The organism is Streptomyces sp. NPDC028635 (assembly GCF_040637635.1).
Lineage (GTDB): Bacteria > Actinomycetota > Actinomycetes > Streptomycetales > Streptomycetaceae > Streptomyces.
This window is the reverse complement of record NZ_JBEZWX010000043.1, coordinates 1-57,097: the sequence shown is the minus strand read 5'-3', so window position 1 is coordinate 57,097 and position 57,097 is coordinate 1. Positions and strand designations below refer to the sequence as shown.

The window sequence follows — 57,097 nt, the reverse complement described above, 5'->3', positions numbered from 1 at the left end:
GGCCGGCCGAGCATGTCCGCGAAGCCGTACTTCGACACCAGCATGAACAGCGCCGCGCCCAGTCCCACCAGCACATGCGTGCGCAGGCCGGCCGACTTGCGCCGGTACTCGCGTTCGAGGCCGATGACCGCGCACAGTCCGAACGCCGCCGACAGATAGGCCAGCGACAACCCGTCCTGGTTCATCGCGCCACCGCCTTCCCCGGGACGGAACGGCCCCGGCAGGGGGAAACGGGGTGGCGAGCGCTCGGCAGGCGTTCCGTGCGTGTCATGTCTCCTCTTCCGGGCGCGACGCACGCGAGGCCCGCCCCGGAGTCACCGGTGTACGTCCCCGCCGCCCCGCCCTCCTGTGCTCGTCCGGCGTGGGTCTCCACGGAGTGTGGTACCCGGGCCGCCGGGCCCTCATCGGTCGATGGGGTACGTGTGTCAGGAGCACAGGAACGCTGACGAAGGTGTGCCGGCCGGATGACCAACCGTATCTGTACCGTCGGGCACTCGACGCGCGGCTTCGACGAGGTGGTGGAGATGCTGCGGGCGCACGACGTGACGTGCCTGGTCGACGTCCGCTCGTTCCCGTCGTCGCGGAAGCACCCGCAGTGGAATCAGGCGGCGATCGAGGAGTCCCTGCCGTCCGACATCGGATACCGCTGGATCCGCCGCCTCGGTGGCCGCCGGCACACCCCCAAGGGTGTGCCGAGCGAGAACGGCGCGTGGCGGGTCAAGGCCTTCCGCGACTACGCCGACTACATGGCCGGCGAGGAGTTCGCGGCCGGCCTCGACGAACTCCTGCGACTGGCCGGGCACGAGCGCCCGGCGATCATGTGCAGCGAGGCGGTGCCGTGGCGCTGCCACCGCCGGCTCATCACGGACGCCCTGCTGGTCGCCGGCGCGGAGGTGGAACACATCATGTCCGCGACGACGTCCAAGCCGGCCGTGCTCAACGAGCACGCGCGGGTCCGTGACGGGCACCTGGTCTACCCGCCGCCCCGGTGACGACGCACTCGGGACGCGGCGGGTCCGAGGGTGCTCCGCTCACTGCTCGGCCGCGGCGGCGCTGCGCGGGGAGTGGGCCAGGTCGTGGCCGCCGAGTGCCCGGGCGTGTTCGGCGGCGCGTGCGCGGCGGCGTGCCGGGGCGCCCCAGGCGTAGAAGAGCGCGCCGACCCCGAGGAAGAACACCAGCGGCACCACCTGACTGAGCGTGTACTGAAGGCGCTCGCCCGCGAAACTCGGCGGCAGCGAGTCGGCGGCGGAGCCCGCGGTGCCGAACCAGCCGACGCCGAAGCCCGGCCAGATCAGGACCACGACGGTGAAGGCGACCAGGCCGGTGGCGAGCACGGTGACCGCCCACAGGCCGAAGCGGCCGCCGGGCACGCTGTACGGCCGCGGAGTGTCCGGGTACTTGCGGCGCAGCACGATCAGGCTCGGGAAGGTGATGACGTAGGAGATGAAGGTGGTGCTGATGGCGAGGCCGAGTCCGGCGGCGAAGTACTTCTCGCCGTCGCCGCTGGTGAGGTTGAGGGCGACGATCAGCAGCACGGAGGCGAGGACGGAGGAGAGCACGTTGACGCGGACCGGGGTGCCGTGGCGCTCGGAGACCTTGCCCAGCCAGGCGGGTCCCGCCCCGTCCGCGCAGGCCACCGCCTGCGCCCGGTGGGCGCCCATCGCCCAGGTGACGCCGCTGGTGAGCAGGCCGATGATGAGCCCGGCCGCCGCAATGCCGCCGAGCACCGAGCCGGCGCCGGTCAGGACCACGGTGCCGTCGGCGGCGACATGGCCGCCGTAGACCGTGAAGACCGCCTTGCAGGCGTCGATGAAACCGGCGAGGCTGCCGATCTCCTTGGCCGGGAGCACGAAGAGGATGCCGAGGATGGGGCCGCCGTACAGGACCAGCGAGGCGAAGCCGGAACGCAGGATGGACAGGGGGATGTCCCGCTTGGGGTTGGTCATCTCCTCGGCGGCGGAGCTGGGGAGTTCGAAGCCGACGTAGTTGAAGATGAGGACGGGCACCAGGGCGACGAAACCGGCGTAGGTGGGGCTGAACTCGCCGGCGGGGAGGGCGTGCACGCCGTGCTCGGCGGCGTAGACGACGACCGAGACGAGGAAGAAGCCGAGCAGGACGATCCGGGCCACGGCGCCGGCGGTGGGCACCCACTTGCCGACCCGCACGGACTGGATGACGGCGAGGGCGCCGAGCCAGATGAAGGCGAGCCCGGCCGCGTACTTCCACAGTCCCGGCAGCGGAGTGAAGAACTCCTCCCAGGTGGTCAGGGCGATGATGCACAGGCTGCCGCCGAGCCACACCGGGTTGGAGAGCCAGTAGAGGACCTGGTTGAGGCCGGCGACGAGCCGTCCGAAGGCGAGCCGGGTCCAGACGTAGGGGCCGCCCTGGACGGGGAAGGCCGAGCCGAGTTCCGCCACCAGCAGCCCGTAGGGCAGGAAGAAGGCGAGCGCGAGTACGGCCATCCAGGTCAGTCCCTGCGGGCCCTGCGCCGCCACCGAGCCGATGGTGTCGAGACCGACGAGCGTGCAGATCAGGAAGAAGAGCACGTCCAGGCGGCGCAGGTCCTTGTGGAGGTGGGAGCGCTGCTCGCTCCACCCTTCGGACAGGTCGGGGGTGCTCGGGCCGGGGTTCGGGGTCGCTTGGGTCACGTGCACGGCTCCTGGGGGACGTGGCGGTGTGGGTGGGACCGTTGGGGGTGCGGACGACCGGGGCCAACTGACTGAATGACCAGTTAGTAGTGGGCGACTGTGGCGCGCGCCGCACGGGTCCGTCAAGAGAGCGGGAGCAGGTTTCCCCGCATCGAGGAGGACCGCTGGGCCGCGGGGTGCGCCGCGGGCACGGCCGGGCGCCGTCGCGGGAGGGCAGGGCTGAGCGGCGGCACGGCGAGGGCCGCGCCGCCGGTCTTCCGTGGGTGAGCTACGCGGTCGTCGTGGCGCGGCCGTAGATCTGCTTGCCCAGCCACTGTCCGCCGTCGAGCGTCAGGCACTCGCCGGTCAGATAGGACGCGCGGTCGCCGAGCAGGAAGAGCGCCGCGTCCGCGACCTCCTCGACGCTCGCGAACCGGCCCGCGGGGACGGAGGAGAGGACGTCGGCACGCGCCTCGGGTGTCGCCCAGAGCGCGGCACCGGCCCCGTCGGTCTCCGTCGGTCCGGGCGCGATGCAGTTCAGCCTGATCCCGAGCGGGGCCAGTTCGACGGCGAGGGTGCGGCTCATCGCGAGGACCCCGGCCTTGGCGGCGGCGGAGTGCACGGTGCCCGGGTGGCCGTGCCAGGCATATGTGGCGATCACCGAGAGGATCGAGCCCGCGCTTCCCGCCTCGCGCAGGTGGCGGGCCACGGCGCGGGTGCAGTAGTAGGAGCCGTTGAGGACGATGTCCACGACCGCGCGCCAGCCGTTGGGGCTGAGGTCGATGCCGGGCGTGACGAAGTTGCCGGCGGCGTTGTTCACCAGCCCGTCCAGGCGCCCGTACCGGTCGACCGCGGCCGCCACCAATGCGTCCACGGCCTGCGGGTCGCGTACGTCGGTGGGGACGGCGAGCGCGCTGCCGCCGGCCTTCTCGATCAGGGCCACGGTCTCGTCGAGGCGTTCGGGGGTGCGTCCGGCGACGACGGGCCGGGCTCCCGCCTCGGCGAGCGCCAGGGCGATCGCGCGGCCGATGCCGCTGCCGCCGCCGGTGACCAGGTAGGTGCGGCCGGTGAACTCCGCGGTGTCGCGGGACGTCATGTGCGGGGCCTTTCGGTCGGGGCGAGGACCGCGTGCGCGTCCAGGGCGAGGGCGCCGCCCGGGTGGACGAGCAGCGGGTTGACTTCCAGCTCGGCGAGCTCGGGATGCTCGACCGCGGCCCGGGCGAGGGCGCACAGCGCCCGCGCCGCCGCGTCCACGTCGACGGGCGGGGCGCCGCGCCAGCCCGCGAGCAGCGGCGCGTGGCGCAGCGAGCGCAGCAGGTCGCGGGCGTGCTCGGGGGTGAGCGGCGCGAGGGCGAGCACGACGTCGCCGAGGAGTTCGGCGCGTACGCCGCCGATGCCGGCCATGAGGACCGGGCCGAACGCCGGGTCGCGCCGTACTCCGGCGATGAGTTCGACCGCGTGGGGCTCGGTGACCATCGCCTCGACGGCGTAGTGGCCGGCGCCGGTCGTGGCGCGCATCGCGGTGAAGGCGGCGCGCACGGCGTGCTCGTCGGTGAGCGAGAGCGCCACGCCGCCCGCCTCCGTCTTGTGCGCGAGGCCCATGGCCTTGAGGACGACCGGGTGCCCGATGCGGCGGGCGGCGCGCACGGCGTCGGCCGCGCTGCGCACGAACTCGGCGTCGGGAAAGGCCAGTCCATAGCGGCGCAGCAGCTCACGGGTGGTGCGGTAGCCGCCGTCGGACACCGGCGGCGCGGCCGGCGGCGGCTGTGGCGGTGCCGGGGGCGCCGGGGGTGTCGTACGGAGGTGTTCGGTGGCCGCGAGGGCGGCGGCGGCGTGCTCGATGCGTTCGTAGACGGGGATGCCGCGGCCGCGCAGGACGGTGAGGGCGGCCGTGTCCCGGGCCATGGTGTGGACCAGGAGGGTGCGCCCGGACTGCTCGGCGGCTTCGGCGAGTTGGGCGGCCACGGCGCATTCGTGCCGCTCCTGCGCGGGGTTGGCGGAGGCGTAGTCGCCGAAGTAGCCGGTCAGGACGACGGCTTCGGCCTCGCCGGAGGACAGCAGGGTCCGGGCGATACGGGCGTAGGCCGTGAGGTCCGCCTCGCCCGCACCGGCCAGGTCGACGGGGTTGCCACACCCGGCACCGGGGGGCAGCTGTGCGGCGAGCGCGGCGCGGGTGGGCTCGGACAGGGGCGGTACGTCCAGGCCGCGGGCGGCGAAGGCGTCGGCGGCCAGGGCGCCTTGCCCGCCGCTGTCACCGACGACGGCCACGCGGGCGCGGCGCGTGCCCGGCGTGTCCTGCGCGGCGGGCGTGCGCTGTGCGCCGGGCGTGCTCTGTGCGCCGGGCGCTCGGGGTGCGGTGCCGGCGCGCCGACGTGTGCCCACACCCGCACCGGCACCGGCACCGGCACCGGCACCGGCCAGCAGGCACACGGCCGTGTCCACGACCTCGCCCGCCGACTCCAGCAGCAGCGCACCGGCGTCGCGGCACACCGCCTCCACCGTCGCGCGGGCGGTGACCAGGGCACCGGTGTGGGAGGCCGCGGCCCGTCCGGAGGCCTCGCTGCGGCCCACGGTGAGCAGCAGCACCGGCTTGCCCGCGGCGTGCGCGGCGGTGAGCGCGCGTGCCAGGCGCCGGCCGTCGCGGAAGTCCTCGACGTACGCGGCGATGGCCTTGGTCGGCTCGTGGTCGACGAGGGCTTCCAGGGCGTCCGTGGCGTCGATGTCCCGCTGGTTGCCGAGGGAGACGAAGCGGGAGAAGCCCTGCCCTGCGCGGGCCAGCAGACGGCCGATCTCCAGGGCGAGGTTGCCGCTCTGCGAGACCAGCCCGACCTGGCCTGCCGGGAAGTCTCCCCAGCTCAGGCGTAGTTCGGCCGCGGTGTCGACGACCCCCATGCAGTTCGGCCCGAGCAGGCGCGCGCCGTGCCCGGTCACCAGCCGTGCCAGCGCGCGCTCCTCGTCGGCGCCGGCGCCGCCCGAGGTGATGACGGTGAAACAGCGCGCGCCGGCGGCCAGTCCGTCGCTGACGACGCCGCGCACCTGGGGCGCGGGCACCGCCACCACGACGTGCTCGACCGCGTCCGGGAGCGCGGCCAGGTCCGGCAGGAACGGTGTCCCGTCCAGGGTGCCGCCCCGCCGGTTGACCAGGTGCACCGTGCGGCGGTGGCGGCCGGTCAGCGCACCCGAGGCGAGCCAGTACCCCCACTTCGCCGGGTTGTCGGAGGCACCGACGACGGCCACCGACCGCGGGTCGAAGAGCGGGGCGAGCCCGCCGGGGCGGGTGGCCCGCTCGATGTCCGCGGCCGTCAACGGAAGACTCCGAAGCGCTCGGTGATGACCGGCAGCCGGTCGGCGGCGAGAGCGTGTGCGGCGGCGCGGGGTGTGCAGCCCTCGGCCTCGGCCCGGGCCAGGAGCTGGTCGACCAGGGCCCGCATCGAGCGCCGGGTGTGGGCGAACGCCTCGTCGGCGTCGGCCCCGATGTCGCCGAACAGCGTCCACCACCACCAGGCGTTGGTACCGGAGTTGACGGCCACGTCGGGCAGCACCGTGACGCCGCGGGCGGCCAGCAGTTCCTCCGCCTCCGGCAGCACGGGCATGTTGGCGGCCTCGACGATCCAGCGGGCGGTGACGCCGGCCTGGTTGGTGGTGTCGACGGCGTAGGAGACGGCGGCCGGGACCAGCACCTCGGCGTCGGCGGTCAGCCAGGCGCCGGGCGGCAGTTCCCGGTCCTCGGGGCGCAGCGCGGCGCGGTCCACGCTGCCGTGGCCGTCGCGGGCGGCGAGCAGCGCCTCGACGTCGAGTCCGTCCGGGTTGGCGATGGTGCCCTTGATGTCGGCGACCGCGACGACGCGCAGCCCGGCGCGGGCCAGGAAGCGGGCGGTGGCGCCGCCCATGGTGCCCAGGCCCTGGACCGAGACCCGGGTGCCCTCGTGCGGGACGCCGGCGCGGTCCAGCGCGGTCAGTACCGATTCGGCCACCCCGCAGCCGCCGACGAGTTCGTCCAGGCCGATCCCGTCGACGTCGATGGCGAAGGCGTCCGCGAGCCGCTCGCGGGCGGCCTCCTCGTCGTCGAGGAGGGGGTAGACCGCCTGGATGGAGGAGACGAGTCCGGCTTCGGCGGCGGCCCGGTCGACGAGGTCCTGGGTGAGGCCGAGGTCCTCGCCGGTGGTCCAGAACTGCTCGATGTAGGGGCGTACGGCGCGCAGGTAGCGGACCAGGACGCCGTGGGCGGCGGGGTCGCGCGGGTCGCAGTCGATGCCGCCCTTGGCGCCGCCGAGCGGGATGTAGCGGCCCTGGGGGTTGTAGTGCAGCGCCTCCTTCATCGTCATGCCGCGGGCCAGGCCCGTGACCTCCTCCAAGGTGCATCCGGGGCGCATGCGCAGGCCGCCGCTGGAGACGCCGCGCACCAGCCGGTCGATGACGAGGAACCCCTGACGGCCGGTCTCGTGGTCGGTCCAGGTGAGGGAGACCAGCGGCGCGGGCGCGTCCGTTCCCGGCCGCTGCGGTCCGCTCGCCGAAGGTGTGGCGGCGGTCGGCGAGGTGGTGGGGGGCGTGGTCATCGCGAGGGCTCCTCGGGGACGGTGATGAGGGTGGGGCCGGGGGTGCGCAAGGCGTGGCGCAGCGCGTCCGCGAGCGCGCCGGGTGTGCCGGCGCGCACGCCGTGGCCGCCGTAGGCGCGGGCCAGGGCGGGCAGGTCGACGGGCGGCAGGTCGACCGCGACGGGGCGGTCGCCGCGCCCGAGCATCTCGTCGCGGATCTCGCCGTAACCGCCGTTGTCGAAGACGACGACGGGCAGGGGCAGTCCGAGCTGTACCGCGGTGGCGAGTTCCTGGACGGAGAACTGCAGGCCGCCGTCGCCGCTGAGCGCGACGACCGCCCGGCCGGGGTCGGCGGTCTTGGCGCCGATGGCCGCGGGCAGGGCGTAGCCGAGGGTGCCGAAGCCCGTCGGGTGCAGATAGCGGCCCCGTGGGCCGACGGGCAGGTGCGGGAGGGCGCCGTAGTAACAGCACTGGGCGCTGTCCGAGGTCAGCACCGCGTCGTCGGGGAGCACCGACCGGATCGCCGCGAGATACGGCAGCAGATGCGCGTCCCGGGTGTGCGTCTCCGCGTCCCGTTCGGCGCGCAGCGCGGCGACCGAGCGGTGGGCGGCGTCGCTGTCCGCGCTCGGCGTCTCGTGGGAGGGCGGCTTCGGGGTGCACGCGCGCGGGTTGCCGTCGGTGTCCGGCTTCGGGGTGCCGGCGTCCGGCCCGAGGACGGTCAGCAGCGCGCGCAGGGTGGCTCGGGCGTCTCCGACCAGCGGGATGTCAGCAGGCAGGGCGGCGTACATCTGCGCGGGGTCGATGTCCGCGCGGATGAGGGTGCCGCGCAGGGCGGGCGGGGCGTCCCACAGGTCGGATTCGGCGAGTTCGGTGCCGACGGCGAGGACCACGTCGCGCCCCTCCAGCCACCGCCGTACGGCGCGGCTGTGCAGGGACACGCCGAGCGACAGCGGGTGGGTCTCCGCGACGACGCCCTTGCCGTTGGCCGTGGTCGCCACGGGCGCGCCCAACGCCATGGCGAGCCGTAGGCATTCGGCGGCCGCCGCGCGTGCGCCGCCGCCCAGGACGAGCGCCGGGCGGGCGGCCCCGCGCAGGGCCTCGGCGGCTGCCGCGAGGGCGCCTGCGGCGGGCTTGGCCGGCTCGGCCGGCGGGGCGGCCCTGACCGGGCCCGCCGGCTCCGCCGTGGTGAGCAGGTCCAGCGGCACCTCGATGTGCACCGGCCGCGGTCGCTGCGTACGGAAGAGGGTGAAAGCGCGGGCGACGGCGGCGCCGATCTCGTCCACCGAGGAGACGCGGTGGCTGAAGGCGGCGACGCCGCGCAGTGCCTCGGTCTGGCTGCGCATCTCGTGCAGCAGTCCGGTCGGCTGCCGGGGATGGCGCAGTGGCATGCCGGGCGAGACGACGAGCAGCGGCACGCTGTCGGAGTACGCCTGGCCGACGGCCGCCGCGATGTTCAGCAGGGCGGGTCCGGTGGTGGTGAGGGCCACGCCGGGGTTCCGGCTGACACGTGCGTAGGCGTCGGCGGCGTAGCCCGCGCCCTGTTCGTGGCGGGGGTTGACGTGGTCGATGCCGTAGCCGGACAAGTGCCGGTAGATCTCCAGGTTGTGGGTGCCGGGGATGCCGAACGCCCGGGTCACGCCGTGCGCGGCGAGGGCCCGCACGAGGGCCTCACCGCCGGTGAGCGAAGCCCCGGAAGCACGCCTGCACCCGGCCTCGGCCGCGGCGGGGTCAGCGGTCGCGGTCGCTGTGGTCACGGACGTCATCACAGGCTCCGCGAGATGACCAGGCGCATGATGTCGGAGGTGCCCTCCTCGATCTCCTCCAGTTTGGCGTCCCGCATCCACTGTTCCACGGGGTACTCGCGCGAGTAGCCCCAGCCGCCCAGGGTCTGCACGGCCGCCCAGGTGCAGTAGGCGGCGGTCTCGGAGGCGGTGAGCTTGGCCATCGCCGCCTCGGCGGTGGCGTCCAGACCGGCGTCCAGCCGCTTGGCGGCGCGCCAGGTCATCAGGCGAGCCTGCTCGATACGCGTGCGCATGTCCGCGAGCCGGAAGGCGACCGCCTGGTGTTCGACGATCGGCTTGCCGAACTGCACACGGCTCTTGGCGTAGTCACGGGCGTACTCGTACGCGGCGCGGGCGACGCCGGTGGCGGCCGCGCCGAGCACGGCGCGGGAGATGTCGAAGGTGCGCATCAGGCCGTGGAAGCCCCGTCCCTCCTCCCCCAGCCGGTCCGCCTCGGGGACGAAGACGTCGTGGAGGAAGATCTCCCGGCAGACGATGGCCCTCTGGCCCATCTTGCGCATCGGCTCGCCGAACTCCATCCCGTCCGTGCCCTTGCGCAGCAGGAACGCGGTCACGCCGCGGGAGCGCTGCGCCGGGTCGGTCTTCGCGAAGACGACGTAGCTCTCGGCCTCGCCCGCGTTGGAGATCCACGCCTTCTGGCCGTTCAGGCGGTAGCCGCCGGCGGTGCGGGTGGCGGTGGTGGTGATGGAGGCGGCGTCGGAGCCGGCGCCGGGCTCGGTGGTCGCCAGCGACGTCATGGGGGTGTCGGGGCCGGCGAGCGGCGTGAGCCAGGTGCGCTTCTGCTCCTCGGTGCCGAGTTCCAGCAGCGGGTCGGCGAAGAAGCCGTTGGAGCACAGCAGGTTGCCGATGCCGAGGTCACCGACGCACAGCTCCTCCTGCACGAGTACCTGGGTGAAGACGTCGGTGAAGCCGCCCCCGCCGTACTCGGCCGGCAGCATGAACCCGGTGATGCCGACCTTGGCGGCCTTGCGCCACAGGTCCCAGGGCGTCTCGGTGTCGGCCTCGTCCACGGCGCGGGCCCGCGGCCGGATCTCCTCGCGGGCGAAGGTGCGGGTGAGATCGATGATGTCCCGTTGTTCCTGGGTCAGTGGGACCAGCTCGGTGGGCAGCTCTGACATGACCTCTCCAGACACGAGGAAGGGGGCGTCTCGACTTCTCGACTGCTCGGGTTCTCGGGTTCTCGGCTTCGCAGCGTCTCGATGTCTCTATGTCTCGACGTCTCGACGCTTCGCGGCAGCCTTTACTGAATCGCCAGTCAGTATTCGGAGGGCGGACCACCCCTGTCAATGAGTGCGCGTACTGAATAGCGATTCAGTTCCGGATCAGTCGCCCGGGGCGGTGCGGGCGGCGAGCCGGGGTCGGCGAGGCGCCCCGTGGAAGTACTGCGGCGCCAGGCGCGCGCCGGCCACCGTCAGCAGCCAGCCGACCGCGAGCGCGCCCGCGCCGATGAGGAAGACCCCGCCGATGTGCCAGTGGGGGGCGAACGGCAGCGTCCAGGAGGTGGAGCTGTTCGCCGGGTCCCAGTCGTTCACGAGGCTCCAGGCGCCGGCCGCGAGCAGCACCACTCCCCCGATCGCGGGCAGGACGATGCGCAGCCAGAGGTCGCCGGCACCGCCTCGCCGTGCGTCGCGGTAGGCCCAGGCCGAGGTCAGACCGGTGAGGCCGTAGTAGAAGGCGATCATCAAGCCGCACGAGGACACGGCGTCGCCGATGACCTGGCCGTCGGCGAGGAGGTTCATCACGACGTAGCAGACGGCACCGGCGACCCCGATCGCGACGGTGCCGACATGCGGACTGGCGTGGCGCGGATGGGTCCTGGCGAAGACGCGCGGTACGGCACCCTGCCGGCCCATGGCGAGGAGGGTGCGCCCGAGCGAGAGCACGGTCGTCTCCGTGGAGGCGGCGGCCGAGGACAGCACCATGAGGACGAGCAGGTGCCACAGAAAGGTCCCGACCGCGCCGGTGCCGAAGACGGCCTGACCGATGGCGGAGAAGACGTCGCCGAAGTTGTCGGGGTTGCCGAGCCCGACCCCTGTCGTTCCGACCCCGGCGTAGGCGAGAGTCGCGACGGTGGCGACCAGGTACAGCGCGAGCAGCACGATCGTGGACCACACCGCCGCCCGGCCCGGGGTGCGGCGGCGGTCGGCGGTCTCCTCGTTGACGGTGACGGCCGTCTCCCAGCCCCAGTAGATGAAGAGCATCAGGACCAGGCCGCTGACGAACGCGCCGGCCGAGGGGATCTCGAACGGGTTCAGCCACGACAGGCTCGGCCGCCGGGCACCGGGGGCGCCGTGCCCGGCGTACACGCGCACCAGAGCGACCACCGAGAACACCACGAGCATGGCGAACTCCAGGAACAGCAGGGCGCGTTGGACGGCGGCGGCCACCTCGATGCCCCGGTAGCAGACGGCCGTCATGAGGACCATCCAGCCGAGCCCCACCGCGAGGACCCAGGGGCTGGACGGGTCGGAGCCGATGCCGTCCGCGCCGCAGAGGATGAAGACGTACTGCCCCGCGACCTGGGCCAGACTCGCCATCACCAGGACGAAGGAGGCGATGACGGCCCAGCCGCCCATGAAGCCGGCGCGTGGGCCGAGGACGCTGCCCGCCCAGGTGAAGATCGTGCCGCAGTCCGGATCCCGGCGGTTGAGGGCGGCGTAGCCGAAGGAGACGAAGAGGATCGGCACGAAGGCGAGCAGGACGATCACCGGCGCCTGGAAGCCGGCGTAGGCCACGATGAAGGCCAGCGTGGCGGCGAGGCTGTAGGCGGGTGCGGCCGACGCCACGGACAGGATCAGGCTGGTCGCCATCGAGAGTGCGCCGGACCGCAGGCCACTGCCCGCGTCCTCGTCGGATGTGGTGTGTGCGGTGGTTGCCATCATCGACCCCCATCCAGGGTCTCGAGCGGTGAAAGGCCGACGGTCCCGGCCGGGCCTTTCGCGACAGTGGGCCCTCACGGCGACCGGACACGCCGGTGCGCGGGCCTCCACGGGGCGCGCACCGGCCTCGGCCGAGGCGCCCGACATCATCGGAATCGCAATGCTGATTGCTCGGTCAATGTTGCGGACAGGCTCCGAGGTGTCAATGCCGTGGACGCCATGAATCGCAAGCATTGACTGACTCGTCAGTCTTGCGTCATGCTCGGCCGCCATGTGGGAAGAGACTGGAACGGACCTGATCGAGACCGAGGTCGTGGTGGTGGGAGCCGGCTACGCCGGGCTCGCCGCGGCGCTGCGGCTCGAGGACGCGGGCGTCGACTGCGCGGTCCTGGAGGCCGCCGACCGGGTGGGGGGACGCGTGCTCAGCGAGACCCGCACCGACGGGCTGACGCTGGATCACGGCGGTCAGTGGGTCGGTCCGACGCAGCGGCATCTGCTCTCGCTCGCCGCCCGCTTCGGTTGCGCGACGTTCCCCACCTGGGAGGCCGGCCGGCACATCGAGGTGTGGCACGACGGCACCCGCGTCCCCTACGCCGGGGCGGCGCCGGACGACGGTCCCGGTGTCGCGGAGTACCTCCGTGTCACCGCCCTCCTGGACGACCTCGCACGGACCGTGGACACCGCTGCCCCCTGGCGGACCCCGCGCTTCGAGGAGTTCGACGCGTGCACGGCGGATTCCTTCTTCCGGGCCCGCACCGAGGACCCCGACGCCCGGCGCCGGCTGGCCCTCACCGTCCAGGGGGTGTGGTGCGCGGAGCCGTACGAGATCTCGCTGTTGCACGTGCTGTTCTACATCGCCGCCGCCGGGGGCTACGAGCAGTTGATGGAGACGCGGGGCTGCGCCCAGGACAGCCGCTTCACGGCCGGGGCCGCCGGTCCCGCCCGCGCGGTCGCGGACCTGCTCGGTGAGCGGCTGCGGCTCGGCGAGGCGGTGACCGCGCTCCGGTACGGCGCTGGCACCGTCCGCGTGGAGACGGCGTCCACGGTGGTCGAGGCCCGCCGCGCGATCGTGGCGCTGCCGCCGCACGCGGTCCGCGCCCTCCGCTTCACACCCGGCCTTCCGGTCAGCCGGGACGGGTGGCTGGCGCACAGCCCGATGGGCCGCGTCGCCAAGGTCCACGCCGTCTACGGGACGCCGTTCTGGCGCGCCCTCGGCCTGTCCGGCACGGCCACGCTCTACGACGACGGGCCGGTCGGCGTGGTCTACGACAACTCCCCGGCCGCGGGCACCCCCGGTGTGCTCGTCGGGTTCGTGTACGGGGACCGGCTCACCCGGTGGGCCGATCTCGGACCGGAAGCACGCCGGGACGCCGTGCTGGCGAGCTTCGGCCGTGTGGTGGGGGAAGAGGCTGCACGACCGGTCGGCTACAGCGAGAAGACCTGGTCGCGGGACGCCTTCGCCCGCGGCGGATACGAGGCGTTCGCCACCCCCGGCGGCTGGACCGGCTACGGCCGGCGCGGCTGGCGGGAACCCACCGGGCCCGTGCACTGGGCGGGCACCGAGACGGCCACGGTCTGGAACGGGTACATCGACGGCGCGATATCCTCGGGCTACCGCGCCGCCGACGACGTCATCGCCTCCCTGCAGGCGGACGGCTGAAGGGACCACGCAGCATGACCGCGACTCACGGCCCGGCGGGGGACGCCGAGACCGGGGCCCCCACCCTGGCGGACCGGGCGCGGCTGGTCGTGACGTCGGCTCCGATCAGTCAGCGGGAGTTCGCCGACCGCATCGGCATGGACCCCACCGCGCTGTCCAAGGCACTGCGCGGCAGCCGCCGGCTGAAGGAGCACGAGGTCGAGGCCATCGCGCAGGTCGGCAAGGTGTCGTTGCGGTATCTGCGCACCGGAACGGGGCGGCCTCCCGTCTCGCGCGAGAGCGCCGCCGGCCCGGGCCCGCGGCGACGGGCCGACGCGCTGGACGCGGAGGCGCGCCGGGCCCAGATCCTCGAGGCCACCGCCCGCCTGATCGCCCGGCGCGGCTTCCACAAGGTGCGCGTCGCCGACATCGCCCGCGCGTGCGGCACCAGCACAGGCACCGTGCATTACCACTTCCCGACCAAGGACGACGCGCTGCGGGCCGCCCTGCTGTACTACGCCGAGCGCTTCCACACCCGTCTGGAGGCCGAGTTCCGCACGGCCGGCAGCACGGTGGAGAAGCTGCGCCGGCTGATCGAGGTGCAGTTGCCGGCCGGCGAGGAGGACGTGGAGGAGTGGTCGGTGTGGGTGCAGTCGTGGAACGAGGCCATCCTCGACCCGACCCTGCGCCCGGGGCAGAGCACCGTCTACGCCCGCTGGCGGCAGATCGTGCTCGACCTGGTGCGCGCCTGCCGACGGGAGGGGATGGCGGCGGGCGCCGACCCGGAAGCCCTGACCGGGCGTTTCACCGGCATGGTCGACGGCCTCGCGATCCAGGTCCTGGCCGGCACGGGCGGCATGTCGACGGCCCGTATGCGGGAACTGCTGCTGGACGCGTTCGAGCCGCACATCACGCTGCGCTGACGGCCCGCCCCGTCAGAACTGCCGGATGAGCATCCACGTGGCCACGGCGAGGAAGAGCACCCCCGAGACGCGTTGCACCGCATAGCCCTTCGCCGTGGGTTCGGTCGCGTCGGGATCCCTCACCCAGCCCCGCTGGAGCCGCCTGTTCACCCGCCACAGCAGTTGCGGGCGCAGGACCTGGATCAGCCCCATGACCAGGAAGAGGCACAATATCGGAACGAGGACCGGGCCCCCGCTTCCCCCGGACGCCCGCACCGTCATGTCGTGATACATGCGTACGCGGATGCCCTGACGGCCGGCCCCAAAACGGTTTCCGACGGTCCGAGGCGGGGTCGTACGAGCGATAACTCGGTGGCAGAGCAGGGACCTTGAGGAGGATCATGCCCCACATGACTGAGCGACCCGCGCGATGGACCCAGGCGACCGTGTACCCCGACATGTGGGCGAATCCGGACGACGATCCCCGCAACAGCGAAGGTCCGAGTCCGGACGGCGAGCTGCCGACGCTGCAGGACTTCCTGACGAACTACCGCCTCACCCTGCGCATGAAATGCGAGGGCCTCAGCCCGGAGCAGCTGGCCCGCCGGTCGGTACCGCCGTCGACGATGTCCCTGCTCGGCCTGGTCCGGCACCTCGCCGAGGTGGAGCGGGACTGGCGCAACTGGATCACCGACGGAGACCCGCTGCCGAAGCTGTACGGCAAGCGTGACGCGGACTTCGACGACGCCGTCGGCGAACAGGCCGTGGTCGACGCGGCGTTCGCCGACCTGGAGCGTGAGCAGGCCGCGACCGACGCCGCGCTGGCCGCGTACGCGGACCTGGGCGAGCACGTCGGCAGGGAGCGGATCGCCGTACGGGAACTGCTGGTCCACCGGATCGAGGAGTACGCCCGCCACTGCGGCCACGCGGACCTGCTGCGCGAGTGCGTGGACGGACGTGTGGGACAGTGACCGGGGCGCACGGCTGAGCACACGTGCGGAGCGGTCCTGAGCTGCGTCACATCTCCTGCGGCGCGCTCCGATGGCAGGCCCCGCGTCGCCCGCCCCGCGTTCACGCTCCCGTCGCGCGCAGCTGCTCGATGGCGGTGTCGAGGGCCGCCTTCAGGTGGGTGGAGTCGCCCGTCGACATCATGATGGTCACCCCTCCCTGGATGCCCGCGAGCAGCGCGGCGGCCGTCCGGTCGACGTCGACGTCCGGGGCGACCAGACCGTTCGCGCGCAGGGCGCGGATGCCGCGGGCGAGCTGGTCCTGCCATTGCCGCATCAGTTCCGCGACGATCGCCCGGGCGCCCCTGCTCGACCGTCCGACCTGCAGGAACAGCGACCCCAACGGGCAGTGGTCCCCTTGACGTTCGTAGCGGTCCACGACCGCGTCCCGCCACTGCTGCCAGGACTCCCAGGAATCCAGTCGTCCCAGGTGCGGCTGCTGGTCCTCCAGGACGCGGTCCGCTTCGAACCGGGCCACCGCCAGCAGCAGTTCGTCCTTGCCGTCGGGGAAGTAGTGGAAGAGCTGGCTCTTGCTCGTGCCGGTGCGGCTGCGGATGTCGTCGAGGGTCGCGAAGGCCACGCCCTGCTCGCGCAGCACGTCGGCCGCTCCCTCGACGATACGGGCCCGCGTGGCACGGCCCTTCGCGGTCAGTGCGCCCGGCATGTCGCCGCCTTTCCGGAACCTGAGTGGACTGCCGGGTCCAGCGTAAGCGCGCGGGTCTCGCCCACCCACCCGAACAGGAGCGGACTGGACTTGCCGGTCCATTTTTGGCGGCGCACAGTGGTCCGCGCAACGGCGAGACAAGGGAGAGTGTGTCGTGAGTGAGCGACTGCAGGGCAGGACAGCACTGGTCACGGGGTCGACCAGCAACATCGGGCAGGCGATCGCCGAGGCCTTCGCCGCCGAGGGGGCTCATGTCGTCGTCTCCGGACGCAACCGGGAACGGGGCGCCCGGGTCGTCGAGGGGATCCGTGCGCACGGCGGCCGGGCCGACTTCCTGGTCGCCGACCTGGACGGCAGCAAGGATGCCTCGCAGGACCTGGCCGACCGCGCCCGAGAGGCCTTGGGCGGCCGCATCGACATCCTGGTCAACAACGCCGGCGTCTACCCGGCGCCCGCCACCACCGCCACGGACGAGGCGACGTTCGACACGGTGTACGGCGTGAACGTGAAGGCGCCGTTCTTCCTCACCGCCGCCGTCGTCCCCGGCATGGTGGAGCACGGCGGTGGCGTGATCATCAATCTCGGTTCCTGGATCGCGCGCCTGGGCGTGCCGCTCGGCGCGCTCTACAGCTCCACCAAGGGGGCGATGGAGACACTCACCCGGGCCTGGGCCGCCGAGTTCGGGCCGTTGGGCGTGCGGGTGAACGCCGTGTCGCCAGGTGTGATCCTGCCCCCGACCCCGGAAGGCCGCGAACCGCACCCGGGTGAGGTCATGATGAAGGGCACCCCGGCCGGCCGCGTCGGCACGCCGGAGGCCATCGCGCACGCCGCGCTGTGGCTGGCCGGCGACGAGGCGGCCTTCGTGCACGGCTCCGTGATCGACGTGGACGGAGGCAGGACGGGGGTGGCCGTCATCGCCGCGTAGGCGCGCGCGGAGCGGTCGGGGCATGACCGCCCCTGCCGCTCCCGGCGTGGCCCGACCCGGCCCGGTTATGTGCCGAGCGCGTTCCCCGCCTCACGCCACTCGCTGGGTGAGCAGCCGTAGACGGACTTGAAGGCCCGACTGAAGTGGGCGGCGTTCCGGAAGCCCCAGCCGCGGGCGACGGCGGAGACGGTGCGGCTGACGCGGGCGCGGCGCAGCAGTTCGCGTGCGCACTCCTCGATCCGCCGCTGCTGGATGAGCCGGTGCACCGTGGTGTCCTCGTCCTCGAAGAGCACGTGCAGGTGGCGCAGCGAGATGCCGTGGGCGTCGGCGACACGCGCCGGTGACAGGGCCGGATCGCGCAGCCGCGCGTCGATGTGGGCGCGGATCTCCGCGATCAGCAGTGCGCGCGGGGTGCCCGGTGCGCTCCTGCCGCACCCGCGTGCCTGTTCGTCGACGAGTGTGGCCAGGAGGTTGGCGAGGTGCCCGGCGAGGCGTTCCCTGACATGGCCGGCGAGGGCGGCGGCACCGCAGGCGACGTCGGTGGCGAGGGGCCGCAGCAGGGCCGCCACGCCGTCGCCCGCCGGGATGGCCCGGCCGGTGACGCGGGGAACGTGCAGCGCGGACGGACCGAGAGCGCGCTCGGGCAGGCGCAGGGCGTACAGGTGGAACGGCGTGTGCTGGTCCAGCGCGAAGGGCCGGCGCAGGTCGAGCAGGGCCAGCTGCCCGCCGCGTACCACGGCTTCGCGGCCGTCCTGCCGTACGGCACCGGTTCCCTCCTCCTGGACGAGCAGGACCAGGCCGTCGTCCCCGGCGGCGGACGTCGCGGGGGCACTGCGGCTCAGTCGCAGCGGTGCCGCCCTCATGGACAGCAGCCGCAGCCGGCCCGCGTCGCCGGAGCCGAGCGTGCCGTGGAACTCCGCGGCCCCCGAGGGCAGGGTGACCTCCACGGGTGCCAGCCGCCGCCGTACCGCCTGCTCCCACTGCCGGGCCCGCTCCGGCCCCGGCACCGTCGCTGTGCTGACCTCGTCCTGCACCGCGGCCCCTTTCTGTCGTCCGGTCCCGGCGGGACGGATACGTGACGTCTTCAGCCTGGTCGGGCGCATCGGGGCGGGGTTAGGTCATATGACCTGTGCTTCGTGAGGGGTGACTCGACCCGTGCGCTCAGAGGCATGCCCCGGTGCACGCCCGGCGTGTTCTCCGGGAGGGACGCGGCTAGGGTCGGCCGGGCAGCCGTCGGGGCGCGCGTCACGTCGACGGGTTCGCCGCATCCGGCATGCCGACAGGCGCCGGCGAGTCAGGAGTACGCGTGTGAATGCCGAGCGACCGCGGGACGGCTTCCTTGTGCTGGAGGCGGAGGCGGAGGCTTTCGTACGGCGTCACCGCTGCCCCGTGGTGCCGCGCGGCACCGATCCGGGACAGGCGCGCGCCGAGATGGCGGTGCTGCTCGGGCGGGGTGGCGGCCTGCCGGACGTGGACGAGGAGTGGCTGGCCCTGCCGGGTCCGCGCGGTGACCGGGTCCGGGTGCGGGTGCTGCGGCCCTCGGGCGTGGCGGGCCCGCTGCCGGTGGTGCTGTTCCTGCACGGCCTGGGCTGGATGCTCACGGACGCGAACGCGCACGACGCTCTGCTCGCCGACCTCGTGCTCGGCGTGGACGCGGCCGTCGTCGTCCCCGAGTACGACCGGCCGCCCGAGGCCCGGTATCCGGTGGCCCTGGAGCAGGTGTACGCCGTGGCACGGTGGCTGGCGTCGCACGGCGGTGAACGCGCGCTGGACGGCGGCCGGCTGGCGGTGGCCGGGGTGTCGGCCGGGGCGAACCTCGCGGCGGCGCTGGCCCTGCTGGCGAACCGGCGCGGTGGGCCGCGGCTCGCCCATCAGGCGCTGGTCTGCCCGGTGACGGACGCGCGCATGGACACCGCGTCCTACCGGCGGTTCGGCGCCGGGTACTTCCTCGACCGCGAGGCCATGGACCGGTTCTGGCGGCAGTACGTCCCCGAGGACGCCGACCGGCTCACCGCCACGGCGTCCCCCGCACGGGCGACGGACGCCGAACTCGCCGGTCTGCCGCCCACGTTGGTGATCACGGCGGAGGCCGACGTGGTCCGCGACGAAGGCGAGCGATACGCGGCGCGGCTGCGGCGGGCACGAGTGCCGGTGGTGTCGATGCGGTACCACGGCACCGTGCACGGTTTCCTGCTGTTCGAGCAGTTGCGCGGCACGCACGCGGCCCGGGCGGCACGCTCCCAGTTGCTCGACACCCTGCACGAGGCCCTGCACGCCTGGCCCGGGTGAGCCGCTAGGACGTGCCCTTCTCCAGCGCCCGCGCCAGGGCGGCGCGCGAGGCGATGCCGAGCTTGGGGAAGACCTTCGCCAGGTGTCCGCCGACGGTCCGCGGGGACAGACTCAGCCGCGCGCCGATCTCCTTGTTGGTCAGCCCGTCCGCCGCGAGCTGGGCGATGCGCAGCTCCTGGGCGGTGAGCGAACAGGCGCCGCGCTCACGGCCGGTGGTGGAACGCAGTGCCTGCTCGGCACGCTCGGCCCAGGGGGCGGCACGCAGGGCACGGAACGCCTCCAGCGCCCGCTCCAGCGTCTGCCGCGCCCGCGGACGGCGACGGTCACTGAGCCGCACCCCGTGCGCCAGCCGCAGCCTCGCCATCTCGAACGCCCATTCGTCGGCGTCGGGCACGGCGTACGCCGCCTCGAACAGCGCGTCGGCGTCCTCATCGGTGGCGGCGAGCGCCCGGGCGGCGGCGAGCAGGAACGCGTGGTGCGGGGAGATGTCACCCATGCGCGCCGCGTCGCCGGCCGCCACGTGCGCCCGCGCCTGAGCGGTCCGTCCGGTGCGCAGGGCCGCGTCCACGAAGTCGAAGAACGGCAGATGGAACCAGGGCAGGCCGGCCGGCAGCACGCCGGGCGGGGTCAGTGAGGCCAGGACGGAGTACGCCTCCTCGTCGCGGCCGTGGGCGAGAGCGGCCAGGGCACGCAGATGGGTGAGATGGTCCGTCACGAACGTCATCCCGGCGCGCTCGGCCGGCGGCCGGATCGCGTCGTCCAGGGCGCGGAGGCCTTCGTCGTCACCGCGTCCGGCGAGGACGTGGGCCCAGTGGTGCCGGAAGAGCAGGGCGTTGCAGTGGTAACCGAGGGCGTCGGCCGCCTCGGCCTCGCGCAGGCACACCTGCACCTGGTCCCAGTCGCCGCGCAGATAGTTCTGGTAGCCGCCCGCCTTGGCGATGCTGCCCTGGGTGGCGTAGGCGTGCTGGCCCAGGAAGCGGCGCCACAGCGAGGCGTCGGCCATGTCGACCGCAGCGGCCGTCCACAGCAGCAGCCAGGCCGCGCCGGCCTGCTGTTCCTGGCTCATGGCGGCGGCCGTCGCACGCAGTTCGGCTCCCGTGCCGTGGGCCGTGCGGGCCGGGTCCGACCAGGCGCGGCGGCACAGGTCGGCCAGCGCGGAGACCTGGTGCCGGTGGGCTCGCAGGGCGGTCCAGCCGCGCGGGTCCGACGTGTAGACGCTCGCCAGCAGCAGCTTGAAGTAGACCTGCTCGGCGAGGTCGTCGAACGGCCCGGCGCCCGAACCCGTCCGGGCCAGCTCGGTGAGGGCCTGCGGGAGCAGGGTGAACGACGACGCGAAGTCGACGTGGTGGCTCTGGTCGACGTAGACGACGGCGTAGGCGTACAGCGGTGCGCTGTCGGCGGGGACGGGCGCGCCGCGCAGTTCCTCGACGAGTTTGGCGGCGTACGGCAGCCGTCCGCCGCGGGCGGCCATGGCGGCGGCCCAGGTCAGGCGGCGGGCGCGGGCCCCCGGGGCGGTGCTCAGGGCGGCCGCGCGGTGCAGCAGGAGGGCGCCTTCGGCGTCGCCGCCGCGCAGCGCGAGCCGGCGGCCGGCCTCCTGGAGCCGCCCGGCGAGGTCCTCGTCGGGCAGCACGGTCGCGTCCGCCTCGTGCGCCAGCGCCCGCGGGTCGTCGTGCGGCAGGGTGGCGGCCAGCCGGCGGTGGGCCGCCCTGCGTTCGGGTCCCGAGGCACGGGCGACCACGGCTCCGCGCACCAGGGGGTGGCGGAAGGTGAGCCGGCCGTCCGGTTCCAGGTGCGCCAGTCCGCTGGTCTCGATCTCGTCCAGTACGTCGTCGGCGCGCCGCGGGTCGAGGCCGTCCAGCAGGGCCGGCGTCACCCACGTCGCCGCCGTCCCGCCCAGCGCCGCGTACAGCAGCACGTGGGCGGCGTCGCCGGACAGCCGCTCCAGTCTGGGGGCGAACAGGCGCTCCAGCCGGTGCCCGAGCGGGAACCTCCTCGGCAGCGGCATCACGCCGCGCGCCTGGTCGGGGTGGAGGTGCACGGGCAGTTCCACGAGGGCCAGCGGGTTGCCCGCCGCTTCCTGGAGGATGCGGTCGGCGGTGGTGACCGCCAGGTGCGGGTGCCGGGTGCGCAGGAGTGTGCGGGCGTCGTCGCCGGCCAGCGCGGTCAGGTCGACGACGGTACCGGGCCTGCCCTCGGTGGTGGGGCCCTCGGGACGGCCCGCGCTGACGAGAACGACGGGCACCTCGGCGGTTCTGCGCTGCAGGAAGGCGAACACGGCCGCGCTGGAGGAGTCCACCCACTGCAGGTCGTCCACGAGGACCAGCACAGGGCGCATGCGCGCCTCCCCCGCCAGCAACGCCAGTACGGCGGCACCCACCAGGAAGCCGCCGCGCACGGGTTCCGCGGCCTCCCCCAGGGCGAAGGCCAGCGCCCGCCGCTGCGGCTCCGGCAGCGCGCGCATACGGCCCGTGAGCGGCCACAGCAACTGGTGCAGCGCGCCGAACGTCACGCCTGCCTCGGCCTCGGAACCGACCGCGCGCAGCACGGTGAAGCCCAGGGCGCGCGCCTCGGCGTGGGCCCAGTCCAGCAGCGCCGTCTTGCCGAGGCCGGGGGCGCCTTGCAGGAGGGTGCCGGTTCCGCCGCTGCCCCGGCGGGTGCCGTCCAGCACCCGGCGCAACAGGGCCTGCTCGGCGGTGCGACCGGCGAGTGCCGGGCGGTGCTGAGGCTGCGGAACAGGGGAGGTGAACCCGCCCGGCGACGCCGTCTGTGCGGCGCGGCCCGCGGCCGAGGCGGACGGCGACGGCGACGGCGGGACGGTGTCCGCTTTCGCCCCGGTCGCAGCCGTGGCGTGTTCGGCGCCCGGCGCCGGGGGCGCGTCAGGCCGCACGGTCCGCGTCCCGTCGCGCATCGGGGGCGGTGCACCCGGTGCGGGACATCACGGTGGCGGGGGCGCTGCGCTCGGCACGCGACACTCCGCCGGCAGTCGGACCGGTGTCCCCGGCGCGCGGCACCGGTGCGGCGGCGCCGTCCCGCGCCAGGTCTGCGTGCACCTGGCCCGGCGCCCGCCCCGCCGTGGTCAACTGCCGCCATTCGCGCGGCGAGTGGCCGTACATCCGGCGGAAGGCCCGGCTGAAGTGGGCGGCGTTGACGAAGCCCCAGCGGTGCGCCACGGCCGCCACGGCGGGCGCGGCCCCACCCTGACGGGCCAGTTCGCGGGCGCACTCCTCCAGCCGGCGGCGCTGGACGAGCCGGGCGACGGTGATGCCCTCGTCCTCGAAGAGCCGGTGCAGATAGCGCACGGAGATGTGGTGGGCGGCCGCGACCGTCTCCGGCGTCAGAGCCGGGTCCTCCAGATGACGGTCGATGTGAGCGCGGATGCGCAGGACGAGTTCACCGCGTCCCCGGTCGGCGCCGCCGAGCGGGCCGCGCTCGGCCACCAGCGTGCCGAAGAGGTCCTCGACACCGGCCGCGAGCCGCGCCGCCACGGCCGGGCCGTAGGAGCCGGCCGAGTCGAGGAGCCGTAGGAGAAACGGGCCGAGGATGGCGCCGATGCCGTCGCTGCCGCTGATCGCGGTCGCCGTCAGGTGGCGCAGGTCGTCGTCGGAGACGTCCAGCCCGCGGCGGGGCAGGTGGACGACATGGCAGGCGAACCGGCCGGGGAAGTCGAGGGTGTACGGCCGTGCCGTGTCGTAGACCAGCATGTCACCTGCGCCCGCCGAGGCGTGCCGGCCGTCCTGGAGCAGGGTCGCGGTGCCCGCCGTCAGGACCACGAGTCCCACGAGCGCCTCCCCCGGCACTCTGCGGCTGAGGCGCTGGCCGTCGGCCCGCAGGGAGCAGACGCGCAGATGTCCGAGGCGGCCGCCGGTGATCCGTCCGGCGAGAGGGCCGCTGCCACACGGTGTCACGGCCATCGGGAGCAGGGCGGTGCCGAGTGCGGCGCGCCAGCGGTCGAGTCTGTCCCCGACGGGCACCGTGTCCGTCGACAGCACGAGGTCCACGCGGTTCTCCCCTCTCTCCTCGGCAGCAATCAACCAGGCGGGCCGGCATCGGCACCAGGCACTTCACAGGCAGAAAGACGCGGTGCCGGGCTGTGCGCGGACGGGACAGCGCCGTGCGCGCTCAGGCAACTCGGGGCGCCCGGGCCCGCGTAGGGTGGCGGGGACGCCTGCGCCGGGGCGGCGGCCGCGGTCATCGCGTGTCCAGGCGGGCGAGCCGGGAGTGGGCCTCGGCGACCCGCTGGGGGTCGGAGCCGGAGCCCAGGGTGATGCAGCGCGTGAACGCCTCACGTGCTTCGGCGACGCGGCCGGCGCCGAGGAGGACGTCACCGAGCGCGAGGAGATAGCGGCTCTCCAGGGCGATGTTGCCGTCCGCCCGGCACAGCTCCACCGAGGCCCGCAGGTGCTCCACCGCCTCCTCCCGGCGGCCGAGCCGGCCGAGGCTGCGGCCCAGGCCGGCGAGCGCGTTGCCCCGGGTGACGGCGGCGATGTGCGGCTGGACGGCGTCGGCGGCCTCGTCGAGCCGCACGAGGGTCTGCCGGTACACCTCGACCGCTTCCTCGTCGCGCCCGGCACCCTGCAGGTCCAGGGCGCGGGCGAGCAGGGCCTGCAGAAGGCCGTGCACGTCGCCTGCGGCCTCGAACAGGGCGATGGCCCGAGCCGTGTGGTCGAAGGCCCGGTAGCGCTCGCCGAGCAGGTTGTGCGCCCAGCCGGCGTACTGGTGCGCCCATGCCTGCTGGAGGCGGTCACCCGCGCGCCGTGCGGCGGCCAGGGCTCGGGCGGAGTACTCCAGGCTGTCGCGGGGCCGGCCCTCGCACAGGAGCACGGCCCAGGCGTAGTAGTTGAGCTGGGTGGCTTCGAGCTGGGGGTCGCCGAGCGCCTCGGCGGAGTGCGCGGCGGCGCGGAAGACCTCCGGCCAGTGCCCCCAGAAGATCCACTGGTCGGAGAACCAGTGCAGGGACTCGGCCACCTCGACGACGGTGGCGTGCTCGCCGTCCGCCGCCGCCGCGTGCAGGGCGGCCAGCCAGTTGACCGCTTCGGCCTGGAGCCACTCGCGTGCCTTGTCGGCGCTGGACAGGTCGACGGTGCCCTGCCAGGTGGGGGGCGGCGCGCCGTGGTCGGGTTCGTACCACCGGCCGGCCACGACGGCCGTCCGAAGCAGCCAGCGGTTCATCGACCGCCGGGCCTCTTCGACGTCCTCGGCGCTCTCCTCGGCGGTGAGCCGGGCACGGCCGTACAGACACAGCAGGTCGTGCAGCCGGTAGCGGTCGCCGTTGGTGCCGAGCAGGCCGGCCTCGACCAGTTCCTCCAGCGTGTCCTCCGCGTCGTGGAGGTCCTGACCGGTGAGCCGGGCCGCCCCCGCCGCACCGACGTCGGGTCCGGGAACCAGGGACAGGCGCCGGAACAGACGGGCGGCGGTGGGCGTGAGCTGGCGGTAGGACAGGTCGAAGGCGGCGGCCACCCGGATGTCGCCGGCGGACAGCGCGTCCAGCCTCCGTTCCTCGTGCGCGAGCCGGTCGGCGAGCCGGCTCAGGCTCCAGCCGGTGCGGGTGGCCAGCCAGTTGCCCGCGACCCGGAGGGCGAGCGGCAGGTGCTCGCACAGCCGGGCGACCTCGTGCAGCGCCTCCGGTTCCGCTGCCGCACGGTCCTCGCCGACGAGGGCGGTGAGGAAGGCGGCCGACTCGGCGGGGTCGAGCCGGCCGAGCGGCAGCCGGTGCACGCCGTCGAGTCCGGTGAGCATGCGGCGGCTGGTCACGAGGACCAGGGTGTGGCCGGCGCCGGGCAGCAGCGGGCGCACCTGCGCCTCGTCACGGGCGTTGTCGAGGACGAGCAGGCAGCGGCGGTCGGCGAGGACCTGGCGGTAGAGGGCGGGGTGGGCCTGGGGCCCCGACTTGGCCAGGTCGCGGTCCGGGACGCCGAACGCCTTGAGCACCCGGACCACCAGCTCGGAGGGGGCGGGCGGGGCGTCGTCGGTCCCCCGCAGGTCCACCATGAGCTGGCCGTCCGGGAAGCGGTCGGCGAGCCGGCGGGCGGCGCGCAGCGCGAGGGTGGTCTTGCCGGTGCCGGGGGCTCCGTGGACGGTGACGACGACGGGCTGGGCGTCCGTGGCGCCGCCTCCGGATCCGTCGTCGTCCGCGGGCGGTCGGGCGAGTTTCTCCAGCTCCGCGAGTTCGTCCGCGCGGCCGACGAAGTCGTCGACACCTCGGGGGAAGGAGCGTACGCCGACGGGACTGTATCCGGGAGTACGGCCGACCCGGGCGGCGGCCAGCAGCCGTTCCCGCTCGGTGTCGTCGAGGCCGAGTCCGTCCGCGAGCGCGGCGACCGTCCGCCGCTGCGGGGCGGCCCGCCGTCCGCGTTCCAGATCACCGATGCCGCGCACACTGACGCCGGACGCGTCCGCCAAGGACTCGATCGTCAACGACTTCGCCCGTCGCATCTCCCTCAGCAGCGGCCCGAAGGCCGCCTCGTGCGCGGACATGCCCGCCCCTTCCACCCGCCCTATTACTTGAACATTGTAGGAGATGTCGGAAGTGTTTTTGATCAAGCAGGGAGAACCGATGAGTTCCGTCCCACCGTGGGGTCTGCAGAAGGAACGTCCCGCGTCCGCAGGAGGCCCGGGACGAGATCACAAGGAGTGTGAGCCCCGTGGAGCCGGACCGGGAGCACGTGAGCGCCACCCTGACGGTCCCCGTAGCCGCGGCGAGGGTGTTCGCGGTACTGGCCGACCCGAGGACCCACGCATCGATCGACGGCACCGGCTGGGTCCAGGAGCCCGTCGACCCCGCGCCGCTGAGCGAGGTGGGACAGATCTTCCGGATGGCGATGTACCACTCGGGCCATCCGAACGGTGACTACCAGGTGGTCAACCAGGTCCAGCTGCTCGACCCGCCGCACACCATCGGCTGGCTGACCGGGCAGGAGCTGGACGACGGAAGCCTCGAACTCGGCGGCTGGCTCTGGCGGTACGACCTCGAGCCGCTCGGCCCGTCCGAGGCGGAGACGCAGGTCACGCTGTCCTACGACTGGTCGGCGGTGCCGGACCACATCCGGGCGCGAGGCATTCAGTTCCCTCCGTTCGGCCCCGATCACCTCGTCAACTCCCTGCGCCACCTAGCGGAGTTGTCCGTGACCGGAGAGCCGGGCGCCCCCGTCGACGCGGTGCGCGACTGAACCGGGGCCGGTCTCCTGGACCGCGGCACCGGCCCCCGTGGACCAGGAGGCGCAGGTTCCCACTGCGGAGTCCACGGGGGCCGACTCGCCCTCCAGTACCCACCGGCCCGCCCGGTACGCCCCAACCAAGCCGAACGCCCCGTTTGTTCCGCCGGGCAGCCCCCGCCTCGACAGCGCCCGGGACGCACGAAAAAAGGTGGGCCGGCCCTTCCGGGCCGACCCACCCCACGGGCGCCGTCGTCCGTGACGCCGTCCACGAACCGCTCAGTGCGCGCTACCGGTCATCACCATCGGTACCAGCGACCCCGGCGGCCCCCACCGGCCGCCGGACGGACCACGAAACCGAGCAGCCACACCGCGAGCACGATCACCGCGACCCACCACAGGGCCTTGAGCGCGAAGCCCGCACCGAACAGAACCAGAGCCAGCAGCAGAACCAGAAGCAGGGGAACCATCGTCATCAACCTCCTGGCCGTCGTGTGCTCCCGACCCGCCCCGGCAAACACCCGATCCACGCGTTACTTTCACGAGGCGGCGGGCATACGGGCGCGGCGTGCACGCCCTACGCGGTACGGCAACGGGCGGCCCGGGCTACCGCGAGGGTTTACGGCAGAGCCAACGCACGGTTGATGCGGGGCACGTTGGGGCTGCGTACGTTCTTGTCCCAGCCGGGATGACCTCCGGCAACCACCACAAGGGGGTAACCATGAAGCGCAGGCTGGCCGGTGTCCTGACCGTCGCCGCTCTCACTCTGTCGGGTGCGGCCGTGGCCGCGGGACCGGCGACCGCCGCTCCCGCGAGCGCCAAGGCGTTCAGCTGCAAGCTGGTGTGGCACGACAAGAACACGGCGGGCGTGAAGTGCACGGGCGGCACGTTCATCGCCGCGGCCAAGTGCAAGAACGGCCGCGTCGCGCAGGGCGCCGCCGCCGCGTCGGGCACCACGTCGTACGCCTACTGCACGTCCTACGGCTCGTCCCTCAGGACGCCCGTGCAGGCGTGGGGGATCAAGGTCTGAAACCTCGCTTCCCCGGTCGGCTCCGCAAGCCTGTGCCGACCGGCGGGAGTTGAGGCTCAGAGCTGAACAGCGTCGACGCAAGCCGCGGTCTCCGGCCGCCCGGACAGCGTTCCGGGCGGCCGGAGACCGTTGCGCTTCGCTGCCTCGCACGGGCGTACCAAGAGTGAAGTACCGCGGCTCGCACCGCCTGACGGGTCCTGCCCTGGCACTCTGCTGAGAGTGATCACGAAGAGGGATCACAGTCGGCTCGTGGGGGGCGGATGTGACGCATCGGCATGCGGTCGGGGCTGTCCCCTCCCCTGGTCCGGACACGGAGCCACCGCTCGAGGTGCCCCGTCACGTCGCCTGTGTGATGGACGGCAACGGGCGCTGGGCCGCGCGGCGTTCGCTGCCGCGGACGTCGGGGCACCGGGCCGCGGAGACGTCGGTGATCGACGTCATCGAGGCGGCCAGGTCGGCCGGAGTCGGATGGCTGAGCCTGTACGCGTTCTCCACCGAGAACTGGCGTCGCCCGCACACCGAGGTCGACTTCCTCATGCGGTTGGTGCGCCGCGTCGTACGCAAACACGCCCCGTTGCTGCACGCGCGCGGGATCCGCTGCCGCTTCCTGGGCGTGACCGATCCGCGCGTCCCTCCGGCGCTGGCCCGGGACTTCGCAGACCTCATGACGCTGACCGGCGAGAACCGGGGCATGACCCTGACCGTGGCCTTCGACCACGGCGGGCGCAGGGACATCGTCGAGGCGGCGCGCTCCCTGATCCGCAGCGGCGTGCCGGCCGAGGCCGTCGACGAGGAGCAGTTCGCCGCGCACCTGCCGTTCCCGGACACCCCCGACGTCGACCTGGTGATCAGGACGTCCGGGGAGCAGCGCATCTCCAACTTCATGCTGTGGCAGGTCGCTTACGCCGAATGGATCTTCCCACCGGTGTTGTGGCCCGACTTCCGCGCCCCGCACTTCCTCGAGTGCCTGCACACCTATCAGCAGCGCGATCGCCGCTTCGGTGGCGTGCTCCCGCACCAGAACGGAGACTCCGGACCGTGACCCACGCAGACAGCGGCTCGCCCGACAGCACCGGTGCCGGCACGACAGCGCACGACGGGCACTCCTCTCCGGCAGGTGCCGAGTCCGGGGCGCGCGGCCTGGGGCCCGACTCGCGGTTCCGCGCACTCTTCGACGACCCGCGCTGGGCACTCGCCATCGTCCGGGCGACCGTGCTGGAAGCGGCTCACCCGCAGATCGGTGCGGCCCTGCTCGACAGCTCCACGTTCGTGACCCACCCCTGGCGCCGGCTGCGCAACACGTTACTGAGCCTGCAGCGCATGTTCGGCCCCGACGACCACGTCCGGCAACGGGAGGCGGCCCGGCTCAACCGGCTGCACGCACGGCTCAACGGCACCGACGCCCGGCACCGCCCGTACGACGCACTGGACCCGGCGGTGCGTGCCTGGGTGGTGGCCACGCTGTTCGAGAGTGCCGTCACCATGTGCCGGATGAGCGGGCAGCCCCTCGACCAGGAGGCGACGGAGCAGCTGTACGCGGAGTTCCAGGCGTACCTCGCGGCCCTGGGTGACGACGGGGGTCATCTGCCGCCCACCCTGCACGAGTTCTGGAGCTACTACGACCGGGTGGTGGAGGAGGAGCTGGAGAACACGGAGGCCATGCGCATCATCCTCTACAAGCTGTTCGACCACCTCCCGGCGCCGCCGCTGCTGCACGGGCTGCCCACTCTCTGGGCCGCCGGACGCGCGGTCGCAGGCCCCGTCATCGGGGCCGTCACCGTGGCGTCCCTGCCCGAGCCGTTCCGCCGCCGGGCGGGCCTGCCCGAGCTGCCGGGCACCCGGACCCTGATGCAGGGGGCCTACCTGGCCGTCGGACTGGCCCGCCTGCTGCCCGAGGGATGGGTCTCGGCCGAGGGGATCACCGACCTGCTCGCCCTCTCCCCCGGCAGCGACGACCCGCGGGCGCGCACGGTCGCCGCCCTGCGGGACAGGATGAAGCGGGCCGGGGCGCTGATCCGGCTCCTCACCCCGCTTCCCCCGGAACCGGAGCCCGCCGCGGACGACGGCACGCGGCGCAGCGCGGAGGAGTTCTTCGCGGAGGTGCTGGACCAGACCGGCAACGGCTACCTGGACTGGCCCGACCTCGCGGCGATGGCCCGGGAGCTGTCCGGTCGCCTGGACCTGGACGAGCCGGAGGAGACCAGGCTCTACGACGCGTTCGCCGACTGGTGGCGTGAACTGCAGTCCGCCCTCGACACCGACGGCGACGGCCGCATCAGCGCCCACGAGTACGCCGCGGCCGTCCCCTCACTGGCCGGCCCGGCGCTCATCAAGGTCGCGGAAGTCCTCTTCGACGCCACCGACAAGGACGGCGACCAGACCATCGACGCCGAGGAATACCGCACCTTGTTCCACACGGCCTTCCTGCGCGACCCGGCCGGCACACAGGTGGCGTACACGCGCAGCGCGTTCGTCAAGGACTTCCTGTCCTTCATGTCCGGCCGCCGCCGCTCCACCGCGTACGACCCGCTCCTCGCGGACGCCTGACCGCCGCCCGCTGCCCGCTGCCCGCTGCCTCAGAGGTTGGTCAGCAGGTCGGTGAACGGCTGGGCGGATTCCGTTCCCGAGTGGCCGAAGGGGGCGTCGAAGCTCCAGACCAGGAAGAGGAGGAAGACCACCAGCGCGCTGAAGGCGGTGGCGAGGAGGAGTTCGCGGGTGGAGCGGCGGATCTGGAGGGTGTAGAGCAGACCGAGGGTGACGACGCCGCCCGCGACGAGGCCGAACCAGACCGCCCCCGGCAAGGTCGTTCCGGCGCTGTCCAGGCGCTGGTGGCGGGCGTCGTCCGCGGCGGCGATCTGGTCCAGGAGAGGCTGGTAGGCCTGCGACTGGAGTTCGTCGGTGGGCGTGTGGTGGGCGATGTCGCTGCGGATGCGCCGCAGCAGCGTGGCGCCGGAGGCGTCGACGGGCTTGTCGTCCTGCATGGCCGGCCATTCGGTGCTGACGGCGTGCCGGGTGTAGTCGTCGATGTGGTGCTGCACCTGGGTGCGGAAGCCGGCCGGATAGACGTCCAGGCGCTGGTCGACCTCGTACAGGGCCTGCGCCTCCCGCTGGACGGTGTCCTCGGCCGCGCCGCGGGCTTCCCACACGCCGGCGATGGCCAGGCCGACGACGATGGCGTAGACGACTCCCACCATCATGACCATGTACTCGAGCACGTCCGGGGTCTCGGAGGTGTCCTCGTCGTCGGCGACGCGGCGGTGCCGCACGACCGTGGCGACGATGACGAGAAGACACACCAGGACGGACGCCACGGTGTAGACGAGCCACTCGGGCACAGCACAACTCCAGGGTTGAAGAGGGTGGTTGGGGCAGGTCGGGGGGCGGTCTTGCGTGATCGCGTGACGGCCGGTCGCGGCGGGCGGTCAGCGCCGGCTGCGGCGGCGGGACGCGGGGCGCAACGCCGCGGCGGCCAGGATGGCCGGGGTGGTGACGACGACGGTGGACATCGTGGTCGGCATCCCCGCTCGGACCGGCCGCCGGGGGCCGCCGGTGTAGTGCCGTCGGGGCAGCCACCGAAACGCCTTCGGTGACGTGCGCGCGACGGCGGGCTTCAGCGCGAGGGGGCGAGCGGGCGCGACTGGTGCTGCGCGCCCGGGCGCGGGTTTCTCTGCCCCGGGTTCTTCGGACGCGGGTTTTTCGGCGGCGGCCGACGGGGCCGGTCGACGGTGCGGCGGCGCCGCCGGAGAGGGCGGCGCGGACGGTGTCGACGTTTCCGGAAAGGCGGCCGCGGGTCGCGTCGGCTCGGAGGCCGGTACGGCGGCGGGTGAAGACGGCCGGCACGGCGGTTCGGCCGCGCTCTCGCCGTCGTGCACATCGATCCATACGTCGGGAGCGCACACGACGACCCGCGTGGCCGTCGACGTGTGCTCGGCGATCACGCCGACGTCACCGTGCTGAGGGAACGGACACAGAGCGGCAACTGCGCCGAACCCGACACTGATCCAGCCTCCCACCAGCGACTCCTTGCGGTCACCACACCCGGTTGCGTCACGCTCCCGGGCCCGCTGCGACGGACCCGGTGCCGCGTCCCTGCGACGGCACCGGACGTAACGATCATGGGTGGGCGGGGGACACGGACGCCGTGCTGGAAGTGAGCGCCGAGGCCATTCGACGGATCATCGGACCGCGTGCCCGGCCATGGGAGAGCTGGTGTCTGTCTAGGAGGGCACGAGCGGCAGGTCGTCCGTGTAGGCGTTGACCGGTGGGGCGACCTGCTCGGTGCTTCGGACGTCGAGGGCGGCTTCCGCGGTCCTGGTGCCGAGTGCGCCCCGGGGGTGCCAGGATCCCGTCACGGCCAGCCAAGTGTTGGCGGGCGGGGCCTGGGTGCCGTACATCCGCACCTTCACGGTCTGCGAGTCGGCCGCGCAGCACGTGAAGATGATCCGGGTCAGGTACCAGCCACCGCCGCGCCCGGCCGGGGTGGCGAAGCCGGTCATCCGGACGGTGCGGCCCCTGATGCTCAGGCCGCGGTCCTGCTGGACCCGGGCGGTGAAGTCGCCGAGGGTCATGGGCAGCGGCGAGGTCGCGGGCAGCGGATCGAACGCCTTCTGTTCCTTGACCGCCTTGTCGTTGGACCGCGCCGCCGTGTACGCGCCCAGTGCCGGCGGGGCGTAGAGGAGCAGACTCAGCGCCGGGAGGAACAGCAGCCAGGCGACGCCCGGCACCCGGGAGTGGTCGTGGCCGTGGACGTGGCCGGCGTGTTCGGTGTGCTTCTCGGTCAGCACCGCGGCGGCCAGACCGAGGAGCACCAGCACCACTCCGGAGACGATGAGCAGCGGGCGCAGACCCTCCTTCACATAGCGCAGGTAGAGATCGGTGAAGAGGGCCGCGTGCAGCAGGCCGGTGCCGGTCAGGACCAGAAGGAGTGCCTGCGCGGGGCGTTTCACAGCAGTACCCCTCCGATCAGGGCGCTCGCGGCGACCGCCATCACGGTGGTCGCCGCGGAGAAGCGCCAGGCGAAGGCACGGCCGAAGGTCCCCGCCTGAAGGGCGATCAGTTTGAGGTCGACCATCGGCCCGACCACCAGGAAGGCGAGCCGTGCGGTGGGCGAGAAGCCGGTGAGCGACGCCGCGACGAAGGCGTCGGCCTCCGAGCAGACCGCGAGGACGACGGCGAGCCCGGCGAGGAAGAGCACCGACAGCCAGGGGGAGGCCGAGAAGGTGTCCAGAACGGACCGCGGCACCGTGACATTGAAGGTGGCGGCGGCCATCGCGCCGAGGACGAGGAACCCGCCGGCGTGCAGGAAGTCGTGCCGGCAGCCCTGGAGGAACTCCCGTCGGCGGCTGCGCCCGGTGTGGTGGCCGGTGTGCCGGACGGTGGGCCTGAGCCACTCCTCCCTTCCACGCCAGAGCCACAGCCAGCCCATCACGGCGGCGGTGGCGAGCGAGGCCAGCAGACGGGCGGCGACCATGGCGGGGTTGCCGGGGAAGGCGACGGCGGTGGCGGTCAGTACGACGGGATTGACGGCCGGAGCGGAGAGCAGGAAGGCGAAGGCGGCGGCCGGAGTGACCCCGCGGCCGATCAGGCTGTTCGCCACAGGGACGGACGCGCACTCACAGCCGGGCAGCACCACCCCCGCGACGCCGGCCACGGGAACGGCGACCGCGGGCCGCTTGGGCAGCACGCGCGTGAACAGCTCCGCCGGTACGAACGCGTTGATCGCGCCGGACAGTGCCGTGCCCAGCAGCAGAAAGGGCAGCGCCTGGACGGTGATGGCCAGGCAGACGGTGCGCCAGGCCTGCACGGCCGGGTGGCTCAACCACCCGGTGCCCACGAGAAGCAGCACGGCCGCCGCGCCCGCGGCCCCCGCGAGGGCGGCCCGCAAGGGCCGGCGCTGCCGGAGGCGGGGCAGGGCCGGAACGGCGGCGGCGACCACCGGCCCCGCCGCTCGATCAACCATCTCATCCGTTTTCTGCATGTTCACCCCGGATGTCAGCGTCTGACCGACCATAAGCCGAAGACGGCCCTCAGCCCCGCCCACACGCCGGTCCCGCGGCGGTGGGGAGCACGCCCGGGGGCACGGCACCGCCGACGGACAGCGGCCGGCACCGGAGCCCCTGTGGCAGACGCAGACCCAAGAGCCCCTCGATTCCCTGAGGGACTCTCGGCCGGGTCGGACGTGAGGTCTACGAGGTGGACGCTGTGGCCACCTCGTCGTCCGGCTTCGTGTCCGTGGTCTTCCTCAGCAGCGCCTCGGCCGCGTAGGCGCCCGGTCCCAGGCAGGCGATGAGCAGGAACGTCCAGCAGAACACGACGGCGGGCTCGCCTCCGTTGTCGATCGGAAGGAGCGCGTTGGGCTGGTGCACCGTGAAGTAGGCGTACGCCATCGATCCGGAGCAGATGACGGCCGCCGTCCGGGTGAACAGGCCGAGGGCCACGAGGGATCCGCCGGCCAGTTCGATGAGCGCCGCCCACCATCCGGGCCACTGCAAGGCGGGTACGGTACCGCCGCCATGGGCTCCGCCCAGGACGCCGAACAAGGATGCCGCACCGTGGCAGGCGAACAGGAACCCGATCACCAGGCGGAATGCGGCCTGCACGATCGGGCGGACGGTGCGTAAGGGGGGTGCCGGTGAGAAGTTCATGGGGGTCACTCCTCGGTGGATTGCCGTGAGCATGACATTTCATGTCTAGCTCCGACCGCGAGCCGGCGCCACCGGCCGGAAGCTCTCAATTTCCTCTGAACGAAGGACTTTCTGAGGGGGGCACTCGCCTCTGCGGCGCGCGGACGGCGCGTCGGCGGTCAGTCGGGGAGCAGTAGGCGAGCCGTTCTTCCCGGTGGGACGCAGACCGTGCGGTCCGGCAGCCGCACGTCGATGGGCTGCAGGTCGGACGGCGGAACGCTGATCTCCAGCCGGCCGCTCTCCAGGTGCAGCCGCACACCCCAGTGGCCCTGGTAGTGCAGCGAGAAGCCGTACGACGAGACCTCCGGCAAGGGGACGGGGGCCAGCCACAGCGCACCCTTGCGCGTTTCGAGACCGGTGAGCCCCCGCTGCACCAGGTCCAACGTGCCGGCCATCGCGCCCAGGTGGATGCCCTCGCCCGTCGTGCCGCCCTGCAGGTCGGCCACGTCGCCCTTGAGTGCCTCCAGGCAGAAGGCCCATGCTTCGGCGCGCCGGGCCCGGGCCAGGATCCAGCCGTGCACCAGGCCGCTGAGCGTGGAGCCGTGACTGGTACGGGCAAGGTAGTAGTCGACCGTGCGCTGCCAGGTCTCGTCCGCCAGTCCGTATCCCAACCGGTCGAAGAGGGAGCGAAGTTCGGTGGGTGAGAAGAGGTAGCCGAGCATGAGCACATCGGCTTGTTTGGACGCCTTGTAGCGGTTGACGGAGTCGCCCTCGGCCTCGAGGATCCGGTCCAGCCTCCGGATGTCGTCGTACCGCTTGCGGTAGTCGTCCCAGTCGAGTTCGGCCAGCTCACCGTAACCGTCGAACTGGCTGATCACACCGTCGTGGAAAGGGACGTGCAAGGTGCGGGAGACGTCCTCCCACTGCTCGAGCTCACCCGCGTCCAGGGCCGTGCGTTCGAAGAGCTCACGCCGGCGCGGTGCCGGGAGGTCGCGCAGCACCTGCAGCGTCCGGGTCAGTACCCAGGCGGCCGTCACATTGGTGTAGGCGTTGTCGTCCAGGCCGGGTGTCGCCGCCTCGGGGTAGGCCTCGTGGTACTCGTCCGGGCCGACCACCCCGAGGATGCGGTGCCGGCCCAGGTGCTCGTCCCAGGTGGCGGAGTCCGCCCAGAACCGCGCGATCTGCAGCAGCATCTCGGCGCCCTTGGTGTGCAGGAACTCGGTGTCGCCGCCGGCCTCGCAGTACTGCCACACGTTGTACGCGATCGCCGACCCGACATGGTGCTGAAGATGTGTGTGGTCCGGCAGCCAGCGCCCCGATCGCGGGTTCAGGTGGAGCCGCTGGGTCTCCTCACGGCCGTCACTGCCGCTCTGCCACGGGTACAGCGCCCCCCGCCGTCCGATGGCCCGCGCTGCCGCGCGAGCCCGGTCCAGCCGGCGGTGACGGTAGAGCAGCAAGGCGCGCGAGACCTCGGGGAAGTGCAGGTTGAGAAAGGGCAGCACGAACACTTCGTCCCAGAAGACGTGCCCGCGGTAGGCCTCTCCGTGCAGTCCACGGGCCGGCACCCCGACGTCGAGGTCCGCGGTGTGCGGAGACAAGGTCTGCAGGACGTGGAACAGGTGCAGCCGCAGGATGTCGCCCGGCTCCCCGGGAACGTCGATCTCCGCCCGGCGCCACAACTGGTCCCATGCCGTGAGATGGGACTCCAGCAGTTCCTCGTACCGGGGTGCGGCGGTCACCCGGTCCACAGCCGTCCGCAACGGATCGCTGATCGCCGGATCGCGCGAGGTGTGCAGCGCGACGGTCTTGTCCACCGTGCGGGTACGGCCGGGCTCCAGGAGGAGACGCAGCCTCTGCACGGCGCGAGCGCCCTCGTGCGCGTCGGTGCTGGGCTCGTCGGTGCTGGGCGCGTCCGAGGTGAGGCGGGCCGCCATGGCGATGCGGATGTCCGAGGTGCGGGTACGGCACCGCAGCCATACCGTGTCCTGCCCCGCGGTGCCGGTGTGCACATGGGTCAGGTGGCGCCCTTCCAGACCGCGGTACCGCGGGACTCCGGCGTTCATGACTCCGCCGTCGAGGGCCGCCTCCACCTCCAGGTCCGCCTCCGCCCCCTCCACCGTGAACACGGTGCGCAGGGCGGCGAGGTGCGGATCGGCCATGTGGACGAGGCGTTGCTGCCGGACGGACAGCGTCCGTCCCCCGTCCAGTCCGTACCGGGTGACCCGCTCCAGCAGTCCGGAATCAAGGCGGAGCACCTGGCGGTGCTCCCTCACCGGCGCCGTGTCCGGCGTGAGCCACGCACCGCCCGCCACGCGGAAACGCAGCGGCAGCCAGTTGGGGAGGTTGACCATGTCCTCGTTCTCGACCCGCCGCCCCGCCACGACGGAGGTGAGCCGGTTGTAGCAGCCGGCCGCGTAGGTGCCCGGGTAGTGCACGTCGTCCGCGTCGCACTCGGGCAGTGCTCCACGGGTGCCGAAGCAGCCGTTGCCCAGCGTGCACAGTGACTCGCGCAGCCGTTCGTCCGCGGGTTCGTATCCCTCGTACTCCCAGGTCCAGGCCGCCATGCGGGTTCCCCTTCGCCGCTCCGGTCCGGGAAGCCCGGATGAAGGTTCCTGCCCGACCAGTGTCCCCCCGAGGAGCACGTCACGCCGGTGTCCCGGATCGGGGGCACCCCTCGACGCGGCCCGGCAGGGGGGTGCGGCGTAACCGGGCCGCGTCCTGTCACACCCGTTGGGGGACGACCGCGACCGGGCAGGCCGCTCGATGCAGCAGGGTGTGCGTCACTCGGCCGAGCTGGAGACCGAAGTGGCCGGACCTGCGGCGTACACCGACGATCGCGAGGTCCGCGGCGGCCGAGCGGTTGACCAGCACCTTGCCGGCCGGGCCCTCGATCGCCGCGCGGCGCACCCGCACGGCCGGGTGGTCCGCGGCCGCCTCGGCGATCAGCGAGTCGATCAGGGCGACGGCACGTTCGTCATGCCGGTGCGCCGGTTCCGTCGCCGACGTCTCGTGATCGGCATACTCCGGCGCCGGGCAGCGCCACGTATGGACGACGTCCAGCTCGCAGCCGCGCGCCTCCGCCTCCCGGAAGGCGAACCGGACGGCTTCCGCGCTCGTGTCCGCGTCCTTGACGCCGAGCAGGATCCGCTCATGGGTCGCGGCCAGGGCGGCCTTGTCGCCGCGAACGACGATGACCGGGCAGTACGCACGGGCCGCGACCGCCAGGCCGACGGAACCCAGCAGTGCCTCCGCCACCTGCCCACGTCCCCGGGATCCCGTCACGAGAGCGGAGGCGTTGTCGCCTTCGCCGAGGAGAGCGGACACCGCTTCCGCGGGCACCGTCTCGGTGGAAACCTTGAGATCCGGGTTGTTGCGCTGCGCTCGTTCCGCGGCGGACGCCACGATGTGCTCGGCCAGAACCCGCTCCGAGGCGCGTTCCCGGCTCATCGTCGGCATCGTCCCTTCGTAGCGCTCCCACAAGGATGCGTAGACAAGTCGCAAGGGCAGACCGTGGCGGGCCGCCTCGTCCGCCGCCCAGTCGACGGCCACAAGGCTGCCGTCCGATCCGTCCACGCCTACGACGAAGGGCAGTTCCATGACGCCACCGCCTTCTCTCGGGCTGCCTGTGGTGCAGCAGGGGCTGTCACTGTCACGGTCTCAGCTGGGCGACGGCCCGGGCATGAGCGGTTCGGCCCTTCCCCGGGACGTTCGGCCCGGCCGTGTGCCCCTGTCGGCCCATGAGCCGTGCGCGCCGCCCGACGGTCCCTGAGAGCAGGAGACCGGTGGATGACCTCCCGCGCCGACGGCTCCGCCGTGGCGGTCGTGGTCGCCCCCGCAGGCGGCAGGCGTCCGCGAGGTTCGTCGCCGAGGGCCGCGATGAGTCAGTCCGGTCGCGGCGCGCGGCGCCACCCGTCCTGGAACCGTCCGGCCGATCAGCGCGGCACAAGGGTCCGCCAGTGTTCGAGGTTGGCGCGGAGGACGCCGATGTCGATGTCGTCGAAGTCCAGGGCGTGCAGGTCGTGTTCCAGCAGACCGGCGTAGGCTGCAGCGGTTCCGGCCGCGTCACCGGCTTTTGCCCGCAGCGTGGCGAGGAACCACAGGGTGACGAGGGTGTCGGGGTGCCCATGGCCGAGGCTGCGCTCCAGGTGGGCGAGCCTTGCCTCGTAGGCGGGAAGCGTGTCGGCGTGGTCGGGGCTGAGCAATGGGGCGTGGGCGATCAGTGGCCCGGCGGCTACGGACGTGGCCTCCTGCGGCGGGTTCGCGGTCTCCCGCCGCCAATGGGCGAGGCTGCGGCGGGTCATTGAGGTTTGGACGTGGTCATGGCCCAGCAGCCGCTCCCGGTCCGCGAGCAGTGAGGTGAAGGCGGCGACGGCGCCCGCCACGTCGCCCTCCTCCCCACGCAGGTGAGCAAGCTCGTAGCGCGTGTCCAGAACCTCCGGGTGATCGGGGCCCAGCACCCGTAGTTCCTCGAGGAACAGCATGACGAAGGCGGCGGTGGCAGCCATCCGGTCACCGGACGTGTGCCGCACCTGAGCCAGGTTGTGGCGGACGGCAAACGTGGAGGGTGCGCCGGGGCCCAGCGTCCGCGTCATTTCGGCGATCACCTGGCACAGTTCGGCCTTGGCCGCTTGGGCATCACCGTCGGCCGCAAACCGCAACATGACCAGGTTGGCCCGTGCTACGAGGGTGTCATGGTGACGGTGCCCCAGCTCGCACTGCATGGTCGCGAGCTCTTCCTCCAGCACCGGTAGGGATGCGGCGGCATTGGCCGGGTCCCGCCATATCTCGGGCAGGGTCGGATAGCGGTTGGCGCCGTGGACCAAGTGGGCGGGCCGGTGACGGCTCGTCTGGGGCAGGAGATTCTCGGCCAGGTGCAGGCGCCAGCTGTGATGTGCCTTGCGGTAGGCGACGTCGCGCTCGGTCCACATGAACGGCCCGTAGGCCGGCACGAGCATCTTCTGCCGTACGTCCCGTACTGCATGCTGGACCAAGGGCAGCCGCATGCCGGTGGTCTGGAGACGGCGTGCCGTGTCCTCGTCACCGCCGCGCCGGGCCAGGTGCGCGAGGAAAAGGACGGCCGAATAGTACGCCTCGCAGATCTCGTTCGCCCGGATCGCGCTCTGCCAGGCCATGAAATTCCACTCCCGCGTACCGACGCGACGCGTCCGCGACTCCGCGGCGCCCTCACGTGACCCCTCCGCCAGAGCCCAGGTGCTGAGCAGACAGTTGAAGGACATCGTGAAGGTCATGGCGTCCGCCGTGAGTTCCTCGTTCTCCTCGTCGGAGATCCCAAGGAGCGGGGCGATGCGCCGGTCGACGAGCCGCCGCCCCGGGCCCTGCGCATCCCTGGGGGACAGGTGGCCCTCCCGGACGTGGGACAGTTCGTGGGCGAGGGCGAAGATCATCGCGGCATCCTGGAAGCTCCGCGGATCGTCCCAGGCGTGCGCTTCGGCAGCTCCGGTCCGCTCGATCGCAATGCTGAGCCCGGTGACCGGCATCGGCGTCTCACCAGGTCTCTCCAGAGAGCGCACGAACTGGAACACGGTGAAGGCGAGGGATTCCTGTGCGTGCATCATGGCCGTCTGCCACCCCGCCGGAAGCGTTTCGGGCGCATACGGGTGCCCCCAGTGCAGTCCCCAGGCAATTTCGGCGGTCAACTGGACGACGAGTGGCGAGATCCCTATGAGGTGTCCGGCGGAACCTCCCGGGCTTTCGAAGACCCGTGACTCCACAGCTTTCGACGGAAGACAGAAGGCCTCCACCGCACCGGCGAGCTGGAGCGCCTCGGCACGATCTTCCGGCGGGAACGTCGCGAGCAGCTCATCGAGAACCGCCCTGACCTGCGGCTGAGTGTAGGCGAAGTAGCCTTCCCAAGCGCGCTCCGGATCGTTTTCGCCCGTGATCCACCGCAGATGAGAGGAGTCGGCGAAAACCCTGCTCATCTCCCGTGCCTCTGCGGCGAGCTCGTGACTCTGCTGTTCGGCGAACAGGCTGCTGCGCCCCGGATCAGGCACTGCCCGGTCCTGCGGCGTCTGCGCTGCCGTTACCGCGCGAGGGGAGCGCCCCCGCGATGACGTCGGTCAACCCGACCCCGTCCCGTACTGTCACATCACCGGTCTTGGAACGCACGACGACCAGGCCACGGGGCAGTGCCGGGTCCTGCCGCACCGTGAGCTGCCGGCCGATCGCGTCGATCACGACGCCCTTGCTCCATGCCTTGCGTAACGTGTTGACCAGGTAGGCGAGGGCGTGCGTCGCGACCGAACCGATCAGCAGGACATCCCCGAGGGGTACGGTCCCGCGAGCGTCGATGCCCTTTCCGACGCCGGCGGCAGCCTCGAACGCCTCCTGCGCGCCGGCGACCAGATCCGGATCCGCAGGCACGAACACGTTCACCCTGACGAGATCGGAGTCCACACCGTCCACCCGAGCCCCCTTGGCGCGCTTTGGATACTGGTAAAGAGACCGTAGAGCATGCTGTTTGGCGGTGTCAGCCGGAAATGCGCGGCCGGCGACGTTCGTTGCGGCATCGGCCAACCGCCTGGGCGGGCCTGCACGTGTGGACGCCTCTTGGGGGCGGAGCAGGCGTATTGACGGCACCCACCCCGCCGGCACTCAGGCTCTGCGGTGGCATCGGGTGGAAGAGCCTCACGGCTCCGGCAGCGTGATCGGCTGGGACAGCCCCTGACTGTTGGTGTCCGCGGCGATGTCCGCAGCGACCCCCGCCGCCCACGCCTCGATGCGAGGGAAGTCGCGGAAGTCGCCGCCCTTGCCGTTGCGCAGGATCATCCGGGCGATACGCCCCTTGGCGCCCTCTTCCAGGCAGCCGCCGAAGGTGACGTGGTCCCGGGCGTCGAGCCGCAGCATGGTGCGCCGGACCGCGGGCGCCGGCGGGATGTCCCGTTCGGAGGCCGAGGGGTCCAGCGGCCCGCTGCTGAACAGCCACACCGGGCGCTCCTGCAGGGCGCGCCGGTTGCGGCGCACGAACCGGCGGGCGTCCTTGTGCCAGCGTCCGGCGTACAGGGCGCCGCCGACGAGGACGGCGTCGTAACCGGTCACATCGCTCACCGTCGCTGCCGGTGCGGTCCGGACCGTCAGTCCTTCCTTGCGCAGCACATCGGCGACGGTCTCGGCGATGCGTGCGGTGGAGCCGTTGGTCGTCCCGTAGGCGACCAGCACATTCGCGCTCATGAGGTGCCGTCCTTTCGTCACGGTCGGCGCGGCCGGGTGACCGGCGCCTGTCCCATGGGGTTTGTTGCTCCTCACCTCAGCCGCCGCAGGTACGGATCGCGCGGCCGGCGAGGCTGCACGCGCACCCGGGCGTCGAGGACACTGACCTCACCCGGCGTCGCGAGCAGCGGGTTGAAGTCCGACTCGGCCAGCTGCGGGAGATCGCTCGCCATCCGCGACAGCCGCAGCAACACCTGTTCCAGCCCCGCGAGATGGACGGGTGCGCGCCCTTCGCCTCCCAGCAGGAGCGGGGCGCATCGCGGAGCGGTGATCAGGTCGTGGACGTCATGGTCGGTGAGCGGGGCGAGCCGGGCGGCGTGGTCGGCGAGGACCTCGGTCGCGGTGCCCCCCGAGCCGAACAGCACCAACGGGCCGAACACGTCGTCCTGGACGACACCGGCGAACAGTTCGATGCCGCGGTCGGCGAGTGGCTGCACCACGACTCCCGTGAGCCTGCCGGCGAACCGGACCCGAAGGTCCCGGTAGGCCGCACGCACCTGCGCGTCGTTCTGCAGGTCCAGCAGGACGGCACGCCGGGAGCTCTTGTGCAGCAGCCCGGGCCGGTGTCCCTTCAGCACCACCCGGCCGTCGGGCCCGCGCAGCCGCTGAGCGGCGAGGACGGCGGCGTCCTCGGTATCGGCCCAGGCCCAGGGCGACTGCGGGATGCCGTAGCAGCCGAGCAGGTCGGCGCACTCGCCCGGCTCCAGCCAGCCGCCGTCCGGGTGGGCGTCCACGTACGCGTCCACCAGATGCCGGGCCCGTTCCGTCTCCACGTCCGGCAGGGCCGGTACGGTTCCCGCCGGCCTCGCCAGCCAGGCCGCCCGGCGGGCCGCGTGGGCCAGCGCCCGGGCGGCGGCCCCGGGTTCGGCGTAGGACGGCACCCGGGTGTCCTCCGAGGCGGGCAGCAACTCGACGGGCAGGGCCTGTTCGAGCCGCACGAGGACGACCGGCTTCCTCCCCCGGCCCACGACGCCGGTGACGGCGCGTACGAGATCGTCGCCGGTCGCCGCGGCCGGCGCGGTGGGCACGAGGGCGACGAGGACCGCGTCGGCGTCCCTGGAGCGTGTGACACGGTCGAGGCAGGCACTGAGCTGGTCCTCGGTGACGGCTGCGCCGGCATCCACCGGATTGTCCAGGGCGGCACCGTCAGGGAGCACGGCGAGCAGGTCGTCGGCCAGGGCCGGAACCGGTGACGGCACCGACAGGCCGGCCTCCGCGCACGCGTCGGCCGCGAGGACGCCGGCTCCGCCCGCGTTGGTGACGATCACCACGCGGGATCCGTCCGGCAGCGGCTGGGCGTGCAAGAGGGCCGCCGCCTCGAAGAGTTCGCCGATCGAGTGGGTGGCGGTGATGCCGGCCTGGGTGAACAGGGCCTGGCGCGTCATGGTGCGGGTCGCGGCGGCAGCCGTGTGCGAGGCGGCGGCCCGCCGGCCGGCGTCGGTGCGCCCGGCGTCGACCGTCAGCACGGGCATCCGGCGCGTGACGCGGCGGGCGGTACGTGAGAAGGCCCGGGGCCGGCCGAAGGACTCCAGGTGGAGCAGGGCCAGGTCGGTGCGGCCGTCGCTCTCCCACCACTGCAGCAGGTCATTGCCGCTGACGTCGTACTTGTCACCGAGTGAGACGAAGGAGGACACGCCGATCCCCAGCCGCGACAGCCCGTCCAGCAGGGCGATGCCGACGCCGCCGGACTGCACGGCCACGCCCGCGGTGCCGGGGCGTGGATGGCCGGCGGCGAAGGTGGCGTCCAGGCTGACGTTCGGCTCGGTGTTGGAGATGCCGAGGCAGTTCGGCCCGACCAGCCGCATGTCGTGACTGCGGCACGCCGCCAGGACCACCCGCGACTGGTCGGCGTCGAGTCCTGCGGTGACGACGAGCAGGGCCCTCACACCGCTCTTTCCGCACTCCTCGGCGACGGCGGGCACCGCGGCGGCGGGTACGGCGACGACCGCGAGGTCCGGTGGGACGGGCAGGTCGCTCACGGAGGGGCACGAAGGCACTGCGAGGACGGAGGCAGCGGCCGGGTTGACGGCGAACAGGCGGTGGGTGAAGCCTCCGGTCCTGATGTGGTGCAGGATCGCGCGGCCCACCGAGCCCGGACGGCGCCCCGCGCCGACGACAGCGACCGTGTCAGGCCGCAGCAGCGGGGTGAGGCTGGCGATGTCGGCGGCCCTCCCGCGTTCGTCCACGGCCGACAGGTAGGTGTCGCTCGCGTCGAGCGCGATGACGCAGTGCACCTCGGGACCGTCGAAGTGGCGGGCCGTGCGCAGCCCGAGGTCGGCGAAGACTTCGAGCATGGCGTGGTTCTCGTTGAGCGCGTCCGCGGTGAAAGCGGTGACGCCCTCGGCGCGGGCGGCCGACACCAGATGCTCCAGGAGCAGTGTGCCCACGCCACGGTGGTGCAGCCCGTCCGCCACAGCGACGGATATCTCGGCTTCGGCGCCGCTGCCGCCGGTGTCGTACTCGGCCAGCCCCAGCAGGTGCCCGTGCCGCTCCGCGACCAGCGCCCGGTAGCCGGGCCGGGGCGGACCGCACGCGCGGTCGGCGGCAGCCGCCGCCGACGCCGGGCTCACCGCGAAGAACCTCAGCCGCATGTTCTCCGGTGACATGTCCCCGTACAGGCGTCGTACGCGTGGATGGTCGTCGGGCCGCGCGGAGCGGATGCACACGGTGGTTCCGTCGGTCAGCAGGGCGTGCACCGGTACGTGGCTGACCATGTCGTCCTTCATCGCCGACCTCCTTGTGTGCCTTCGCACCGCTTCGAGCGTCCCGTGGTGGAGGGGGTACGCCCATGGGCCGCATGGCGGTGGCCGGGGGCCGGTCGGCCCCCATGGCACGGCCGAGCGTCAGCGGTGGGGCACGACGGCCACCGGGCAAGCGGAGTGGTGCAGCACCGCGTGGGCGGTCCGCCCCAGGTGGGGCGCGTAGTGGTCCGGCCTCCGCCGCACGCCGACGACCAGCAGGTCGGCGTCGTGCGAAGCGGCGGCCAGGACCCGGCGGGCGTGTCCCTCGGCGGTGCGCCGGAACACGGCCGGCTCCGGCGCGAGGGCCGCGAGCGCGTCCTCCAGCGCGTCGGCAGCCCGCTGCTCGTAGGCCTGGGCGGGCTCTCCGGCGAGGAGCGGGTGGCCGACCGGCTCGTGCGCCGGGCGTTTCCACGCCCGCACCGCGTGCAGGGGCACGCCTCGCAACCGGGCCTCCTCGGCGGCGAAGGCCACGACGGCCCTCACCTCGGCGCCGTCTCCGACGCCCACCACGACGCGGCCCCGGACCGCACCGGCCGCCTGGTTGTCGTGGCTGCCCCGCAGTACGACGACCGGGCACTCGGCGCGGGCGGCGACAGCCGTGCTCACCGAGCCCAGCAGCGTCTCGGCGATGCCGCTACGGCCGCGGCTGCCGACGACCACGAGCGTCGCGCCGGCACTCTCGTACACCAGCACCTGCTCCCCCTCGTCCGGCACCCGCTCGGTGGTCACCTTCAGATCGGGCTGCCGCTGCCGAGCCCGCCGGGCAGCGGTGTCGACGATGTCCGCGGCCAGTACTTCCTCCGCGGGCTCGGCCAGACCTTCGGCCGACGCGGAGCCTTCGTACCGCTCCCACAGCGAGGCATACACCACACGCAGCGGCAGCCCCCGCAGGACGGCTTCGTCGGCCGCCCAGTCGGTGGCCCTCAGGCTCGGCTCGGAACCGTCCACTCCGACGACGACGGGGAGTTCCATCCTCCTCACCCTTTCTGCTGAGACGAGCCCCGGGGAGGAGCGCGGTCACTCATGTGCCACGACCGCGACGGGGGCGGTCGCGTGGTGGAGGACGGCGTGGGTGACGGAGCCGATGTGCACGCCGACGGGGTTGTGCCGGACACGGCGGCCGACCACCACCAGCGACGCGTGGCGCGCGGCGTCGGCCAAACGGTCGGCGGCGCTGCCGGTCCGGGACTCCTCGCTCACCTCCACGGACGGGTACTTCTGCCGCCACGGCCGCAGAACCTCGGCGAGTTCCGCCGCCTTCTCCCGCACGATCTCGTCGTGCAGGGAGGCGTCGAACGAGAGGCCGTAACCGTAGTAGGCCGGCAGGTACCAGGCGTGGACGGCCCGGACGCCGGTGCGGCGGCGGTCGGCCTCCTCGAACGCGAAGCCGATCACGTCGTCGGCGGGTTTCTGCGTGTCGACACCGACGATCACAGGCCGGTAGGCGGTGGCCGCGGACGGAATCCCCGCGGGGTCGCTCTCATGTTCGTCGGCGGCCTGCTCACCGGCCCGCACGACCACCACGGGCACGTCGGTGTGTGCGATCACCGCTTGTCCGACGGACCCGACCAGGAAGCCTGCGGCTCCGCTCAAGCCGCGGGAGCCCAGAACGAGGAGTTCGCCGTCCTCGGCGGCGGCCGTCAGCAGCTCGGCCGGCCTGCCGGACAACCGCACCAGGCTGACGTCGACTCCTGGGTGACGGAGACGAACACCCTCCGCGGATTCCCTGGGGATCCGCTCGCACCACTGAGCCCGCGTCTCTCCACCCAGCAGAGGTGCCTGAGCCCAGGGGTGCGGGACCGGTTCGGACACATGCACGATCGTCAGCGACAGGCCCCGCAGGTTCGCCTCGCGCGCCGCCCACTCGGCGGCGGTCCGGCTCTCGCGGGAACCGTCCAGCCCTACGACAACGGTGTCGACCATGATGGTGCCTCCTCTTCAACCGCTTCTGCTCCCAGCCTCGCGGCGAAACGGTCACCGCCCCAGGGGCCGCACGTCCCGTGCCGGGACCGACCGGCCCACGCCGGCCGGCCGCCGGTCGGCCCCCGTGGAGGCCATACGGCCCATGGCACCTCTCGCCACGGGCGACGACGCTGAGGTGAGAAGGCCACGGAGCTCTGGAGGCGCGCGATGAACGCTCCCGTCACGACGAGCATGCCGCGGGCGCTGCCCGCCGAGCACCGGCAGCGGCTGATGGGGGTCGCCCGCGAGGTGGCCTTCCCGATGGGCGCCCGCCTCTTCGAGGAGGGCCGCCACGCCGACCGGTTCTGGATCATCCGGACCGGCACGGTCGACCTCGACATGAAGGTGCCGGGCCGCCGGGCCGCCGTCATCGAATGCCTCGGCCACAACGAGCTCGTCGGCTGGTCCTGGCTGTTCGCTCCGCACCGGTGGCATTTGGGAGCGGAGGCGGCAACCCCGGTACGTGCCTACGAGTTCGACGCCACCGTGGTGCGCGCGCTGTGCGAGGCCGACCCCGAGTTCGGCCGGAGCATCACACAGTGGGTGGGTGGCGTGGTCGCCCGGCGGCTGCACGCCGCTCGCACGCGGTTGCTTGACCTGTACGGCCCCTACGGCAGCGGAGGCTCGCGATGACCGCGTCCGGGATCGAGAACGGCACGGGCGCCGAGGCGCAGGCGGCATACGGCTTCGCCCACATCGTCAGCGACGTCATGACCCGCCCGGTGGTCACCGTGGGTCTGGAAACCCCGTTCAAGGACATCGTCCGTACGCTGCGGGACCGCCGGGTGAGCGCTCTGCCCGTCGTGGACGGCTCGGGAGGCGTCGTCGGCATCGTGTCCGAGGCGGACCTGCTGCCCAAGGAGGAGTTCCGCGACCGGGACCCCGACCGCCGCACCCAGCTGCGCCGCCTGGCCGACCTCGCCAAGGCCGGTTCGGATGCCGCCCGGGACCTGATGACGTCCCCCGCGATCACCGTCGCTCCCGGCGCCACCCTCGCCCAGGCGGCACGCGTGATGGCGCGGGCCCGCGTGAAGCGGCTGCCCGTCGTCGACGACACCGGCCGTCTGCTGGGCATCGTCAGCCGCGCCGACCTGCTGAAGGTGTTTCTGCGCGATGACGAGGACATCGCCGAGCAGGTACCGGCGTGAGGTGACGGCCTACCTGTTCCCCGAGCCGGCGTCCGACGTCCGCGTCGACGTCGACGACGGGGTCGTCCGCCTCGGTGGCCGGATCCGGGACCGTTCCCTGGTGCCGGTGGCGGCGCGGCTGGTACGGGCCGTCGAAGGGGTGGTCGACGTGCGGTTCGAGCTGGACCAGCCCGGGCCCCGGTGACCCCGACCGGTCTGCCAGGGCCGATCGGCCCTGGCGCCTTCGGGCCGGCCGAGCGACGATCGTGTTCTTGAGCGGCGGTCGGCTGACCACCGCGCACCGAGGAGCGAGGTCGGCATGAGCGAGGAACGCACCTTCACGGCGCAGCACCCCATCCGCGTCTTCCTCCTGGACGATCATGAAGTCGTACGACGCGGACTGACCGACCTGCTGGAGGCCGAGCCGGACATCTGCGTCGTCGGCGACGCCGCGAACGCCGACCACGCGCTGGCACGGGTGCCCGCGGTGCGGCCGCACGTGGCCGTCCTCGACGTACGCCTCCCGGACGGCGACGGCATCACCGTCTGCCGCGAACTGCGCAGCCGCATGCCCGAACTGGGCGTTCTCATGCTGACCTCCTTCGACGACGAGGAGGCCCTGCTGGACTCCATCATGGCCGGTGCGTCGGGTTACGTGCTCAAGCAGATCCGGGGCTCGGACCTGGTGTCGGCGGTACGCACGGTCGCCTCCGGCCAGTCGATGCTCGATCCGGCGACCACGGCCCGGCTGATGCGCTCACTGCGCACGGAGTCCACGGCCGCCACCGACGTCCCGCCCGAGCTGGCGGGGCTGTCCGACCGTGAGCGGGAGATCCTTGCGCTGATCGGTGACGGGCTCACCAACCGCGAGATCGGCAAGCGCCTCTACCTGTCCGAGAAGACGGTCAAGAACCACATCTCCCGGATGCTCGCCAAGCTGGGCGTGCAGCGCCGGGTGCAGGCCGCGGTACTCGCCACCCATCTGGAACAGACCGAACCGGCCGATCAGCGGCGCCGCTGAGCCTGGAGCGCCGGGGCCGGGGACCTACTCGTGGCCTACGCGACTGCGTACGGCCCGACGACCACGACCACGCCGTTACTCCGCGGGCAGTGGAACCCGCCACTCCAGCTGTGTGCCCCCGCTCTCGGCCGCCCGCCATCCCAGGGTCCCGCCCAGCTGCTCGGCTCGCTCCGCCATGTTGCGCAGACCGCTGCGCCGGCCCTCCGGAGGAATGCCCACACCGTTGTCGGTGACGGTCAGCCGCACCTCTCGGCCGTCGGTTTCCAGCACCACGTCCGCTCGGTCGGCCCGGGCGTGCCGGCCGACGTTGGTCAACGCCTCGGACAGCACGGCGACCACCTGGTCGGCGATCTCCCGGGGCACATGCGTGTCCAGGAGGCCTTCCATGCGCAGACTGGGCGCGAAGCCCAGCGCGGGCACCGCGTCGCCGGCCGTCCGCACCGCCCGTGCGCGCAGGCCGGATCCGTGGTCGGCCTCCCGGGCCCGCAAGCCGAAGATCGTGGAACGGATGATCTTGATCGTCTCGTCCAGATCGTCCACGGCCCGCACGACGCGCTCGCCGGCCTCCGGGTGCTCGATGAACCGGCCCGCGCTCTGCAGGGTCATCCCGGTCGCGAACAGCCGCTGGATCGCCAGGTCGTGCAGATCGCGGGCGATGCGGTCCCGGTCCTTCAGGACCGCGATCTCTTCGGCGTCACGGCGGCGCTCGGCGAGCTCCATGGCGACCGCCGCCTGTGCGGCGAAGCCCTGCAGCGGACCGATCTCCTTGCTGGAGAAGACCGTCTGCCCGGCCTCCCGCACGAGGAGGACCACACCGCGTACGCCCTCGGCCGTGCCGATCGGCACGGCCACCGCCGGACCGAGCCCGATGAAGCGCCTGGGGCCGGCGGAGACCCGCTCGTCATGGGAGACGTCACCGCTGGTCACCGGGGCCGCGGTGGAGAAGGCCTCACCGATCAGGCTGCCCTCGACCGGCAGGACCAGTCCCCGGTGGCGCTCCGCCTCCGCTCCGATCGCCAGCTCGACCGTCAGCGACCCTGTGCCCTCCATCGGCATGGCCACCACGGCCAGCGCCGCGCCGGCGATCTCGCGGGCGCGTTCCGCGATCAGGCGGAGCACCTCGGTCTGGTCGCTGCCGGACATCAGCGTGTGCGTGATCTCGGCGTTCGCCTGAAGCCAGCGCTCCCGCAGCCGGGCTTCCTCATAGAGGCGGGCGTTGTCGATCGCGACGCCGGCGGCCACGGCCAGGGTCGACAGGACCGACTCGTCCTCCTCGTCGAACTCCGCACCGCCGCGCTTCTCGGTCAGGTACAGATTTCCGAACACCTTCTCGCGGACCCGGATCGGCACGCCGAGGAAGCTGTTCATCGGCGGGTGGTGGGGCGGAAACCCGTACGAGGCGGGGTGCTGGGAGAGCTTCGGCAGGCGGAGCGGCTCCGGGTTGCGGATCAGTTCCCCCAGGATGCCGTGCCCTTCGGGGAACGGACCGATCTGCGCGATCTGCTCCGCGCTGACGCCGATGGTGTGGAACGCCGAGAGTCGTGTTCCGTCCGGGCCGATCACTCCGAGAGCGGCGTACTCGGCGTCCACCAGCACGGCGGCGGCCTCGACGATGCTGTGCAGGGCCTGCTCCAGCTCGAGCTCCCGCCCGACGGAGAGCACCGCCTCCAGCAGGCTGTGCACCCGGTCCCGCGTGCCGCGGGCAGCGTCCAGCCGGGCCTGCAACTCGGCCAGCAGCTCGTCCAGCTTGAGCTGCGGCAACCGGACGCGGGCCGCCTTCTCCTCGGAGCCTGCCACGCGTGGTCCTCCAGATCCGCTCGCCGTGCGGGCCGCCGACCCCTCATGTGCCACGGTAGCCGCCCGGCCACGGGAGGACCACGAAACGTCCCAGGTGGTGCGCTGTCAGCGGGTACGGTCCTGGAGGCCGCGGCCGGCGACCAGCTCACGCCCCGTCACCAGTTCCGACGACACCCGGATGTACACCTCGTGCCGGGAGGACGCCCAGGACCGCGGTCCGGTGCGCACCAGGCGCTCGTACTCGGCGGGATCGGTGACCACCGAGGCGGTTCCGGTGACGACCACGCTCCAGCCGCTCTGCCGTACGACGTCGATCTCGTCCACCTCGAACGCGACCACCGTGCCGTCGACCGCGCGCACGAGTTCCGACGCGGCGGGAGTCCGCACCACGACCGTGCCGTCGGGCTCGAGGCAGAAGGTGACCGGCAGGACGGCGGGCAGCGCGCCCCGGGTGTGGACGATGCGGCCCACGGGCACCTTCGCCATCAGCCGGAGACATTCCTGCCGGTCGAGTTCACGAAATCCGTCGTTGCGGTACATGGGGTGTCCGTCTCCGACCCGGCGGCCGTCCGTCAGACCGTGATCCTTCGTCCGCTGATGCCGGTCGCGTCGATGCGCAGCCAGAGCGGACGCTGCCCGCCGGCCCAGGGCTCGCCGTGGGCCCGCTCGGCCAGCCGGCGCACTTCGCCGGGGTCGGTGACCGCCCGGGCGGTGCCCCGCACGAGGACGCTCCAGCCGCGGCTGAACGCCTCGTCGACGCGGTCGACCTCGAAGGCGACACGGCGGCCCGCCGCTCGGGCGGGTGTCGCGTGCGGTCCGGTACGGAACGCGACAGAGCCGTCCACGACGCTGTAGTTGACGGGCACGATCGCCGGCCCCTCGACCGTGGGCACCGCGATCCGGCCCACCCCGTGGCTGCCGAGCAGCGCCCAGCACTCCTCGGCGTCCAGCCGGCGCAGGTCGGCACCGCGGACGGCCCGGCCGGGCCCCGGTGGCCGCTCGGCGTTGCCTCCGGTCAGTTCGGTCACCGTCGTCTCCAGCGCTCCTGCCAGCCGCAGCAACGTCCCGGCGCTCGGTACCGCGTCGGGGTGTTCCTCCAGGTGACGCAGGTAGCCGGTGGCCATGCCGGCACGGGCGGCCGTGTCCTTTCGGGTGAGTCGGAGCTGGTTGCGGCGCAGTGCGAGGCGGCGTCCGAGGTCACCCACCGGAATGTCACGCACCGGGCCCGGAACGGTGTGCCGGTCGGCCATGGTGCTCACTTCCTTTCTCAGTCCGCGCGGACGGCCAGGTCCGTGGGCGGTTGCGCACCCAGTGCCACCTTGAGCGCGCCGGTCTCGGCGGCCCGGCCGAACACGTCGTACGCCTGCTCCATGCGCTCCAGGGGGAAGGTGTGGGTGATCAGGGCCGGTGTGGGCAGCCGGCCCGCCGTCGCCATGCGCAGCAGGGTCGGCGTGGAGTGGGTGTCGACCAGGCCGGTGGTGATGGTCACGTTCTTGATCCACAGGTCTTCGAGGTGGAGCGTGGCGGGCCTGCCGTGCACGCCCACGTTGGCCACGCATCCGCCCGGTCGCACCATGCGGGTGCACAGTTCGAAGGTCTCCGGAATGCCGACGGCTTCGATGACGACATCGGCGCCCAGTTGGCCGGTCAGGTCGGCGGTGAGCTCGTCGGGTGCCTCCGCCGGGTCCGCGACCGCGTCGGGGCCCAACCGCCGGGCCGCCTCGCGGCGCGCGGCGGCCGGGTCGACCGCGATGATCCGCTCGGGTGAGTACAGACGCGCGGTGGCGATCGCGGCGAGCCCGACGGGGCCCGCGCCGACGACGGCGACGGTGTCACCGGGCCGTACACGCCCGTTGAGGACGCCGACCTCGTAGGCGGTCGGGAAGATGTCCGCGAGCAGCACCGCGTCCTGGTCGGCGAGGGTCTCGGGCAGCGGGTGCACGGAGAGGTCGGCGAACGGCACGCGGACGTATTCCGCCTGGGTCCCGTCGATCAGGTGGCCCAGGATCCAGCCGCCTCCGCCCCGGCACTGGCCGTACATCGCCCTGCGGCAGTAGAGGCACCGGCCGCAGGCGGTGATGCAGGAGACGAGGACCCGGTCGCCCGGCCGCACGGTGCGCACGTCGGGGCCTGTTTCGACGACCGTCCCGACGGCCTCGTGGCCGAGCACGGTACCGGGTGACACCTCGGGCACGTCACCCTTCAGGATGTGCAGGTCGGTCCCGCAGATGGTGACGCAGTCCACTCGTACGACCGCGTCGGCCGGCTCCTTGACGACCGGGTCCGGCACGTCCTCCCAGGAGGACCGGCCGGGGCCGTGGAAGACGTAACCCTTCATGGCGTTCCCTCTCCTCCGCGCTGCGGGAGTTCCCCGCGTCTCCAGCGTCGTCGAGGCGTGGAGGTGCCGCTTGGGCCGGTCGGCCCCCGGTGGCCGGCCGACGGTCCCCGGGCCGCGCAGGCGCCCCGCCGGGCCGTGCCCGCCTGAGACGTGGGCCGATCGGCCCTTCCGGCGGAGAGGTCCGAGGAGGTTGTCTTCGGCCATGGACGCATCCCATGCCCCGTCCGCCCCTGAGCGCGGCGCCCGCGTCGTCGGCGGCACGACGCTGGTGGAGGTCCGGGGCGACCTCGACATGCTCACGGCACCCTCCCTGGCCGCTCGGCTGGATGAGCTGACGGCGGGGCGCCGGCCGGACGTCGTACTCGACCTGCGCGGGGTGTCCTTCATCGACTGCGCCGGGCTGGGCGTGTTGTGCCGGGCGAGGAACCGGGTTCTGGCCCGCTGGGGCCGGCTCCGGCTCGTCTCCGACGATCCGGGGTTCCTGCGGATCCTGCGCTACGCACGCCTCGCGGACGTCTTCGAGATCCACGCCGGTCCCCTGGTGGCACTGGGAGCCGGGATGTCGCCGGATGCGACGTTGCCGCACTCGCGCTCGATCAGCGCAGGCACGACGGGGAAGCAGCGCGAGGGGTGGTGAGCGCCGTGCGCGGAACCGGACCTCTGTGGCGCTGGCGAGCCAACCCGCTGAAACGGCGCGACGACGTCTTGGAGGCGTGGCTCGTCCTGGCCGTGTGGGCGGTCATCGTCCTGGGCGGCGCCGTGGTGGGCACGCTGACCGCGCGCGCCACCGGCGATGTCCTCGCCCGGCAGCGCGACGAGCGCCGTCCGACCAGCGCCGTCCTGGTCGCCGACGCCCCTCGGGCCGACGCGCGGACGTCCGGTCAGGGCGAGCCTGTGCCGACCGTGGTCCGCTGGCACGCCCCCGACGGCAGCCGGCGTCTGGGACGCACTCCCGTCGCCCCCGGCACCAGGGCCGGCGCGCGCGTGAAGGTGTGGCTGGACGCAGCCGGCCGGCCCGTCGCCGAGCCACCGACTCGGGCGGAGGCGGCCCTCCAGGCGGCCCTCTTCGCCACCGGCGCGGGTCTCGGTCTTGCGGGTCTGGCCGTGGGTGCGGGAGCACTGGCCCGAGGCCGGCTGGACCGACGGCGCGTCGCCGCATGGGGACACGAGTGGGACTCCGTCGAACCTCGCTGGAGTCACAGGATGAGGTAGGCACCGGTGCACGAGCACCTGGCCCGGGATGATGCGGCAACCGGGCTGTGGCGACGCTTCTTTGAGCGAGGTGTGCTCTGCCCGGCATACCGGGCCCGCCGGTCGCCGCGCTGAAGGGACCGGCCTGGCCGCATGATCGGGACACCCGTCAGTCGTCGGCCTGGGGAGTCCGGTCCGGCTGTTTCGTGTGCCACGACAGCTCGATCTCCAGATCGACCTCGCCGTCCTCCAGCTCCACTTCGATCTCCGTGCGCAGTTCGTCGGGGATCCGCAGGGTGAGGGTTCCGGGACCGAGCTCCAGCTCGGCCTGGCCACCACGGCGGAGCGCGGCCGAAAGCGCGTCGAGCTGGTCCGCGGCCTGGGCTCGCGACAGCGTGCGCTTGTGTTCGAACTCGAGATCTTTCACGGAAGCCTCCCGGTCCGGTGGCGACAACAAGCCCCCTCCCATTCTGACGCCGATCCCCTCCGCTGTCCCGGCACGGTCGTGCCGCCCGGCGTCGGCGTCCGCTCCCGAAGTGGCGGTCGGCCACAGGCATGGCAGGCTTGATGCGGAGCCTTCGAACAGGCCGCCGGCCGACGGCGAGGCCCTCCTGCGGATGGCTCGCGGACCATGGCCTGCGACTCCGGCGGAGCACCAGGGAGCAGCAGCCACCGCTTCTTGACCGGCTCCGGCGGTCATCGCTCTTCCTCACCGAAGCCTTCGTGTGGACGACCGAGCAGACCCGTGCCCCATGACGCCGCGCGACAGATCCACCCCGCAGGAGCCGCCTCGTGTCCATCGCCCCTCGTTCCGCAGGCGAGACCCCCTCCGCATCCGACGACACCGCCGCAGGCGGTCTGGCCGCCCGTAGCCGCGTTCCCCTGCCCCAGCAGGGTGATTGGGCCCCCTCGCCGCAGCGGCGTGGTCTCGTGGCCATGCTGGAGGAGGAGGCCGGACCGCGCATCCCCGAACTGGTGCCGATCCGCTACAGCCGGATGGCCGGCTCCCTGTCCGCGTTCTACCGCGGCACCCCCGCGGTCATGGCGGCCGACCTGGCCGCTGTGCCGGACACGGGGTTGACCGTCCAGCTCTCGGGCGACGCGCACCTGTCCAACTTCGGGCTGTTCGCCTCCCCGGAACGCCGTCTCGTCTTCGACCTCGACGACTTCGACGAGACCCTGCCCGGCCCCTTCGAGTGGGACGTCAAACGACTCGCCACCAGCCTGGCCGTGGCCGCCCACGACAACGACGCCTCGGCTGAGGCCGCCGCCGCGGCGGCCACCGAGGCAGCCCGCAGCTACCGCACCCACCTGCGTGAACTCGCCACCGCGACGGAGCTCGCCGTCTGGTACGAGCACATCGCCGCCGACGACCTCCTCCAGGAGGTCGGCAACTCGCTGCAACGCGCCAGGCTCCACCGCACCCTGGACCGCGCCCGGGAGACCGACAGCGGCAAGGCCGTCGCCAAGCTCACCGAAGCCGGCCCCGACGGCACACCCCGTTTCGTCCACGAGCCGCCGCTGATCGAACCGGTCGGCCCGGCGGACCGGTCCACCGTCGAGTACGTCTTCGACGACTACCGCGGCAGCCTTCCGGCGGCGCAGCAGCGCCTGCTGGGCCGGTTCCGGATCGTGGACGCGGCCCGCAAGGTCGTCGGCATCGGCAGCGTCGGCACCCGCTGCTTCCTGCTGTTGCTGCAAGGACGGGCCGCGGGCGAGCTGTTGCTGCTCCAGGTCAAGGAAGCCGAACCCTCGGTCCTGACTCCGTATGTGCACGTCCCCGTCGCCCACGAGGGTCAACGCGTGGTGGAAGGGCAGAAGTTGCTCCAGGCCTTCGGCGACATCTTCCTCGGCTGGTCCACGGGCCCCACGGGACGCCACTTCTACTGGCGGCAGTTGCTCGACATGAAGGGTTCCGCGTCCGTCCAGGGCATGTCCGCCGGCCTGATGCGGCAGTACGCGGGGCTCTGCGGCCGAGTACTGGCCCGCGGCCACGCCCGCTCAGGCAACCGCGTAGCCATCGCCGCCTACCTCGGCGACGACACCTCCTTCGAGCGGGCCGTCACCGCCTTCGCTCTCGCCTACGCCCGGCAGACACGGGAGGACTTCAGCACGTTCACCCAGGCCATCGGCGAGGGCCGTCTCCCCGTCGCCGACTCCTGACAGCGCCGCGCGACGGGCACCGAGGTCATGCCGGGACAGCGCGCCGAAGTCGCCGCGAGACGGGCGCCCCAGTCACGGGGCGCAGGGTCGTGTCACCGCTGCTGTGGTGCCGTTGTCGCCGGTGTCGTGTGCCGGTGCGCGTTCCCGGCCAGCCGCAGGACGCGCCGCCAGTCGACCCCGGAGTGGTCCTTCGGGGGCCTGGAGCGGCGGGGAACGCGAATCCGCAGCGCTCCGGGGACGATGCGGCAGACCACAGGTGTGGACAGGACGACGTGTTCGCCGTCGATGCCGGCCTCGATGCCGGCGGTGTCGGCGTCGACGACCACTTCGGTGGCTGTCAGCCGGTTGAGGCCGCCGCCGTGCCGGCCGAACGCGCGGGCCGCCTGCGCGGTGTTGTCGACGTGGACGTACAGCGCTCCGAGGAGTCCGGAGTCCAGGCTCCCCCTGTGGCCCCTCCCGGGGCCGACGGCGTACTGATAGGGGTTGTTGCTGACCAGCACCGCCTGCAGCCCTTCGGCGTGGAAGTCCCCGGAGCGCATGCGCAGCCGGCCTGCGGGGCCGGCGGTGAGCAGCTCCGGCAGGTCGCGCAGGGCGGTGTGGACCTTGGCGTCCCGGTATGCGGAGTCGCCGACCACGGCGGCGTAGGTGCCGAAGGACGCGTTGTTGACGAAGACCCGGTCGGCGGCGAAACCGAGGTCGACGCGGCGTTCGACGCCGTCCGTCAGGGCCTCCAGCGCGGCGGCCGGGTCGTCACGGTCGAGACCCAGATCGAGGGCGAAGTGGTTGCGGGTGCCCGCGGGTACGACCAGGAAGGGCAGGTCGTGTTCATGGGCGACCTGGGCCACGAGCGCCTGGGTGCCGTCCCCTCCCGCCACCGCGAGCAGGTCCGCCCCCTCGGCGACGGCGCGCCGGGCCAGAGCCGCCACGTCCTGCCGGCCGGGGTCGAGCAGGGTCACCGAGGCGCCGGCGGCCAGGGCCCGGTCGATCAGGTGGAAGCGGCCGACCTTGCCGCCGCCGGAGCGCGGGTTCATGAGGATCCACGGCCGCTGCGGCGCCGTCGTCGGTGCGTCCGCGGCCACGGACCGGGCGCGGGCGGGAGACGGAGTCAGGGCGTTGCGTGCCGCTGCGAGGGCGAACAGCAGCAGGGCCGCGGAGAGGACGGCCGGACCGAGCATGTCGTGCGCGGCGTACAGACTCAGCACGGTGACCGGCGCGGCCACGGCCAGGGCCACGCCGAGCCCCCGCACGACCCCCCTGTGGGCCAGCGTCCACCAGACGCCGATCGAGGTGAGCGCCAGCCCGGCCAGGCCGAGCAGGATCCACAGCGCGCTGCGCAACCCGGCGACGACGAGCGGGATCAGGATGCCGCCGAGCAGCGCGAGGAGGGCGGCGCGCGCCGCCCAGGTGGTGGCGCGCGCGGTGCCGGCGGGTGGGGCCGCTCGTGCGGCCCCACC

The 57,097-nt window shown here is 73.0% G+C and carries 48 protein-coding genes and 1 pseudogene (1 of these 49 cut by a window edge); 16 read left to right on the top strand and 33 right to left on the bottom strand.

The window, feature by feature from the left end:
• Window positions 1–185, bottom strand: the 5' portion of a protein-coding gene (locus tag AB0E88_RS30845) for an MgtC/SapB family protein (RefSeq protein WP_361637502.1). 511 nt of this gene lie to the left of the window's left edge; 185 of the gene's 696 nt are visible here — the first part of the coding sequence; the start codon lies at window positions 183–185; its stop codon lies off the left edge, out of view.
• A gap of 279 nt (window positions 186–464) precedes the next feature.
• Here AB0E88_RS30845 and AB0E88_RS30840 point away from each other — a divergent pair, with 279 nt between their 5' ends.
• Complete coding sequence (locus AB0E88_RS30840) at window positions 465–992, top strand: DUF488 domain-containing protein (protein WP_361637501.1); 528 nt, start codon at window positions 465–467, stop codon at window positions 990–992.
• Between the two features lie 39 nt (window positions 993–1,031).
• Here the strand turns inward: AB0E88_RS30840 and AB0E88_RS30835 are convergent, their stop codons facing one another.
• The 7 genes from AB0E88_RS30835 to AB0E88_RS30805 form a co-directional block, all read right to left on the bottom strand.
• The gene (locus AB0E88_RS30835) at window positions 1,032–2,648 is read right to left on the bottom strand and encodes an APC family permease (protein WP_361637499.1); all 1,617 of its coding nucleotides are present in this window, start codon (window positions 2,646–2,648) and stop codon (window positions 1,032–1,034) included.
• Between the two features lie 268 nt (window positions 2,649–2,916).
• A complete protein-coding gene (locus AB0E88_RS30830; RefSeq protein WP_361637497.1) occupies window positions 2,917–3,723 on the bottom strand; it encodes an SDR family oxidoreductase in 807 nt (268 codons plus the stop codon).
• Window positions 3,720–5,933, bottom strand: a complete 2,214-nt coding sequence (locus tag AB0E88_RS30825) for an acetate--CoA ligase family protein (RefSeq protein WP_361637495.1) — start codon at window positions 5,931–5,933, stop codon at window positions 3,720–3,722. The genes AB0E88_RS30830 and AB0E88_RS30825 overlap by 4 nt, the downstream gene beginning before the upstream one ends.
• On the bottom strand, window positions 5,930–7,183 hold the full coding sequence (locus AB0E88_RS30820; RefSeq protein WP_361637493.1) for a Glu/Leu/Phe/Val dehydrogenase dimerization domain-containing protein: 1,254 nt from the start codon (window positions 7,181–7,183) through the stop codon (window positions 5,930–5,932). The genes AB0E88_RS30825 and AB0E88_RS30820 overlap by 4 nt, the downstream gene beginning before the upstream one ends.
• Window positions 7,180–8,916, bottom strand: coding sequence for a 5-guanidino-2-oxopentanoate decarboxylase (locus tag AB0E88_RS30815; RefSeq protein WP_361637491.1), 1,737 nt, complete (start codon window positions 8,914–8,916; stop codon window positions 7,180–7,182). Before AB0E88_RS30815 ends, AB0E88_RS30820 begins: the two co-directional genes overlap by 4 nt.
• Before the next feature lie 8 nt (window positions 8,917–8,924).
• Window positions 8,925–10,082 (bottom strand): acyl-CoA dehydrogenase family protein, encoded by a 1,158-nt coding sequence (locus tag AB0E88_RS30810; RefSeq protein WP_361637489.1) that lies wholly within the window; start codon window positions 10,080–10,082, stop codon window positions 8,925–8,927.
• Between the two features lie 204 nt (window positions 10,083–10,286).
• Complete coding sequence (locus AB0E88_RS30805; protein WP_361637488.1) at window positions 10,287–11,846, bottom strand: APC family permease; 1,560 nt, start codon at window positions 11,844–11,846, stop codon at window positions 10,287–10,289.
• Between the two features lie 268 nt (window positions 11,847–12,114).
• On the opposite strand from AB0E88_RS30805, the gene AB0E88_RS30800 reads away from it, so the two are divergent.
• Together AB0E88_RS30800 and AB0E88_RS30795 are read left to right on the top strand one after the other, a co-directional pair.
• A complete protein-coding gene (locus tag AB0E88_RS30800) occupies window positions 12,115–13,503 on the top strand; it encodes an NAD(P)/FAD-dependent oxidoreductase (protein ID WP_361637487.1) in 1,389 nt (462 codons plus the stop codon).
• 14 nt (window positions 13,504–13,517) lie between these two features.
• Window positions 13,518–14,405, top strand: a complete 888-nt coding sequence (locus AB0E88_RS30795) for a TetR family transcriptional regulator C-terminal domain-containing protein (RefSeq protein WP_361637486.1) — start codon at window positions 13,518–13,520, stop codon at window positions 14,403–14,405.
• Between the two features lie 12 nt (window positions 14,406–14,417).
• On the opposite strand, the gene AB0E88_RS30790 is transcribed toward AB0E88_RS30795, so the two are convergent.
• A complete protein-coding gene (locus tag AB0E88_RS30790; protein WP_361637484.1) occupies window positions 14,418–14,678 on the bottom strand; it encodes a DUF6199 family natural product biosynthesis protein in 261 nt (86 codons plus the stop codon).
• 116 nt (window positions 14,679–14,794) lie between these two features.
• On the opposite strand from AB0E88_RS30790, the gene AB0E88_RS30785 reads away from it, so the two are divergent.
• Window positions 14,795–15,355: a DinB family protein gene (locus AB0E88_RS30785; protein ID WP_361637483.1), complete on the top strand. Its 561-nt coding sequence runs from the start codon at window positions 14,795–14,797 to the stop codon at window positions 15,353–15,355.
• 100 nt (window positions 15,356–15,455) lie between these two features.
• Here AB0E88_RS30785 and AB0E88_RS30780 read toward each other — a convergent pair whose 3' ends face one another.
• Entirely contained in the window at window positions 15,456–16,055 is a 600-nt protein-coding gene (locus tag AB0E88_RS30780) for a TetR/AcrR family transcriptional regulator (protein WP_361637481.1), read from the bottom strand.
• A 154-nt stretch (window positions 16,056–16,209) separates the two neighbouring features.
• On the opposite strand from AB0E88_RS30780, the gene AB0E88_RS30775 reads away from it, so the two are divergent.
• Window positions 16,210–16,980 (top strand): SDR family oxidoreductase, encoded by a 771-nt coding sequence (locus tag AB0E88_RS30775; RefSeq protein ID WP_361637479.1) that lies wholly within the window; start codon window positions 16,210–16,212, stop codon window positions 16,978–16,980.
• A gap of 65 nt (window positions 16,981–17,045) precedes the next feature.
• Here AB0E88_RS30775 and AB0E88_RS30770 read toward each other — a convergent pair whose 3' ends face one another.
• On the bottom strand, window positions 17,046–18,014 hold the full coding sequence (locus tag AB0E88_RS30770; protein ID WP_361637477.1) for a helix-turn-helix domain-containing protein: 969 nt from the start codon (window positions 18,012–18,014) through the stop codon (window positions 17,046–17,048).
• Between the two features lie 274 nt (window positions 18,015–18,288).
• Between AB0E88_RS30770 and AB0E88_RS30765 the strand changes: the two genes are divergently transcribed.
• Window positions 18,289–19,269, top strand: coding sequence for an alpha/beta hydrolase (locus tag AB0E88_RS30765; protein ID WP_361637476.1), 981 nt, complete (start codon window positions 18,289–18,291; stop codon window positions 19,267–19,269).
• 4 nt (window positions 19,270–19,273) lie between these two features.
• Here AB0E88_RS30765 and AB0E88_RS30760 read toward each other — a convergent pair whose 3' ends face one another.
• From AB0E88_RS30760 to AB0E88_RS30750, 3 genes are all read right to left on the bottom strand, one after another.
• Window positions 19,274–22,156: a LuxR family transcriptional regulator gene (locus AB0E88_RS30760; RefSeq protein WP_361637474.1), complete on the bottom strand. Its 2,883-nt coding sequence runs from the start codon at window positions 22,154–22,156 to the stop codon at window positions 19,274–19,276.
• Window positions 22,146–23,267 (bottom strand): helix-turn-helix domain-containing protein, encoded by a 1,122-nt coding sequence (locus AB0E88_RS30755; protein ID WP_361637472.1) that lies wholly within the window; start codon window positions 23,265–23,267, stop codon window positions 22,146–22,148. The genes AB0E88_RS30760 and AB0E88_RS30755 overlap by 11 nt, the downstream gene beginning before the upstream one ends.
• Window positions 23,268–23,457: 190 nt before the next feature.
• Window positions 23,458–25,743, bottom strand: coding sequence for a helix-turn-helix domain-containing protein (locus AB0E88_RS30750; RefSeq protein ID WP_361637470.1), 2,286 nt, complete (start codon window positions 25,741–25,743; stop codon window positions 23,458–23,460).
• Between the two features lie 167 nt (window positions 25,744–25,910).
• Here AB0E88_RS30750 and AB0E88_RS30745 point away from each other — a divergent pair, with 167 nt between their 5' ends.
• Window positions 25,911–26,435 carry a polyketide cyclase gene (locus tag AB0E88_RS30745; RefSeq protein ID WP_361637469.1) on the top strand — a complete coding sequence of 175 codons (525 nt, stop codon included), beginning with the start codon at window positions 25,911–25,913 and terminating at the stop codon, window positions 26,433–26,435.
• Between the two features lie 284 nt (window positions 26,436–26,719).
• Here the strand turns inward: AB0E88_RS30745 and AB0E88_RS30740 are convergent, their stop codons facing one another.
• The gene (locus AB0E88_RS30740; protein WP_361637512.1) at window positions 26,720–26,890 is read right to left on the bottom strand and encodes a hydrophobic protein; all 171 of its coding nucleotides are present in this window, start codon (window positions 26,888–26,890) and stop codon (window positions 26,720–26,722) included.
• Between the two features lie 251 nt (window positions 26,891–27,141).
• Between AB0E88_RS30740 and AB0E88_RS30735 the strand changes: the two genes are divergently transcribed.
• From AB0E88_RS30735 to AB0E88_RS30725, 3 genes are all read left to right on the top strand, one after another.
• Window positions 27,142–27,450, top strand: coding sequence for a hypothetical protein (locus tag AB0E88_RS30735; protein ID WP_361637468.1), 309 nt, complete (start codon window positions 27,142–27,144; stop codon window positions 27,448–27,450).
• Between the two features lie 328 nt (window positions 27,451–27,778).
• Window positions 27,779–28,492, top strand: a complete 714-nt coding sequence (uppS, locus tag AB0E88_RS30730; protein WP_361637466.1) for a polyprenyl diphosphate synthase — start codon at window positions 27,779–27,781, stop codon at window positions 28,490–28,492.
• Between the two features lie 98 nt (window positions 28,493–28,590).
• The gene (locus tag AB0E88_RS30725; protein ID WP_361637510.1) at window positions 28,591–29,997 is read left to right on the top strand and encodes an oxygenase MpaB family protein; all 1,407 of its coding nucleotides are present in this window, start codon (window positions 28,591–28,593) and stop codon (window positions 29,995–29,997) included.
• A 29-nt stretch (window positions 29,998–30,026) separates the two neighbouring features.
• On the opposite strand, the gene AB0E88_RS30720 is transcribed toward AB0E88_RS30725, so the two are convergent.
• The 12 genes from AB0E88_RS30720 to AB0E88_RS30665 all read right to left on the bottom strand — a co-directional run bounded on the left by AB0E88_RS30720 (window position 30,027) and on the right by AB0E88_RS30665 (window position 45,967).
• Window positions 30,027–30,785 carry a DUF4239 domain-containing protein gene (locus tag AB0E88_RS30720; RefSeq protein WP_361637464.1) on the bottom strand — a complete coding sequence of 253 codons (759 nt, stop codon included), beginning with the start codon at window positions 30,783–30,785 and terminating at the stop codon, window positions 30,027–30,029.
• A gap of 882 nt (window positions 30,786–31,667) precedes the next feature.
• Window positions 31,668–32,396, bottom strand: a complete 729-nt coding sequence (locus tag AB0E88_RS30715; RefSeq protein ID WP_361637462.1) for a TIGR03943 family protein — start codon at window positions 32,394–32,396, stop codon at window positions 31,668–31,670.
• Window positions 32,393–33,295 (bottom strand): permease, encoded by a 903-nt coding sequence (locus AB0E88_RS30710; protein WP_361637508.1) that lies wholly within the window; start codon window positions 33,293–33,295, stop codon window positions 32,393–32,395. The genes AB0E88_RS30715 and AB0E88_RS30710 overlap by 4 nt, the downstream gene beginning before the upstream one ends.
• A 340-nt stretch (window positions 33,296–33,635) precedes the next feature.
• On the bottom strand, window positions 33,636–34,094 hold the full coding sequence (locus AB0E88_RS30705) for a DoxX family protein (RefSeq protein WP_361637460.1): 459 nt from the start codon (window positions 34,092–34,094) through the stop codon (window positions 33,636–33,638).
• 158 nt (window positions 34,095–34,252) lie between these two features.
• Window positions 34,253–36,637, bottom strand: a complete 2,385-nt coding sequence (locus tag AB0E88_RS30700) for a glycosyl hydrolase family 65 protein (protein WP_361637457.1) — start codon at window positions 36,635–36,637, stop codon at window positions 34,253–34,255.
• Between the two features lie 157 nt (window positions 36,638–36,794).
• Window positions 36,795–37,670 (bottom strand): universal stress protein, encoded by an 876-nt coding sequence (locus AB0E88_RS30695; RefSeq protein ID WP_361637454.1) that lies wholly within the window; start codon window positions 37,668–37,670, stop codon window positions 36,795–36,797.
• Between the two features lie 335 nt (window positions 37,671–38,005).
• Entirely contained in the window at window positions 38,006–40,087 is a 2,082-nt protein-coding gene (locus AB0E88_RS30690; RefSeq protein WP_361637451.1) for a GTP-binding protein, read from the bottom strand.
• Window positions 40,080–40,499: a hypothetical protein gene (locus AB0E88_RS30685; RefSeq protein ID WP_361637448.1), complete on the bottom strand. Its 420-nt coding sequence runs from the start codon at window positions 40,497–40,499 to the stop codon at window positions 40,080–40,082. Before AB0E88_RS30685 ends, AB0E88_RS30690 begins: the two co-directional genes overlap by 8 nt.
• 222 nt (window positions 40,500–40,721) lie before the next feature.
• A complete protein-coding gene (locus AB0E88_RS30680) occupies window positions 40,722–41,264 on the bottom strand; it encodes a flavodoxin domain-containing protein (protein ID WP_361637445.1) in 543 nt (180 codons plus the stop codon).
• A gap of 71 nt (window positions 41,265–41,335) precedes the next feature.
• Window positions 41,336–44,029 carry a GNAT family N-acetyltransferase gene (locus AB0E88_RS30675; protein WP_361637442.1) on the bottom strand — a complete coding sequence of 898 codons (2,694 nt, stop codon included), beginning with the start codon at window positions 44,027–44,029 and terminating at the stop codon, window positions 41,336–41,338.
• A 117-nt stretch (window positions 44,030–44,146) separates the two neighbouring features.
• Window positions 44,147–45,016 (bottom strand): universal stress protein, encoded by an 870-nt coding sequence (locus AB0E88_RS30670; RefSeq protein ID WP_361637439.1) that lies wholly within the window; start codon window positions 45,014–45,016, stop codon window positions 44,147–44,149.
• Window positions 45,017–45,061: 45 nt separating this feature from the next.
• Entirely contained in the window at window positions 45,062–45,967 is a 906-nt protein-coding gene (locus tag AB0E88_RS30665; protein WP_361637437.1) for a universal stress protein, read from the bottom strand.
• Window positions 45,968–46,174: 207 nt separating this feature from the next.
• On the opposite strand from AB0E88_RS30665, the gene AB0E88_RS30660 reads away from it, so the two are divergent.
• The 3 genes and pseudogenes from AB0E88_RS30660 (at window position 46,175) to AB0E88_RS30650 (ending at window position 48,154) form a co-directional block, all read left to right on the top strand.
• Complete coding sequence (locus tag AB0E88_RS30660) at window positions 46,175–46,639, top strand: cyclic nucleotide-binding domain-containing protein (RefSeq protein ID WP_361637435.1); 465 nt, start codon at window positions 46,175–46,177, stop codon at window positions 46,637–46,639.
• 77 nt (window positions 46,640–46,716) lie between these two features.
• Window positions 46,717–47,338, top strand: a pseudogene (locus AB0E88_RS30655) (CBS domain-containing protein).
• 114 nt (window positions 47,339–47,452) lie between these two features.
• Complete coding sequence (locus AB0E88_RS30650) at window positions 47,453–48,154, top strand: response regulator transcription factor (RefSeq protein ID WP_361637432.1); 702 nt, start codon at window positions 47,453–47,455, stop codon at window positions 48,152–48,154.
• Between the two features lie 75 nt (window positions 48,155–48,229).
• Here the strand turns inward: AB0E88_RS30650 and AB0E88_RS30645 are convergent, their stop codons facing one another.
• The 4 genes from AB0E88_RS30645 to AB0E88_RS30630 form a co-directional block, all read right to left on the bottom strand.
• Window positions 48,230–49,951: a GAF domain-containing sensor histidine kinase gene (locus AB0E88_RS30645; RefSeq protein ID WP_361637429.1), complete on the bottom strand. Its 1,722-nt coding sequence runs from the start codon at window positions 49,949–49,951 to the stop codon at window positions 48,230–48,232.
• Window positions 49,952–50,056: 105 nt separating this feature from the next.
• Window positions 50,057–50,491 (bottom strand): pyridoxamine 5'-phosphate oxidase family protein, encoded by a 435-nt coding sequence (locus tag AB0E88_RS30640; protein ID WP_361637426.1) that lies wholly within the window; start codon window positions 50,489–50,491, stop codon window positions 50,057–50,059.
• A gap of 32 nt (window positions 50,492–50,523) precedes the next feature.
• Window positions 50,524–51,201 carry a pyridoxamine 5'-phosphate oxidase family protein gene (locus tag AB0E88_RS30635; protein ID WP_361637423.1) on the bottom strand — a complete coding sequence of 226 codons (678 nt, stop codon included), beginning with the start codon at window positions 51,199–51,201 and terminating at the stop codon, window positions 50,524–50,526.
• A gap of 17 nt (window positions 51,202–51,218) precedes the next feature.
• The gene (locus tag AB0E88_RS30630) at window positions 51,219–52,289 is read right to left on the bottom strand and encodes a zinc-dependent alcohol dehydrogenase family protein (RefSeq protein WP_361637420.1); all 1,071 of its coding nucleotides are present in this window, start codon (window positions 52,287–52,289) and stop codon (window positions 51,219–51,221) included.
• Window positions 52,290–52,491: 202 nt separating this feature from the next.
• Between AB0E88_RS30630 and AB0E88_RS30625 the strand changes: the two genes are divergently transcribed.
• Both AB0E88_RS30625 and AB0E88_RS30620 read left to right on the top strand, forming a co-directional pair.
• On the top strand, window positions 52,492–52,926 hold the full coding sequence (locus AB0E88_RS30625) for an STAS domain-containing protein (protein ID WP_361637417.1): 435 nt from the start codon (window positions 52,492–52,494) through the stop codon (window positions 52,924–52,926).
• A gap of 5 nt (window positions 52,927–52,931) precedes the next feature.
• Window positions 52,932–53,501 carry a hypothetical protein gene (locus AB0E88_RS30620; RefSeq protein WP_361637414.1) on the top strand — a complete coding sequence of 190 codons (570 nt, stop codon included), beginning with the start codon at window positions 52,932–52,934 and terminating at the stop codon, window positions 53,499–53,501.
• A 148-nt stretch (window positions 53,502–53,649) separates the two neighbouring features.
• On the opposite strand, the gene AB0E88_RS30615 is transcribed toward AB0E88_RS30620, so the two are convergent.
• Window positions 53,650–53,907: an amphi-Trp domain-containing protein gene (locus tag AB0E88_RS30615; RefSeq protein ID WP_361637412.1), complete on the bottom strand. Its 258-nt coding sequence runs from the start codon at window positions 53,905–53,907 to the stop codon at window positions 53,650–53,652.
• A 365-nt stretch (window positions 53,908–54,272) separates the two neighbouring features.
• Here AB0E88_RS30615 and AB0E88_RS30610 point away from each other — a divergent pair, with 365 nt between their 5' ends.
• Complete coding sequence (locus tag AB0E88_RS30610; RefSeq protein ID WP_361637409.1) at window positions 54,273–55,643, top strand: DUF2252 domain-containing protein; 1,371 nt, start codon at window positions 54,273–54,275, stop codon at window positions 55,641–55,643.
• Between the two features lie 92 nt (window positions 55,644–55,735).
• On the opposite strand, the gene AB0E88_RS30605 is transcribed toward AB0E88_RS30610, so the two are convergent.
• Complete coding sequence (locus tag AB0E88_RS30605; protein ID WP_361637506.1) at window positions 55,736–57,001, bottom strand: diacylglycerol kinase family protein; 1,266 nt, start codon at window positions 56,999–57,001, stop codon at window positions 55,736–55,738.
• Between the last annotated feature and the right edge of the window lie 96 nt (window positions 57,002–57,097).

What these genes read in the sequence shown, in the direction of transcription:
- AB0E88_RS30840 (WP_361637501.1), top strand. Translation starts at nt 465, where the DNA reads ATGACCAACCGTATCTGTACCGTCGGGCACTCGACGCGCGGCTTCGAC.
- AB0E88_RS30830 (WP_361637497.1), bottom strand. Translation starts at nt 3,723, where the DNA reads ATGACGTCCCGCGACACCGCGGAGTTCACCGGCCGCACCTACCTGGTC.
- AB0E88_RS30820 (WP_361637493.1), bottom strand. Translation starts at nt 7,183, where the DNA reads ATGACCACGCCCCCCACCACCTCGCCGACCGCCGCCACACCTTCGGCG.
- AB0E88_RS30810 (WP_361637489.1), bottom strand. Translation starts at nt 10,082, where the DNA reads ATGTCAGAGCTGCCCACCGAGCTGGTCCCACTGACCCAGGAACAACGG.
- AB0E88_RS30805 (WP_361637488.1), bottom strand. Translation starts at nt 11,846, where the DNA reads ATGATGGCAACCACCGCACACACCACATCCGACGAGGACGCGGGCAGT.
- AB0E88_RS30800 (WP_361637487.1), top strand. Translation starts at nt 12,115, where the DNA reads ATGTGGGAAGAGACTGGAACGGACCTGATCGAGACCGAGGTCGTGGTG.
- AB0E88_RS30795 (WP_361637486.1), top strand. Translation starts at nt 13,518, where the DNA reads ATGACCGCGACTCACGGCCCGGCGGGGGACGCCGAGACCGGGGCCCCC.
- AB0E88_RS30790 (WP_361637484.1), bottom strand. Translation starts at nt 14,678, where the DNA reads ATGTATCACGACATGACGGTGCGGGCGTCCGGGGGAAGCGGGGGCCCG.
- AB0E88_RS30785 (WP_361637483.1), top strand. Translation starts at nt 14,795, where the DNA reads ATGACTGAGCGACCCGCGCGATGGACCCAGGCGACCGTGTACCCCGAC.
- AB0E88_RS30780 (WP_361637481.1), bottom strand. Translation starts at nt 16,055, where the DNA reads ATGCCGGGCGCACTGACCGCGAAGGGCCGTGCCACGCGGGCCCGTATC.
- AB0E88_RS30750 (WP_361637470.1), bottom strand. Translation starts at nt 25,743, where the DNA reads ATGTCCGCGCACGAGGCGGCCTTCGGGCCGCTGCTGAGGGAGATGCGA.
- AB0E88_RS30740 (WP_361637512.1), bottom strand. Translation starts at nt 26,890, where the DNA reads ATGGTTCCCCTGCTTCTGGTTCTGCTGCTGGCTCTGGTTCTGTTCGGT.
- AB0E88_RS30735 (WP_361637468.1), top strand. Translation starts at nt 27,142, where the DNA reads ATGAAGCGCAGGCTGGCCGGTGTCCTGACCGTCGCCGCTCTCACTCTG.
- AB0E88_RS30705 (WP_361637460.1), bottom strand. Translation starts at nt 34,094, where the DNA reads ATGAACTTCTCACCGGCACCCCCCTTACGCACCGTCCGCCCGATCGTG.
- AB0E88_RS30700 (WP_361637457.1), bottom strand. Translation starts at nt 36,637, where the DNA reads ATGGCGGCCTGGACCTGGGAGTACGAGGGATACGAACCCGCGGACGAA.
- AB0E88_RS30695 (WP_361637454.1), bottom strand. Translation starts at nt 37,670, where the DNA reads ATGGAACTGCCCTTCGTCGTAGGCGTGGACGGATCGGACGGCAGCCTT.
- AB0E88_RS30680 (WP_361637445.1), bottom strand. Translation starts at nt 41,264, where the DNA reads ATGAGCGCGAATGTGCTGGTCGCCTACGGGACGACCAACGGCTCCACC.
- AB0E88_RS30675 (WP_361637442.1), bottom strand. Translation starts at nt 44,029, where the DNA reads ATGAAGGACGACATGGTCAGCCACGTACCGGTGCACGCCCTGCTGACC.
- AB0E88_RS30670 (WP_361637439.1), bottom strand. Translation starts at nt 45,016, where the DNA reads ATGGAACTCCCCGTCGTCGTCGGAGTGGACGGTTCCGAGCCGAGCCTG.
- AB0E88_RS30665 (WP_361637437.1), bottom strand. Translation starts at nt 45,967, where the DNA reads ATGGTCGACACCGTTGTCGTAGGGCTGGACGGTTCCCGCGAGAGCCGG.
- AB0E88_RS30660 (WP_361637435.1), top strand. Translation starts at nt 46,175, where the DNA reads ATGAACGCTCCCGTCACGACGAGCATGCCGCGGGCGCTGCCCGCCGAG.
- AB0E88_RS30650 (WP_361637432.1), top strand. Translation starts at nt 47,453, where the DNA reads ATGAGCGAGGAACGCACCTTCACGGCGCAGCACCCCATCCGCGTCTTC.
- AB0E88_RS30640 (WP_361637426.1), bottom strand. Translation starts at nt 50,491, where the DNA reads ATGTACCGCAACGACGGATTTCGTGAACTCGACCGGCAGGAATGTCTC.
- AB0E88_RS30635 (WP_361637423.1), bottom strand. Translation starts at nt 51,201, where the DNA reads ATGGCCGACCGGCACACCGTTCCGGGCCCGGTGCGTGACATTCCGGTG.
- AB0E88_RS30630 (WP_361637420.1), bottom strand. Translation starts at nt 52,289, where the DNA reads ATGAAGGGTTACGTCTTCCACGGCCCCGGCCGGTCCTCCTGGGAGGAC.
- AB0E88_RS30625 (WP_361637417.1), top strand. Translation starts at nt 52,492, where the DNA reads ATGGACGCATCCCATGCCCCGTCCGCCCCTGAGCGCGGCGCCCGCGTC.